The following is a 57,508-nucleotide window of genomic DNA, read 5'->3' on the forward strand; positions in this document are numbered from 1 at the left end:
GGAGCCGGTGGTGCTGGCGCCCGAGCCGGTGCACGACGACGTCACCTGGGTCTCCTCCTACGCCGTCAACCCGCTCGCGCGTCGTGGTGCGCGACGTCGTCGAGCAGGTGCCGGCGCCGGCTGCGTCGAGCAGGTCGGCGTCGACGACCAGGCCGGCCCCGACCAGGGCGGTCAGCGCGCGCACGCCCTCGGGCGTCGTGGGAGTCGGCGGGGTGCGGTCGCGCAGGGCGGCGAGGAGCCGGCGTACGTCGGGGTGGTCGGGGAGCACGACCCGCCGTGGCTCGTCGAGACCGACCTGGAGGCGGCCGGCCTCACGGGTCGCGACGACCAGGCCGGGCCGCAGCGTCGGCCGCCGGGGAGGGACCGGCGCGCCCGACGTCCGGGGGCGGGCGGCCGGGGGAGAGGAGAAGTCGGGGTGCACGCGACGTTCCTACCCCGCCTGCGTGCGGCCCGTTGGTGGCCCTCCACAGGCTCCGCGCGGGCGGGTCGGCCGCTATGTTCGGGGCCATGACCGACCTCACCTCGGACCAGCCCACGACCTACGAGCACCTGCGCGTGGAGCGCCCGCGCGAGGGCGTCGCCCTGCTGGTGCTCGACAACCCCGAGCAGCGCAACGCCATGACCGAGGAGATGACGGCCTCGTGGGTGCGCGCGGTCGACGACCTGGCCGGCGACGCGTCGCTGCGCGCGGTGGTCGTCACGGGGGAGGGCTCGGCCTTCACCTCCGGCGGGGTCACCAGCTGGCTGGCCAGCGAGCCGGAGGCCGGCGTCGACCGCCACCGCACCCGGATGATGGCCTTCTACCGCGCCTGGCTCTCGATCCGGCGCCTCGAGGTGCCCACCTTCGCCGCGGTCAACGGCCCGGCCATCGGTGCCGGGCTCTGCCTGGCCCTGGCCTGCGACGTGCGGTGGGCCGCGCGCGGGGCGCGGATGGGCGTGCCCTTCCTCAAGCTCGGGCTGCACCCGGGCATGGCCGGCACCTGGCTGCTGCCCGACGTCGTCGGTCCGGCCGCGGCTCGCGACCTCTTCCTCACCGGGCGCCTGGTCGAGGGCGACGAGGCGCTGCGACTCGGCCTGGTCTCGCGGGTGGTGGAGCAGGAGACGTTCCTGGAGGAGGTGCTGGACGCCGCGGCCGGCGTGGCGGCCTCCGCCCCGGTGGCCGCGCGGCTGACCACCCTGGCCCTGCGCGGCGGCCACGCCGACCTCGAGCACGCCCTGCAGTGGGAGGCGCTGGCCCAGCCGGTCACCATGGCCACCGAGGACCTCCAGGAGGGCATCCGCGCCGTCCAGGAGAAGCGGCGCCCGCACTTCCAGGGTCGCTGAGCATGGCCGAGGACGGGGCCTACACGGACGGCCCGGTCGCGGCACTGCGCCGCATCGCCTTCCTGCTCGAGCGGGGCCGGGAGGACACCTACAAGGTCAAGGCCTACCGCGGGGCCGTGGCCACGCTGCTCACGATGGACGACGACGAGGTCGCCCGGGCCGTCGACGAGGGCACCCTCACCGACCTGCCCGGCATCGGCTCCAGCACCGCCGCGGTGGTCTCCGACGCCGTGCGCGGGATCCGGCCGGAGCGGCTGGCGCGGCTGGAGGCCGAGCACGCGGGTCCGCTGGCGACGGGCGGGCAGGAGCTGCGCGCGCTGCTGCGCGGTGACCTGCACTCGCACTCCGACTGGTCCGACGGCGGCTCGCCGATCGAGGAGATGGCCTTCACCGCCATCGAGCTGGGCCACGAGTACCAGGTGCTGACCGACCACTCGCCACGGCTGAAGGTGGCCCGCGGCCTCAGCGCCGAGCGGCTGGCCCGCCAGCTCGACGTGGTCGACGCGGTCAACGACCACCTCGGGGGACCCGCCGGCGGCTTCACGCTGCTCAAGGGCATCGAGGTCGACATCCTCGACGACGGCTCGCTCGACCAGACCGACGCGATGCTGGCGCGGCTCGACGTACGCGTGGCCAGCGTGCACTCCAAGCTGGCCATGGACGGCGACGCGATGACCCGCCGCATGGTGGCGGCGGTCGGTCAGCGCTGGACCAACGTGCTCGGCCACTGCACCGGCCGGCTGGTGACCGGCGGGCGGGGGACCCGCAAGGAGTCGCAGTTCGACGCCCGGGCGGTCTTCGAGGCCTGCGCCGAGCACGACGTCGCGGTCGAGATCAACTCCCGCCCGGAGCGCCGCGACCCGCCGACCCGGCTGCTGGAGCTGGCCCGCGACATCGGCTGCCTCTTCTCCATCGACAGCGACGCCCACGCCCCGGGCCAGCTCGACTTCCTCGACCACGGCGCCGAGCGCGCCGAGGCCGCCGGGATCGACCCCGAGCGGATCGTGACGACCTGGCCCCGGGAGCGCCTCCTCGCCTGGGCGGGCGCCAAGGCTTAACTTGTCGTCCATGTCACCGCCGCCGACGAGCGACCCCGCGGGCTCGCGGGCGCGCCCCGACGTGGAGGTACGCCGCTCGACGCGGCGCCGGCGCACGGTCTCGGCCTACCGCGACGGCGACCGGATCGTCGTGCTCGTGCCCGACACCCTCTCGCCCAGCGAGGAGGCCGAGTGGGTGGAGACCATGCTGGCCCGCCTCGAGCGCGCCGAGCGCCGCCGCCTGCCCAGCGACGAGGAGCTGCGGACCCGGGCGGTGTCGCTCAACGACCGCTACCTCGGCGGCATGGCCGTGCCCGACACGGTGCGGTGGGTGGAGAACCAGAGCTCGCGCTGGGGGTCCTGCACGCCGGGGGACCGCTCGATCCGGCTCTCGGCGCGGCTGCAGGGGATGCCGGCCTGGGTCATCGACTACGTGCTGGTCCACGAGCTGGCCCACCTGCTGGAGCCCGGCCACGACGCCCGCTTCTGGGCGTGGGTCGACCGCTACCCCCAGGCCGAGCGGGCCAAGGGCTACCTGCTGGGCTGGTCGGCGGCGGCGCGGGTCGAGCCGCCCGCCGACGGCAGCGCCGACGGCGTCGACTGACCCGCCCGGTGCAGGGCGCGGGCCACGAGGGCCGCGATGTCGGGGTCGGGTCGCCCGTCGGGGCCCGACGGCAGCGCGTCGACCGGCCACCAGCGCAGGTCGAGCGACTCCTCGCTGACCGCGACCTGCGCGCCGGGGGCGGCCACGGCGACGAAGCGCACGTCGAGGTGGTGCACGAGCACCCCGTCGCGCGGGCCGCAGAACGGCACGGGGTGCTCGCTCAGCTCCACCGGCACCGGGTCGAGGACCAGGTCGCGCAGCCCCGACTCCTCGGTGGCCTCGCGCCGCGCGGCGCCGGCCAGCGTGGCGTCACCGGGCTCGCAGTGGCCGCCGAGCTGGAACCACTCCCGCGCCTTGGCGTGCAGCGTGAGCAGCACGTGGGCGCGGTCGTGGTCGAGCACGAGCGTGCTGGCCGTGAGGTGGTCGGGCCGGCAGCCGCGCTCCAGACCGTCGTGATGGGCGCGCAGGTGGGCGACGTAGCGCACCCGCAGCGCCTCCTGGGCGGCGTCGGGCGCCGCCCAGGCCTCGAGGGCCGCGAGCGCGTCGGCGTGCAGGCTCACGCCGGGGTCGGGCCCTCACCGGGCTGGTCACCGGGCTGGCCACCGGGCTGGTCACCGTCCGGCAGGTCGCCGTCGAGGAGCTTGGCCAGCTCGGCGTCGAAGTCCGACTCGCTGATCTCGGCCGGGGCGGCGGCGTCCTCGCGGAAGCCCAGCGGGTCGTCGAGGTCGGCGGCGCTGGGCAGCAGGTCGGGGTGCATCCACACCCCGTCGCGGGCCTCGGTGCCCTGACGCGTGCGCAGCGAGCCCCACAGGGTCGAGGCGTCGCGCAGCCGGCGCGGGCGCAGCTCGAGGCCGACCAGCGAGGCGAAGGTGTCCTCGGCCGGGCCGCCGGCCGCGCGGCGGCGGCGTACGGCCTCCTGCATCTTGGCCGCGGCGGGCATGCGCTCGGCGGTGGCCTGCCCGACGACCTCGTCGACCCAGCCCTCGACGAGGGCCAGCGTCGTCTCCAGGCGCAGCAGCGCGGCCTCCTGGGCGGGGGACTTGGGCATGTCGAAGAGCCCGCCCTCGAGCAGGCGCTGCATCGACTCGGGGTCGGTGGGGTCGACGCCGCGCATCTGCTCCTCGATGCGGCTCTGGATCGCCTCGGCGTTGATCTCGATGCCGCGGGCGTAGGCGGTGACGGCGCCGAGCAGGTGCTCGCGCAGCCACGGCACGTGGGCGAAGAGCCGCTGGTGGGCGGCCTCGCGCAGCGCGAGGTAGAGCAGGACGTCGTCGGTGCTGACGTCGAGGCCGGCGGCGAAGGCCTCCACGTTGGCCGGCACGAGGGCGGCGCGCCCGGCGGCGCCCAGGGGTAGGCCGACGTCGGAGGCGGTGAGCACCTCGGAGGCCAGCGCGCCCAGGCCGGAGCCGACCTGGCTGGCGAGCATGACGCCCACGGCCTTGCCGATGATGCCGAGGAGGGGGCCGGAGGCCGCGCGGGCCTCCTCGGGCAGGGCGGAGCCCAACGAGTCGACGGTCTGCTTGGCGACCGGCTCGACCAGCACCTTCCACACCTCGACGGTGCCGACCAGCCACTCCGCGCGGCTCCAGGCGGCGGTCGAGGTGACGCCGGAGGGGAAGGCGGTGGTGTCGTCGAGCCAGTGGTCGGCTAGGCGCACGGCGTCGGCCACGGCGTCCTTCTGGCGCTGCGTGGGTGAGGGGTCGGGCTGCTGCGCGACGGCCTTGCGGGCGGTGTCGAGGGCGACGTCCCAGTTCAGCGGGCCGTCGTAGGGCTGCATCATGGCCTGGATCTGGCCGAAGAGCTGGTTGAGGTCGGGCATGCCGCCGGGGCCGCCCATGCCGGGGAACCCGGGGAAGCCGCCGGCCCCGCCCGCTCCGCCACCGCTCGCGCCGCCACCGCTCGCTCCGGAGCCGCCGGTGCCGAAGCCGAACCCGAAGCCGCCGGGCGTGGCGCCGCCGCCCCCGCCCATCCCGCCGAGCTGGTTGAAGAACTGCTCGAACGGCGTGCCCTTGAACGGGTTCTGACCGCTGTCGTCAGGGCCGTTCCCGGAGTCGTTCGGGGTGTCGCCGGAGTCGTTGCTCATGGCCCCACGGTACGCCGTGAGCCCCAACCCGCCGGCGGTGAGTGGGACAGTGAGTAGGGTCGCGCCCATGGCTCATCCCGCCGTCCGCCTGGCCGCCCTGCGCGAGGACCCGCTCGACGTCACCGAGGTGCTCGACGCCCTCGACGACCCGACCTCGGGGGGCCTGACCCTCTTCGTGGGCCGCGTGCGCGACCACGACCACGGCGCGGGTGTCGTGGGACTCGACTACAGCGCCCACCCCACCGCCCTGGCGCGGCTCGAGGCGGTCTGCGAGCAGGTCGCCGCCGACCACGACGTCCAGGCCGTGGCGGCGGTGCACCGCACCGGGTCGCTGGCCATCGGCGACATCGCCGTCGTCGTGGCCACGGTCGCCGCCCACCGCGGTGACGCCTTCACGGCCTCGCGGGCGCTGATCGACACGCTGAAGGCGGAGGTGCCGATCTGGAAGCACCAGCGCTTCGTCGACGGCACCGACGAGTGGGTCGGCACCCCCTGAGCGGTGCCCGGGCGACCACTGCCCGAGCCGGCGCCCGGCGTTTCGGCGCCGCCGCGGCCCGCGGGCGACCTACCCTGCACAGGTGGAGATCCTGCTCTGGCTGGCGCCTGCCGCCGTCGTCGCCGTCCTGGCCATGGCCTGGGTCGGCTGGGTGGGTCGCGAGCCGCGTGAGCAGGTCGACCGCGAGGCCGCCCTCGAGCGCATGGCCGGCGCGCTGGCCCGGCCCGACCGCGCCGGCTACGCCGCCCCCGCCCCCGAGCGCGACCGGAGCACCGGCATCGCCGTGCGCCCCTCGCGCGCGCCCCGCGGGCCCGCGGCCTCGCAGCGCCCCGGCGAGTCGCGCCGGGCGTCCTGACCCGAGCGCCCGACCGACCGGGCGGTCCGCCCTGGCTCGCGGCACGCGAGCCGGTGGACGGGACGGTTGGTGACCAATGAGACAGTTGGCGCCATGACCCAGCGCTCCATCGCCGCGCTCATCGCCGCGCCGCTGGTCCTCGCGCTGTTCCTCGTGACCTCGCTGGTGCGGCTGCCCTTCGGCACCTACGCCCCCGGCACCACCGTCGACGTGCTCGCCCAGCCCGAGGGCAACGAGACGATCCAGGTGCGCGGCGCCAAGACCTACCGCGACACCGGCCAGCTGCGCATGACCACCGTCTCGGTCTCGGCCGCGGCACCTCCCGGCCAGACCGGCGGGTCGAGCCTCTTCACGCTGCTGCGGGCCTGGGCCGACCCCGAGGACGCCGTCTACCCCTACGACTTCATCCACCCCGACGACGAGAGCGCCGAGGAGGACCAGCAGCAGGGCGCCATCTCGATGGTGACCTCCCAGGACGTCGCCACCGCCGTGGCCCTGGAGAAGCTCGGCTACGACGTCGAGCGCGCCGTGAAGGTCTACTTCGTCGACGAGGGCACCCCCGCCGAGGGCGTGCTCGAGCCGCTCGACATCATCCGCAGCGTCGGCGGGGAGCCGGTGCGCACCCCGCGTCAGCTCGTCGCGGCCGTCTCCGGCGCCGAGGCCGGCGAGCCGCTCTCCGTCGTCATCGAGCGCGACGGTCGGCGCCGCGAGGTGAGCATCACCCCGGAGGAGGTCGAGGGCCAGCCCCGCATCGGCGTCGTGCCCGGCGAGGGCTACCGCTTCCCCTTCGAGGTCTCGGTGGCCATCGACCCCAAGATCGGTGGCCCCAGCGCCGGCCTGGTCTTCAGCCTGGGCATCTACGACACCCTCACCGAGGGCTCCCTGACCGGAGGGGAGGTCATCGCCGGCACCGGCACCGTCGCCCTCGACGGCTCGGTGGGCCCCATCGGCGGGATCCAGCAGAAGATCGCCGGCGCCGCCGACGACGGCGCCACCCTGTTCCTCGTGCCCCCGGACAACTGCGAGGAGGCCCTCGGCGCCGACGTCGACGGCATCCGGCTGCTGCGCGCCGACACCTTCGACTCCACCCTCGCGGCGATCCAGGACTGGGTCGAGGACCCCGACGCCGCCCTTCCCAGCTGTGAGGACGTGCCCGATGACGCCTGAGGACCCCCTTCCCGGCGACGACCTTCCCGGTGGCGACCTTCCCGGCGACGACCTGCTCGACGACCTGAGCGACCTCGACGTCGACCCCGCGCTGGCCGCGGCCGTGCTGGAGATCGAGCAGCACGTCGCCACCAGCGGCTGGGACCAGCCGGCGCACCTCTTCGCCCTCGTCGACACCGGCCAGCTGGTCGAGCACGAGCCGGCGCTCGCCGCGGTCATGGGCCTCGACGCCTCCACCGAGCAGGGCTCGCTGACCGCGATCGAGCAGGACCAGCTGCGCCCCGACCAGCTGCTCGAGCAGGTGCTCGGGACCATCGTGTGGCCCGCCGACGTGGCCGGCTGCGCCGCGGTCGTCGAGCGCTTCGTGCTGCCGCCGGGCGCCGACGCCGACGTGCCGTCCGACCCCGACGCGGCGGCCGAGTTCGCCCGGACCCACCCGGAGCGCCAGGAGCTGCGGATCGCCGCGGGGGTGACCCGGCACGGGTCGGCGTACTGCGCGATGCGCTTCCGCAGCCACGACGACGACTCCAAGGTGGTCGGGGGAGCCGACCTCGTGCCCGCCCTCGTCGAGCTGCTGGCCGCCACGCTCCTCGAGGACCCCGGCGAACCGGGCGCCGACCCGGCCCCGGGCTCCGTCCCGGACGCGACCCACGACAGCAGCAGCGACACGAGTACCGACATGAGCAACGACCGCAGTGACGAGAGGGACCCACGGTGAGTGAGACGTACGACGAGGAGCAGCAGGGCTCCCCGCCGCCCAGGCCACGGAGTCGATCGCGCGCGCTGGTGATCACCGGCGCGGTGCTGGTGGTCGCGTTCTTCGCGCTGACCGCCTTCGCCAGCTTCTACACCGAGCGACTGTGGTTCGGCTCGGTCGGCTACACCTCGGTGTTCACCACCGTGCTGTGGACCCGCGTCGGCATGTTCGCGGTCTTCGGGCTGCTCATGGCGCTCGTGGTCTGCGTCAACGTGGTGATCGCCTTCCGCACCCGCCCGCTCTTCGTGAGCATGCCCGACCAGAACGGCCTCGACCGCTACCGCGAGGCCGTCAACCCGATCCGGCGCTGGCTCGTGCTGGCCGTCGGCGCGGTGCTGCTGGTCTTCGCCGGCACCTCGGGCGCGGGGCAGTGGCGCACCTTCATGCTGTGGCGCAACGGCGGCGAGTTCGGCTACGACGACGAGCACTTCGGCCGCGACGCCGGCTTCTTCGTCTTCGACCTGCCGTGGCTGCACTACCTCGTCGACTTCGCGATGGCGACCTTCGTGGTCGCCCTGCTCGCCGCGGCACTGACGCACTACCTCTACGGCGGCATCCGGCTGCAGGTGCCCAGCGAGCGCCTCACCGGCGCGGCCCAGGCCCAGCTCTCGGTGCTGCTCGGGCTCTTCGTGCTGGCGAAGGCGGGCGACTACTACCTCGACCGCTTCGACCTGGCCACCGACGCCGGCGGGCTGATCACCGGCATCACCTACACCGACGCCAACGCCGTGCTGCCGGCCAAGAACATCCTCATCGGCATCTCGGTGATCTGCGCGGTGCTGTTCTTCCTCAACGTGTGGCGCCGCACCTGGACGCTGCCGTCGGTGGGCATCGCGCTGCTCGCGCTGTCGGCGGTGCTGCTGGGCATCATCTGGCCCGGCATCGTCCAGCAGTTCCAGGTCAACCCCTCCGAGGCCGACCGCGAGGAGGAGTACATCCAGGCCAACATCGACGCCACGCGCACGGCGTACGACCTGGAGGACGTGCAGACCACCGAGTACCAGAGCACCGCCACCGCCGACGCGGGCAACTTCTCGCAGGTCGACGGTCAGGTCACCTCGGTGCCGCTCATCGACCCGCGGCTGGTGCGCGACACCTTCGAGCAGACCCAGCAGGGTCGCGCCTACTACTCGGTGGCGCCCGTGCTCGACGTCGACCGCTACGAGATCGACGGCGTCGACCGCGCGCTCGTGCTCGGCGTGCGCGAGCTCGACCAGTCCGGCATCCCGGCCGGCGACCGCAACTGGTCGAACCTCCACACCACCTACACCCACGGCAACGGCCTGATCGCCGCCTTCGCCAACCAGCGCACCGCCACCAACGCACCGGTCGCGGCCAGCGAGGACAACGACGGCGGCATCGTGTGGGCCGAGGGCAACCAGGCCGGCCAGGACACGCTGTCCAACCTCGGCGACGAGGGCTACGAGAGCCGGATCTACTTCGGCGAGCAGAGCCCCGACTACTCGGTGGTCGGCAAGGCCGACGCCGACGACGCCGACGTCGAGCTGGGCCTGGCCAACGACAGCGAGACCGACCAGCGCACCACCTACGACGGCGACGGCGGCGTCGACATCGGCAACACCTTCGACCAGCTGATGTTCGCGGTGAAGTACGGCGAGCCGAACTTCCTGCTCTCGGGCCGGGTCAACGAGAACTCCAAGGTGCTCTACGACCGCAACCCCAGCGAGCGGGTCCAGAAGGTCGCCCCCTGGCTGACCATCGACAGCGACGCCTACCCGGCGCTGATCGACGGTCGGGTGCAGTGGATCGTCGACGGCTACACGACCACCGACCGGTTCCCCGGTGCGGAGAAGGAGTCGTTCGCCACGATGATCGACGACTCCCTCCAGGACAATGTGGGCCTGCAGCCGATCCCCACCGATGAGATCAACTACATGCGCAACGCGGTCAAGGCCACCGTCGACGCCTACGACGGCACCGTGACGCTCTACGAGTGGGACACCGAGGACCCGATCCTGCGGGCCTGGGAGGGCGCCTTCCCGGGCACCGTCCAGCCCTACGACTCGATCTCCGAGGAGCTCATGGAGCACCTGCGCTACCCCGAGGACCTGTTCAAGGTCCAGCGCTACCAGTTCGCCCGCTACCACGTCACCGAGGCCAACGACTGGTACCAGGGCAACGACCGCTGGGAGGTGCCGGAGGACCCCAACTCGGCCTCGACCAGCCTGCAGCCGCCCTACCGGCTCTTCGCCAACCAGGACGGCAGCACCACCAGCGAGGGGGAGTGGTCGCTGACCTCGGTCTTCGTGCCCTTCGAGCGCAACAACCTCGCCTCCTTCATGTCGGTGGACTCCGACGCGACGTCGGACACCTACGGCCAGCTCAGCGTGCTGGAGCTGCAGGACCAGACGACGCCCGGACCCGGGCTCATCGCCAACGAGTTCGCCCAGGACGAGGGCGTGCGCGACGCGCTGCTGCCCTACTCCCAGGGCACCTCCGACCCGATCTTCGGCAACCTGCTCACGCTGCCGGTGGAGGACGGCCTGATCTACATCGAGCCGGTCTACGCCGTGCGCTCGGCGTCGAGCTCGGGCTACCCGATCTTGCAGTTCGTGCTGGTCTCCTACGGCGACGAGGTCGGCGTCGGACGCAGCCTCACCGACGCGCTCCAGGTCGCCCTCGGCGTCGACGACACCGAGCTGCCCGACCCGGTCGACCCCGGCGGCAACGGGGGCAACGGGGGCAACGGCGGCGGCAACGGCGGCGGGGAGGACCTCACCGTCGACCAGCAGATCGCCCAACTGCTCGACCAGGCCCAGGAGGCCTTCGACGCCGCCGACGCTGCGCTGGCCGAGCAGGACCTCGCGGAGTACCAGGCGCAGAACCAGGAAGCCCAGGACCTCATCAGCCAGGCCATCACCCTGGCCGAGTCGCGCCCCGGCGGCGTGGGCGGGTCCGACGGCTCCGACAGCTCCGACGGGGGCGACACCGCGAGCGACGAGCCCTCGGCCGACGCCTCGGCGAGCCCGTCGGAGAGCGCCTCGCCGACCTCCTGACGGCAGCACCAGCAGCACCCGATCGGGGCCCGGACGACGTCGTCCGGGCCCCGATTTGTGCCTCCCGGGCGACGTCTGTAATGTTCTGTTCACCGGCGCGGGGTGGAGCAGCTCGGTAGCTCGCTGGGCTCATAACCCAGAGGTCGCAGGTTCAAATCCTGCCCCCGCTACAAGAGACAAGGCCTGACCTGCGGAAACGCAGGTCAGGCCTTGTCGCCGTTTTGGGCGGTTCCCCAACTTATTCCCCAACTCAACGGCGCGAGGTGTCGCCTCGGGCGTCGGGAGCACCATCACGTCAGGTGGGCGGGTGGGCTGCGTCTTCCGGCCCAAGTAGCCAGCCGTGAGGTTGGTGTCGGCGTGGCCCAACTGATTGGCAATCTCGGCAGGCTGCGCCCCGGCTACGTTGAGCCACGACGCGACAGAGCGGCGGAACGTGTGGGTTCCTGCCCACTGCCTTCCTGCCACTGCGAACATGCGGCGCAGTGCCTTGGAGACGTCGTTGCGGTCGCGTGACTGTCCTGCCTTGGTCGCGACGTAGGTCACGCCGAACAGCAGACCCCTGGGGCCCTGCGCGTCAACACGAAGGCGCAGCCGCTCCGTGAGGTCGGTGGAGATCGACTGCAGGCGGTCAGCCTGCGCGGTCTTGGTGCCTCGGCACGGACGGTTTAGCGTCGAGGTCAACATCGGCCATGACACGCAGTGCAGTGCCTCGGAGACGCGGCAGCCGGTACCAAACAGGAACGCAGCCAGGTCGCCCACGTCAGGCTTGGCGCCTTCTGCAAGGACCTGCACCCGCGCCGCTTCCTCAGCAGAGAACGTGCCCCGCGTCTCGAGGTGTCGCTTTCCGCGCAGTCAGAGTCGCAGTCATCGTTGGTGCAATTGTGGTCGCCTGCGCTATCCGGCTTCACGCGTTCCTTGTAACGCTCCAAAACAAAGAGGGTCAGTGAAACCCGATGGGAGGCGAGTGTCGCTCCTCAAAGGTCGACATAACCCGGATTGATCAGGGCGGCCGGCGCAAGGTCGGCTGCGAGGCCGGGCCCAGGCGTTCGGCCGGTCCAGACACCTGACTGTGGTCCGGCCGAGAGCACGTCCTGCAGGCATAGGTGCGTCCGATCCACAGTCGCCCTCTGCGAGTACGGCTCAGTCGGCGTCTCTACGAAGCCGCTGAATCCGAGGCTTGAAATGGCATAGGAGTTAAAGCGCCCGGTCTCCCACAGGTTGTTCACGGTCTCCTCGGCGGCCTCGGTTGATTCCGCGACTGCCACTAGGCGAGCCGGTCGGGAGGGCATCTCGTCCTGCAGGAGCTGAAGAAAGTGTCGCTCTCGGGCACGCCAACCGACCGCAATCACTGCGGTCACCTTGGCAAGGTCCGCGACCATCTCGACCCGATGCCACTCCGGCATGGTGAACTCGGACTTGCTGCGCACCGGGATCGAGAGAGCGGGAAGCCATGCGGTCGTGGCGTCGTCTGGGTCCTGGTACCGGTCGTCCGTCACATACGCCCATCGGTCGCCCCATTTCAGGGCCGGGGCAAGTTCGATCGCGTGGTTTAGTCCGCCGACTCCATCTAGCCAGCTCCCTGGAGACATGTCCCATTGGGACTCTCGCCTCCAAGTCACCGAGCCGTGTGGCTTGTAGACGTGGATGCGCTGATGCGTCGCGTACTTGTCCATGTCGTTCAGGTGTAGCCCGAAGACGCTGCGGACCGCTTGCTCGAGCATTGAGTCGTAGTTGAAGGTGACGCATCCAATGGGGGTCCCGAGCGCACCGCCGCGGACCTCGACGTTCCAGCGGTCCGCTTGCGCTAGGGCGAGAACATAATTGGTCAACCCTTGACATTCCTCGACCCACTCGGCTGGAACCTCGTCCATCAGCCGCGCTAGATATGCGCGGAACGCGAGGAGTTGAGTCGCGGTCTCGGGGTAGGTGTCCTCGGCCAACTTGATTTGCTCAAGAACCTCCTCAACGTCGAGGCCCTGAGCGGTGGCCTGCCGCAACTGCATGATCAAGGAAGCCGCACGCGGAAAAGCCGCCACCACCTCCTTGCCACGGCGACTGGACGGGTCTAAGAGACCAGCCGCAAGTGGCGGGCGGTGTTCAGTGTCAATGGGGTGCAGGTCAGGGTCACCCAGGCGGCGTGCGGGGTCGCTATCGAACGACGCACCAGCGCCGAAGACAAACATGAGCATGAGCAAGTTCTAGCGGAATCCGCCCACAGGCCGCGCCATGTCGAGGCCGACTGCGTGGCTATCGGGACCGGCGACGCCTCCGGGCACGTCGTTCCGCAGAGGTCGCAGGTTCAAATCCTGCCCCCGCTACAACGCCAAGAGGCCCTCACAGTCTGACTGTGAGGGCCTCTTGCATGTGCGCAGCCACTGAAGGGACATCAGGGTCGGACGGACATCCAGCCCCGCTCCCGCGAGATCGACTCCACTCAGGCCTGAGTCACCGGTGCTGCGGTGTACTCGGCGTCGGTGACGGGCTGAAGCCAGTGGACGACGTCGTGCTGGACGTCGCCCTCGTTGAGGGCTAGGTGCACCATGAGCCGGTTCGGGGCGGCGCCGTGCCAGTGCTCCTCGTCGGCCTCGAAGAGGACACGATCGCCGGGTCGGATGATCTCGACCGGTCCGCCGCGGCGCTGGCACAGGCCGACGCCCTCGGTGACGAAGACGGTCTGGCTCAGCGGGTGGCGGTGCCAGTGGGTGCGCGCCCCGGGCATGAAGTGGACCAGGTTCGCGGTGACGCGTGACGGGGACGGTGCGGCGGCGACGGGGTCGATGTAGACGTCGCCGGTGAACCAGTCAGCCGGGCCTCGGGCGGTGTCGATCGAGCTGCGGGTGATCTGCATCAGGTTCCTTCAACGTGTTCGTGGAGCGGTGGTCGAGAGGGGTCTGCGGGTGCTGCCCAGGAAGCGAGCAGACGGAGACGCTGGGCCGAGGGGGAGTCGGGTTCGGCCGTGTAGACCATGAGCACCAGCCCAGGCTCAGCGGTGATGGCGAGCTCCTCGTAGGCGAGGGTCAGCTCGCCGACGACCGGGTGCTGGAAGCGCTTGGTGCCGGCACCGTGGGAGCGGACGTTGTGGTCGGCCCACAGGTGACGGAAGGTCTCGCTCTGGGTGGCGATCTCTCCGACGAGGTCCTGCAGTCCCCGGTCGTGGGGGTCTCGGCCCGCCTCGGCGCGCATGATCCCCACACACATCTGGGCGAACAGCTCCCAGTCGGGGTAGAAGTCGCGGGAGGCGGGGTCGAGGAACTGGAAACGGGCGAGGTTGGGAATCCGCCCGCCGTCGCCGATGACGAGCGAGTAGAACGCACGACCGAGCGCGTTCGTGGCGAGCAGGTTCTGGTGGGGGTCGCGCACGAACGCGACGCCGTCGGTGATCGCCTCCAGCGCCCACTGCAGGCTCAGTCGCGAGGCGGCCTTGCCCGGCGTACGACGGCGTGCGCGTCCCGAGGTCGGGATGCCGTCGGCGGCGCGCGCCAGGTCCAGCAGGTGGGCGCGTTCGGTCTCATCGAGCTGCAGGGCGCGAGCCAGGGCGTCGAGGACGCCGGTGGAGGCGCCGGTGATCTGCCCGCGCTCGAGCCGGGCGTAGTACTCGACGCTCAGACCCGCCAGGGCGGCGACCTCGCTGCGGCGCAGTCCGGGCACGCGCCGAGTGCCGGTGATCGGGAGGCCGACCTGGTCAGGGGTGATCCGAGCGCGGCGTGTGGTGAGGAACTCACGCACCTCCTGGCGCACGTCATGGGGCTGATCCACGCTGCCGAGCCTAAGCCGCTCCCGGCGCGGATGAGAGCCACGAGGGATGCCCTGTCAGTACACCTCTCGACAGTGACTTCCAGCGGATCGGGACAGCAGGTTCACTCGACGTCGTGGCGCAGCGTCGGTGCCACCACGTGAACCGAAGCAACGAACCGAAGCAACGAAGAGGAGTGCGCCGCGATGCGTCAAGTAGTCATGCACGGTCCCGGGGACGTCCGGGTCGAGAACCGCGAGGACCCGAAGATCACCGAGCCCACGGATGCGATCCTCCGCCTGACGGCGACCTGCATCTGCGGCAGCGACCTGTGGCCCTACCGGGGAGCTGAGCCCGTCGACCACCAGGTGATGGGCCACGAGTACGTCGGGGTCGTCGAGGAGATCGGGGCTGACGTCCGCACCATCAAGGTCGGTGACTTCGTCGTCGGTTCCTTCTGGGCATCCGACAACACCTGTGAGATCTGCCTGGCGGGTTACCAGGCGTACTGCACGCACCGCGTCATGATGGGCACACTCGGCACGCAGTCCGAGCTGGCCCGCATCCCCCTCGCCGACGGCACCCTGGTCGCGACTCCGGGGATGCCGGAGCCGGACCTCATCCCGTCCCTGATGGCAGCCTCCGACGTGCTCGGGACCGGCTGGTTCGCCGCCGTCGCGGCTGAGGCGGGACCGGGCAAGACCGTGGCGGTCGTCGGTGACGGCGCGGTGGGGTTGCTCGCGATCCTGGCGGCCCACGAGCTCGGTGCCGAGCGGATCATCGCGTTCAGCCGCCACGCCGACCGTCAGGCACTGGCGCGCGAGTTCGGTGCCACCGACATCGTCGAGGAGCGCGGCGAGGCCGGTGTCGCCAGGCTCAAGGAGCTCACGGACGGACTCGGCGCACACTCGGTCATCGAGGCGGTCGGCACCCAGGAGGCCATGATGCAGGCGATCCACTCCACCCGCCCCGGCGGGCACGTCGGGTTCGTCGGGGTCTCCCACGACATCGCCGTCCCCGGCGACGAGCTCTTCATGGCCGGGGTGCACCTCCACGGGGGTCCCGCCCCGGTGCGGCGCTTCCTGCCGGAGCTCATCCAGCTGATCTGGGACCGCACGATCGACCCCGGCAAGGTCTTCGACCTCACCCTCCCGCTCGAGAGGGCCGCCGAGGGGTACCGGGCCATGGACCAGCGCACGGCGACCAAGGTCCTGCTCACGCTGTGATCGCGATCCCGATGTCGAGAACACTGGGGGCGGTGGTGCTCTCCACCGCCATCGCAGTGACCGGCGAGGGTTGCGGCCGTCCCGAGCCCGGCGACGACACGCGCCCGCAAACTGCGCCTGCCAGCAACAGCCCAACGACGTCCCTGAACACGGAGAGCACCGCCTCGGCCAAGGAAGAGGAGAGCAGGATGAGGATCCAGATCACCATCGGCGGGCAGCGCTTCCAGTCCACCCTCGCCGAGAGCTCGACCGCCCGGGACCTGGTCGCTCAGCTGCCCGTGACCATCGACATGATGGACCACGACAACGTGGAGAAGACCGGGCCGCTCCCGTCGCCGCTCTCCCTGGCCGGTCAGCCCGAGGGCGCGGACCCCGACGTGGGTGACCTGGGCTACTACGCCCCTGGCAACGACCTCGTCCTCTACTACGGCGATCAGTCCTACTATCCGGGCATCGTGGTCCTCGGCAGGCTGGACGGCGACGCCGCTCAGCGGATCTCCGAGCTGGACGGCCCGGTCACGGCGATCGTCGAGGTACAGGGTGACTGAGATGGACCTTCAGGACTTCCTCGACCACGTGAACCGCGAGGCGCTGATCGAAGGGGGCTCAGCAGAACACCTCTTCATGCACGGCGCAGCCCAAGACGCCCTGCGGATCACCGCCGACCTCAACACCGGCTACCGCACACCCGCGGAGGTGCGACACCTGCTGGCAGAGCTCACCGGCAAGGACATCGACGAGTCGGTCGCCCTCTTCCCGCCGTTCTACAGCGAGTTCGGCAGGAACCTGACCCTCGGCAGGGATGTCTTCATCAACATCGGCTGCCGTTTCCAGGACACCGGCGGCATCACCATCGGCGACGGCACACTCATCGGCCACGGCAGCACGCTGACCACCCTGAACCACAGCGTCGATCCCGCGCGGCGGGCAGACATGCTCCCAGCGCCGATCGTGATCGGTCGCCAGGTCTGGCTCGGTGCCTCCGTGACAGTCGTCCCTGGTGTCACGATCGGAGACGGTGCGATCGTGGCTGCCGGCGCAGTGGTCACCACGGACGTAGCGGCCCACACGATCGTCGGCGGCGTCCCGGCGAAGCTCATCAGAGGGACTGGTGACGACGCCGCCCCAGGCTGAGCCAGGGTCTCGACCGTACGGGCGTAGGCATGTCCGCGCCACGTGCTTCGATCCAGCGATGAGTACCGGGTGGCAGGGCCCTGGCAGGTGCCTTGCGCAGCGGGGGAGTGGCGACGGTCACCGGGACGAGCGCAGGCGTGCGCAGTCCCCCCGCTACAACGCCAAGTGGCCCTCACGGCTCGCTGTGAGGGCCTCTTGCTGTCTGCGGACGTCCCGTCCCGGGGCGTGCGACCATGACGTGGTGGAGATCCGCCCTACAGCGCTCGGGATCGTCGGGTCGGCCCTGCTGCTCGCGGGGTGCGGCACGTCGACGGGTGCGACGTACGCGCCGCCCTTCGAGCTGCCGGTGGGGTCGAGCACCTGGGACGCCACGGCGCCCTCGTGGCTCCACGACGGCACGCTGCACGTGGGGGAGAGCAGCGTGCGGCTCGGGCGGCGGGTCGACCAGTACGTGCTGGGCGCGACGGGGGCCTACTGGATGCGCGGGTCGACGCTGATGTTCACCAGCGCGGAGGGCGCGACCCAGCGCGTCGAGGACGTCGGCTGGGGCAACCTCGCGGTGTCGGCGGACCGCTCGGTCCTCGCCACCGTCGACCAGTCGCGCGGGCCCACCGACGACTACGGCACCCACGTGCTCCAGGTCGCCGCCTTCGACACCCGCACCGGCGAGCAGCTCTACCGCACACCCGACGAGGAGCCCGACGACGGCGACGACCTGGCCGACCTCTACGGCGAGATCATGCCGCTGCTGCGCGGGGTCAGCGACGAGCGGCTCTTCTACGACGACGCGACCATCGACCTCGCCGACGGCTCCAGCACGGAGGCCGGCGAGGCCCCGCTGGGGGTCCCCGCCTTCGAGGGTCTCGACGAGACCGTCTTCGCCGACGGCTACCACGTGGGCGTGCGGGGCGCGGGCCGCACCCGGGTGCCGGGACGGGCCATGGAGTTCGGCACCGGACGGCTCTCACCGGACCGCAGCACGCTCCTCGACGTCGGCGTGTGGCCCACGCCCGCGGTCGCCTACGACGCCGACACCGGGGAGCGCCGCGACGTCGACGCCCCCTGGCGGCACTTCTCGCTGGTGGCCTTCAGCGACGAGGACACCTTCTTCGGTGTCGCGCAGCAGATCCGCCAGCGCCACGCCGTGGACCCGCTGCGCGCCCAGCAGGTGGTCTCCTGCGAGGTGTCGACCCTGCGGTGCACGCCGGTGAGCCCGGTCGTGCGCACCGGCGACGCCGAGCCGGGCCGCTGGCCGACCTTCCTCACCGAGGGCGACAGCGTCGGGGGGATGTGACCGGGGCCGGCACTGGCCCCTTGGGGTGGGCGGACGGCACGGCCCCGGGTGGTTGGGTGGAGGCATGCGCATCTTCTTCACCGGCGGCAGCGGCAAGGCCGGACACCACGTGGCCCCCTACCTCGCGGCCCAGGGCCACCAGGTCACCAACGCCGACCTCACCCCGCTCGGGCACCCCGACGTCACCGACCTGCGGGTCGACCTCACCGACGCGGGGGAGACCTACTCCGCGATGGCCGGCGTGCCGACGCAGGCCGACTTCAACGACCCCGACCTCGACCTGACCCGCGGCTCGGCCTACGACGCGGTCGTGCACTACGCGGCGATCCCGGCGCCGATGATCCGCGCCGACGCGGCGACGTACGAGATCAACGTGCTCAGCACCTACCACGTGCTCGAGGCCGCGACCCGGCTCGGCATCCGCAAGGTCGTCTTCGCCTCCTCGGAGACGACGTACGGGATCTGCTTCGCCCAGGGCGAGCGCAAGCCGCTCTACGTGCCCGTCGACGAGGAGCACCCGGTCGTGCCCGAGGACTCCTACGCGATGTCGAAGGTCTCCGGCGAGGTCACCGCGCGCTCCTTCCACGCCCGCAGCGGCGCCGACATCTACGGCCTGCGGATCAACAACGTCATCGAGCCCCACGAGTACGCCGAGATGTTCCCGGCCTTCCTCGAGGACCCCGCGCTGCGCCGGCGCAACGTCTTCGCCTACATCGACACCCGCGACCTGGGTCAGATGACCCAGCGCTGCCTGGAGACCGACGGGCTCGGCTTCGAGGTCTTCAACGTCGCCAACGCCGACATGTCGGTCGCCGCGACCACCGACGAGGTGATCGAGCGCTTTTACGGCGGCGTCGAGGTGCGCAAGGAGATGGGCCGCGACGAGACCTTCTACTCCATCGACAAGGCCCGCCGGATGCTCGGCTACGAGCCGGAGCACTCCTGGCGCGACGTGCTCGACGACCCGCGCGCCTGAGGCCGGGCGGCCGCGCCGGCAGGGGCCACCTCGGCACCTGTCGGCCCGGACCCGCACCTGTCGGCCCACGCGTGGGCCGACAGGTGCGGGTTTCGCCGGTCGGCTGGCGAAACCCGCGGCCGCGCGGCCCCACCTGGATGCCGCAGGGGTCCGGCGGGTGGCCTAGATTGCGGCCCTGTGAGTGCTCAAGCCCCGTCCGCAGTCATCCTGGTCCGCGCCGCGAAGTTCCTGCCCAACCCGGCGACGGCGGCCGACAACGCCTTCCAGTCCGAGGCCCCCGAGGGCGAGCCCGACGAGGTGATCTCGGCCCGGGCGGTGGCCGAGATGGACGCGGTGGCCGACGCCCTGCGCGGGGCCGGGGTGCGGGTGCACGTCTTCGAGGACGACGACCACACCCGACCCGACAGCGTCTTCCCCAACAACTGGCTCTCCACCCACGCCGGCGGCGTGGTGGGGGTCTACCCGATGTACGCCTCCAACCGTCGTCACGAGCGGCGCTCCGACGTGCTGGAGATGCTGAAGTCGAGCTACCGGGTGCAGACGATCATCGACTACTCCGGCCTCGAGCCCGACGGCATCTTCCTCGAGGGCACCGGCGCGATGGTGCTCGACCACGTCTCCCGGGTGGCCTACACCGCGGTCAGCCACCGCGCCGACACCCACGTGCTCGAGCGCTTCTGCACCGACTTCGGCTACGAGCCGATGGCCTTCGACGCCGTGGACTCCGCGGGCGTGCCGGTCTACCACACCAACGTCATCGCCTGCATCGGCACCGACGTGGCCCTCATCGCGCTGGAGATGATCCCCGACGTCGCGCGCCGCGAGCAGGTGCGCGAGCGGCTCACGGTCAACGGCCGGCGCGTGGTGGAGCTGACCGAGGAGCAGGTCAGGGAGTTCGCCGGCAACGCCGTCGAGCTGTGCGGTCGCACCCCCGAGGGCCGGCGGCGCTACGTGATGGCCATGTCGGCGCGGGCGCGGCGCAGCCTGCGCCCCGAGCAGGTCGCGGCGATCGAGGAGTCCTGCGAGATCGTCGCGGTCGACATCCCGACCATCGAGCTGGCCGGCGGGTCGGTGCGCTGCATGATCGCCGGGGTCCACCTCGACCGCCGTCCGCCCGGGGTGGAGACCGAGCCGACCGCCGCGGTCGAGGCGATCGACGAGGACCCCCACACCGCCGACGGCCGCGACGTGGCCGGTGACGCCTGAGCGGGCCCGACTCCGGCCTCACTCCAGGGGGCGCAGCTCCTCGGCGTAGGACAGCGAGACCCGGCGCAGGACGCCGGCGTCGCTCACGGCGTACTGCCCCATGCGCCACAGCGGCGGGCTGTAGGCGTGCACCGAGACCGAGCCGCGCTCGGCGCCGTTGAGCCGGTGTATGTGGTCGGGGCCGAAGGAGAAGACCCGCCCGGCGCCGACGCGGGTCTCCAGGGCGCCGGCGGCGAGGGTGAGGTTGTTCTCGACCAGCTCGCCGCTGACCACCGCGACCGCGCCGGAGGAGGTGTCGTGGTCGTGCCAGCCGGTGTCGTTGTCGGGGGTCCAGCACAGCAGCCACACGTCGACGTGGGCGTCGCGGTGCAGGGAGGCGAAGACCCGCTCGTCGTCGTCGAAGCCCACCAGGTGGGCCCACGAGGCGGGGTCGGCGGCGATCCCCGCGGCCAGGCGGGCCAGCTCGTCGGGCGTCAGGTCACGCCCGGGGAGGTCGGTCAGCGCGAGCGGGTCGCGCACGACGTCGGGGATCGCGGCGGCGTCCTGGGCGGGCAGCGGCCGGTCGGTCGGCAGTGCGGTCATGACGGGCCCTCCTGGGGTCGGTGGTGGCGGGGGTCGGGATCGGGGGCGGCATCGGGGGCGGCACCGGCGGCCGGGGCGGGACCTCGCGGGCCGAGCAGGCGCCGCGGGTTGACGACGCGTACGGCGTGGGTGGCCGCGTCGCCGAGCAGGTGGGCCAGGGGTTCGGCGTAGGGCCGGTCGGAGCCGAGCACCAGCGTGTCGACGCCCAGCGCGCGCACCACGGCGTCGAGCGCACGCGGGCCGTAGGAGGAGGTGTCGACGAAGAGATCGGGGTCGACCGGGGCGGGGTCCCCGCCGCGGGCGGCGTGGCGCTCGTGGTGCAGCGGTGCGAGGCCCGCGGCGGCCACGAGCACCACGCGCAGGCCGGGGTGCCGGGCACGCACGGCGGCGGCGTGCCAGGCCCACCACGCGGCGTGCAGCTGGGCGGTGTAGTCGACCACCGGGGCCCACCAGCCCGGCGCGTCGGCGGGGGAGGCCGCGACCGGGCCGGGGTGGACGAGCACCGGCCGGTCGGCGGCCGCGGCCACCGCGAGCACGTCGTCGAGACGGTCCCAGCCCTGCGGGGTGCCCAGCGAGGTCGCCGGCAGCTGCACCCCGACGAACCCGCCCGCACGGGGAGCCAGCCGGGCGGCGAGGCCCTCGAGGTCGGGGTCGACGTCGGCGACCGAGGCCCACACGGCGAAGTGGCCCGGCAGGGCGGCCGCCCCGTCGTGCCACGCGGCGAGCAGCTCGTCGGCCTCGGGCCGGGGCAGCGACTCGACGCCCAGCGGCGCGGAGAGCGACACGCAGGCCAGGCCGGTGCCCGCGGCCCGGTCGGCCGCGACCCGGCTCGCCACGTCGTGGTCCTCGGCGCGTACGTCGTACGGCGCCTCGGCGGCGGTGTGGAGGGTCCAGCCGCGCAGGTAGGGCGGGCGGGAGCGGGCACGGAGTCGGTCGAGGAGGGGCTCGGGCCACAGGTGCTGGTGCACGTCGACGGCCGGCGGCACGGCGCTGCTCGGCACGGCGCTGCTCGGCTCGGCCGGGCGCTGGACTGGGGGCACGACGACTCCTCGGGCGGGTGGGCGACCCAAAGTAGACCAGATGACTCGACTTAAGGGGAGGTGGTCCGCGTGTCGGTCGGGAACAGGGCGGCCGCCCGAGTCGTTGAAAGTTGCATGAAGAAGATCGGGTTCCTGTCCTTCGGCCACTGGACGCCCTCGCCGCAGTCGCAGTCGCAGACGCGGTCGGCCTCCGACGTGCTGCTGCAGTCCATCGACCTCGCCGTGGCCGCCGAGGAGCTCGGCGCCGACGGCGCCTACTTCCGGGTGCACCACTTCGCCCGCCAGCTCGCCTCGCCCTTCCCGCTGCTGGCCGCCGTGGGCGCGCGCACCAGCCGCATCGAGATCGGCACCGGCGTCATCGACATGCGCTACGAGAACCCGCTCTACATGGCCGAGGACGCCGGCTCCGCCGACCTCATCTCCGGCGGCAGGCTCCAGCTCGGGGTGAGCCGCGGCTCACCGGAGCAGGTCGTCGACGGCTACCGCTACTTCGGCTACCAGCCCCGCGAGGGCCAGGACCACGCCGACCTGGCCCGCGAGCACACCGCCGTGCTGCTCCGGGTGCTCGAGGGGGAGGGCTTCGCCGAGCCCAACCCGCGACCGATGTTCCCCAACCCGCCCGGGCTGCTGCGCCTCGAGCCGCACTCCGAGGGGCTGCGCGAGCGCATCTGGTGGGGTGCGGGCACGCGCCAGACCGCCGAGTGGACCGCCCAGCAGGGCATGAACCTGATGAGCTCGACCCTGCTCAGCGAGGACACCGGCGTGCCCTTCCACGAGCTCCAGGCCGAGCAGATCGAGCGCTTCCGCAAGGCGTGGGCCGAGGCGGGCCACGACCGCACCCCGCGCGTCTCGGTGAGCCGCAGCATCTTCCCGATCGTCTCCGACCTCGATCGCGCCTACTTCGGCGGCCAGGGCTCCGGCGGCGACCAGGTCGGCTTCCTCGACGGCGGCAAGGCGCGCTTCGGCAAGACCTACGCCGGGGAGCCCGACCGGCTGGTCGAGGAGCTGGCCCGCGACGAGGCGGTCGCGGCCGCCGACACGCTGCTGCTCACGATCCCCAACCAGCTCGGCGTGGACTACTGCGCCCACGTGCTCGACACGCTGCTCACCGAGGTCGCCCCCGCGCTCGGCTGGCGCTGAGACGACGGGGAGACGGGCCCCGGCGGGGCCGGGGCGGCGTGGGAACCGACCCGGGAGCGGCCGCGTCGGAGAGGCTGGCGACCACGCCCTACTCGAGGAGAGCGATGACCCGCACCCGCGCCACCGTCCCCCGTCCGATCGCGGCCCTGGCCGCCCTCGCCGCCGCCGGCCTGCTGGCCGGGTGCGGCGACGGCGGGGGCGAGCAGGCCACCGACCCGGCGCCGGCCCCGTCGGCGACCTCCGGCGCGTCGTCGGGCCCGGGCGAGGTGCCCGAGCAGGTCCCCGAGCAGGTCGAGGTCGACGCGCCCCCGGCCGGTGAGCTCGACCCGGAGCTGACCCTCGACGGCGACGCCCTGGTGCTCACGACCTACGGCAGCAGCGGCTGCCCGGCCGAGGTCACCGCCGTGCGCGCGCTCGACTCCGACACCCTGGAGGTCGACGTCGACGCCACGGTGCCGAAGGGGCAGCTGTGCACCGCCGACCTCGGACCGAACCCGAGCCCGCTCGAGCTGCCCGAGGGCGTCGCGGCCGCCGCCGTCGTCGATGCCGTCGTGACCACCGTCGAGGACGCCGGCAGCAGCACGGTGCTGGTGACCCTCGGGGCCGGCGCGCCGGCGCCGGGGGAGTAGGACCGCCGCGCCTCTCAACCTTTCCGGGGGTCGGGGCGTAGGAAGGTCGTGAGGACAGCGACCGACGAGGCGGGGAGGCCCGTGGACCGCGTAGAGGCCGTGCACCGCGTGGACGGGGCCGGCTTCGCCCTGCTCTTTCACGCCGAGGCCCGCCGCCTGGTGCGTCTCGCGGCCCTGCTGGGCGCCGAGGACCCGGAGGACGTCGTGCAGGAGGCCTTCTGCCGCGTCTACGCCTCCCGCGCCCGCCTCCGCGACGACGACCGGCTGCGCGCCTACCTCAAGCGTGCCGTCGTCAACGAGGTGCGCGACCGCCACCGGCACCGCCAGGTCGTCCGTCGCGACCGGCACCTCGTCGCCACGCGTGAGGTCGCCGCCGACCCCCTCGGCGTCGCCGAGCGCGACGAGGTCGTCCGCGCGATCGCCGCCCTCCCGCACCGCCAGCGCGAGGCCCTGGTGCTGCGCTTCTGGCTCGACCTGCCGCTGGCCGAGGTCGCCGAGACCATGGGCACGCGGCTCGGGACGGCGAAGTCGCACGTCTCCCGCGCCCTCGCGGCGGTCGAGGCCCACCTGCGGGCCGACCCGCACGACGTCGCAGCCACCCCCGAGGACCACGACGGAGGCCGCCGATGAGCACCGAGGGCCGGGTGCGCGGCGCGCTCGAGCGCGCCGCCGAGGCCCGCGACGTCGACGTCGCCGCCCTCCACGCAGCCGTCAGGGACGAGCTGACCCGACGCGAGCGTGCCCGGCGCACGCCGCGCCGGGCCGCGCGGACCCGGGTGACCTGGGTGGCCGGACTGTCGGGCGTCGGGCTGGCCGGGGCGCTGGGTGCGGCGCTGCTGGCCGGCCTGCCCGTGCTGCCCGGCGACGCCGACCGGGGTGTCGACCCCGGCGAGCGCCCCGCCGGGCGCGGGGGTGTGGCCGAGGGCTTCGCCTGCCCCGCGCAGGAGAGCGTCGACCTGGGACCCGGCAGCGCCGACGACTCCTTCCTGCCCGAGCTCACCGACGACCTCCGTCCCGCCGGCGAGGCGACCGCGGCGCCCCGGTGGGAGGTGGCCGAGGGTCCGGACGGCACCACCCTGCTCCGCCTCGGCGACGCCGGCGGCGCCCTGGCCAGCGTGGTGACCTTCCGTGCCTCGGGCTCCGGCTTCCGGCCGGTCTCCGTGGAGCGGTGCGTCGACGTGGGCGACGGCTCGCAGCTGCTCACCCCCGGTCTGCCCGACTCGCCCGGCCTGCTCAGCGCGGCCGACGTGGGGGAGGGGGCGGTGAGGGTGGTCGACCGTGCCAGCTACGACACCGTGGGGCTGGTGAAGCGGCACACGGTGTGGGCCGTGCCCTGCGGCCGGAGCGTCTGCCTGGTCGCGGGCAGCAGGGGCGACACGATCACCCGCTCACGGCTGCGCCCCGACGACCCCACCCCGCTCGACCGCACCTCGCAGCTCAGCGACCCCGACGACGTGGTCGGGCGGGCCTCGGCGCAGCGCCTCGTCGTGGTCTACGACGGCCAGGGTGCGGTGACCGGCGTGACGTGGCGCGACCGCGCGGGCGCGACCACGACGGTCGACCCGGTGCGGGCGGCGACGTGGCCGGGAGTCCTCTACGTGTTCCTCGCCCCGACCGACAACCTCGCCGCCGTCACCGTGTCCTCACCCGACGGCGACGTCGTGCACCCCGCGGGGAGCGTCGAGCCGTGAGGCCTCAGCGCGCCCGCAGGTGGTCGGCCAGGTCCACCAGCGAGGTGACGGTGAGGTCGGCGGGAGCGGCGTACGCCGGGTAGCGCGAGCCGCGCCGGTCGACCCACGCCGTGCGCAGGCCCGCGCGCCGGGCGCCGTCGACGTCCCACGGGTGGACCGCCGCGAGCAGGGCCTCGGCGGCGTCGCTGACACCGCAGGCGTCGAGGGCGTGCCCGTAGGCGCGGCGGTCGGGCTTCCAGGCGGGGGCGTCGTCGACCGACAGCGTGCGCTCGACCAGGTGGGCCACACCGGCGCGCCCGAGCAGGGCCTCGGCGGTGGCGGCGGGGCCGTTGCTCAGGGTGACGACCCGGGTGCCGAGATCGGTGAGGGCGCGGATCCCGTCGGCCACGTCGGGGTGCGGCGGGAGTCCGCGCACCGCCTCCAGCACCTGCTCGGCCGTCGCGTCGGGGTCGGCGACCCGGCCGTGGGCGCGCACCAGCAGCGACTCGCGGGCCAGCTCGCCGAACAACGGGTGCGCCCCGGCGGCGGTGAGGGCGAAGGCGTCGCGCAGCAGACCCGCGAACCACGGCTCGGCCTCGTGCTCCTGCAGCCCGGCGGCGGCGAACGCCGCGCCGAGCGGGGAGAGGTCGGACAGCGTCTCGTTGACGTCGAGGACCACGAGGGTGGGGAGCGGGGGGAGGGACACGGGGGTCTCCTGGATCAGGTGGTCGGTCAGGTGGTCGGTCAGGTGGCGGGTCGGGTGGTGGGTCAGGTGGCGGGGGAGTGCAGGCGGCGCCCGGCGGCGTGGAGCAGCGGCACGGCGCGGGCGACGAGGTCGTCGGTCATGCGGGTGACCGGCCCCGACACCGACACCGCCATCCACGAGGTGGGTCCGGGGCCGACCGCGACGGCGACGCAGCGCACCCCGGCCTCCTGCTCCTGCTCGTCGAGGGCGTAGCCGCGCTCGCGCACCAGGGCGAGGTCGGCGAGCAGGTCGGCCTCGGTGGCCAGGGTGTGCTCGGTCTGCGGGGCCAGGCCCACCCGCCGCACGTGCTCCAGCGCCCGGTCGTCGTCGAGCTGGGCCAGCAGGGCCTTGCCCACCCCGGTGGAGTGGAGGTCGACCTGGCGACCGACCTCGGTGAACATGCGCATGGTGTGGCGTGAGGGCACCTGGGCGACGTACTGCGCCCGGGAGCCCGAGAGCACGGCGAGGTTGGCGGTCTCGCCGAGGGCGTCGACGAGCCCGGAGAGCACGCCCTCGGTGTCGACGCCGACGGTGGAGCCGGCGGTGGCGCCGAGCGGCACGAGCCGGAAGCCGAGCGCGTAGCGACGGTTGGGCATCTGGCGCATGTAGCCGCGGTCGACCAGGGTGCGCAGCAGGCGGTGCGTCGTGGGCACGGGCAGGTCGGTCGCGGCGGCGATCTCACCGATGGTCAGGTGCCCGCCGCGGCCCGCCACGACCTCGAGGAGATCCAGGGCCCGGTGCACCGACTGCACCCCGCCCTGCTTGCCGGTCTGCTGGTCCTGCCGCTCGCGGTCCTCCGGTGTCGCCACGACGGTCTCCCTCCGGGTGGTTGACATCACACAGGCGCACTGCCTAGTTTCGTGATGAGAACCAAGCGTTCCACAATGCGGAAAAACTGACAAGAGTGCTCTTATCGGGCACTCCGGCGAGACGGACGACGAGGGAGCGGCATGGCGGACGAGACCAGCGGGCAGACAGGTCACCGGGGCGGACGGGTCGAGGTCGGCGGCCTCAGCGTCGCCGAGAGCCTCCACCGGTTCCTCACCGAGGAGGCGCTGCCGGCGGCCGGGGTCGACCCCGACGTGTTCTGGAAGGGCGCCGGCGAGGTCGTCCACGAGCTGGCCCCCCGCACCCGCGAGCTCCTCGCGCGCCGCGACGAGCTGCAGGCGCAGGTCGACCAGTGGCACCGCGACCACCCCGGCACCCCCGACGCCGAGGCCTACACCGCCTTCCTCACCGAGATCGGCTACCTGCTGCCCGAGCCCGAGACGGTCGAGGTGACCACCTCCGGCGTCGACGACGAGGTCGCGCTCACCGCCGGCCCCCAGCTGGTCGTGCCGCTGCTCAACGCCCGCTTCGCCACCAACGCCGTCAACGCCCGCTGGGGCTCCCTCTACGACGCCCTCTACGGCAGCGACGCCGTCCCCCGCGAGGGCGACCTCGCGCCGGGCGAGGAGTACAACACCGTGCGCGGCGACGAGGTCATCGCCCGCGGTCGCGCCCTGCTCGACGCGCACTTCCCCCTCAGCGGCGGGTCGCACGTCGACGCCACCTCCTACGCGGTGGACGGCGACGGGCTGGCCGTCACCGTCGGCGGCGGGGAGGTGCTCCGCCTGGCCGAGCCGGCCCAGCTGGTCGGCCACCGCGGCGAGGCCTCGGCACCCGAGGCCGTCCTGCTGGTGCACCACGGCCTCCACGTCGAGGTCCAGGTCGACGCCGAGGACGCCGTCGGCGCGACCGACCGGGCCGGGGTCAAGGACCTGCTGCTGGAGTCGGCGGTCTCCACGATCATGGACCTCGAGGACTCCGTGGCCGCGGTCGACGCCGAGGACAAGGTCGTCGGCTACCGCAACTGGATGCGGCTGATGGACGGCACCCTGGCCGAGGAGGTCACCAAGGGCGGGCGCACCTTCACCCGCGCCATGAACCCCGACCGCACCTACACCGGACCCGACGGCGGCGAGGTCGTGCTTCCGGGCCGCTCGCTGCTCTTCATCCGCCAGGTCGGACACCTGATGACCTCCGACGCCGTGCTCGACCGCGAGGGCCGCGAGGTGCCCGAGGGCATCCTCGACGCCCTGGTCTGCGCGGTCGGCAGCATGCGCGACCTGCGCGGGCGGTCTCAGCTGGCCAACTCCCGCACCGGCTCGATGTACGTCGTGAAGCCGAAGATGCACGGCCCCGACGAGGTGCGCCTGACCGTCGACCTCTTCGAGCGCGTCGAGCGCGTGCTCGGCCTCGAGCCGCTGACCATCAAGGTCGGCATCATGGACGAGGAGCGGCGCACCACCCTCAACCTCAAGGCCTGCATCGAGGTCGCCCGCGAGCGCGTGGTCTTCATCAACACCGGCTTCCTGGACCGCACCGGCGACGAGATCCACACCTCGATGCTCGCCGGGCCCGTCGTGCGCAAGAACGACATGAAGGGCGAGACCTGGATCACGGCCTACGAGGACAACAACGTCGACGTCGGGCTGGAGTGCGGCCTGCTCGGCCACGGCCAGATCGGCAAGGGCATGTGGGCCGCCCCCGACAGCCTGGCGGCGATGCTCCAGGCCAAGGTCTCTCACCCGCAGGCCGGCGCGAGCTGCGCCTGGGTGCCCTCGCCGACCGCCGCCACGCTCCACGCCCTGCACTACCACCAGGTCGACGTGCGCGCCCGCCAGGAGGAGCTGCGCGCCGGCGGCCGCCGCTCCAGCCGCGCCGACCTGCTCACCGTGCCCCTCGGCGACCCCGCCGGCTGGAGCGCGGAGGACCGCCAGGCCGAGATCGACAACAACATCCAGAGCCTGCTGGGCTACGTCGTGCGCTGGGTCGACGCCGGCGTCGGCTGCTCCAAGGTGCCCGACATCACCGGCGAGGCCCTGATGGAGGACCGTGCCACCTGCCGGATCTCCGCCCAGCACGTCGCCAACTGGCTGCACCACGGGGTGGTCAGCGCCGAGCAGGTCGACGAGACCCTGCGCCGCATGGCCGCCGTGGTCGACGAGCAGAACGCCTCCGACCCGACCTACACGCCCATGGCGCCGGCCTTCGACGGCGAGGCCTTCCTCGCCGCCCGCGAGCTGGTCACCGAGGGCCTGGCCCAGCCCAGCGGCTACACCGAGCCGATCCTCCACCGCCGCCGCGCCGCCCGGAAGGCGCAGGCCGACACCCCCACGACGCAGGAGAGCACCCGATGAGCCTGGACCTGGACACCGCCCGCCGCATCGTCGCCGGCACCCGCGCGCACGCCGCCGAGGCCGGCTTCAAGCCGATGACCGTCGTCGTGCTCGACGCCGGCGGCCACGTGGTCGCCGTCGAGCGCGAGGACGGCTCCTCGATGGGCCGCTTCGACATCGGCTTCGGCAAGGCCCACGGCGCCCTGGCCCTGGGCATGGGCTCGCGCTCGATCATGGCGCGCGCCGAGCAGCAGGCCTACTTCGTCGCCGCGGTCACCTCCGCGGTCGGCGGGGCGCTCGTGCCCGTGCCCGGCGGGGTGCTCGTGCGCGACGCCGACGGCGCGCTCCTGGGCGCCGTCGGGGTCACCGGCGACACCTCCGACAACGACGAGGCCGCCGCGGTCGCCGGCATCGAGGGCGCGGGCCTCACCGCCCAGCCCGACTGAGGTCCCGGGCGCACCGGCACCCCGGCGCGCCCCGCCACCTCCCAGCAGGCACCTCCCAGCAGGCACCCCCCAGCAGCCACCCCAGCAGGCACACGAGCACGGAGGACGAACGATGACCACGACCAAGGAGCCCGGGCCCACCGCGGCCACGGCGGCGGGGATCGAGGCCGTCGCCGAGGTGGCGCGCCGGCTGCTGCCCGCCGACGGGGTGATCAGCGACCACGCCCGGCTGCGCACCTACGAGTGCGACGGACTGGCGCACTACCGCGTCACCCCGGCGCTCGTGGTCATGCCCGAGGACACCGCCCAGCTGGCCGCCGTCGTCCGTGCCTGCGCCGAGCACCGGGTGCCCTACGTGGCCCGCGGCTCCGGCACCGGCCTGTCCGGCGGCGCGCTGCCGCACGCCGAGGGCGTCCTCGTCGTGACCTCCCGGATGCGCTCCATCACCCAGATGCGCCCCGAGGACCAGCGCGCCGTGGTCGACCCCGGCGTCATCAACCTCGACGTCACCCGCGCCGCCACCCCCCACGGGTACTACTACGCCCCCGATCCCTCCAGCCAGCAGATCTGCTCCATCGGCGGCAACGTCGCGGAGAACTCCGGCGGCGCGCACTGCCTGAAGTACGGCTTCACCACCAACCACGTCGTCGGCGCCGACTTCGTCACCTCCGACGGCGACGTCGTGGCGCTGGGCGGCGACGCTCCCGACACGCCCGGCTACGACCTGCTCGGCGCCGTCGTCGGCTCCGAGGGCACCCTCGGTGTGGTCACCTCCACCACGGTGCGGCTGACCCGGCTGCCCGAGGAGGTGCGCACGGTCCTGGTCGGCTTCGCGACCACCGACCAGGCGGGCGCCGCCACCTCGGCCATCATCTCCGCGGGCATCGTGCCCGCCGCGATCGAGATGATGGACGCGCTGGCCATCGAGGCCGCCGAGGCCGCCACCCACTGCGGCTACCCCGAGGGCGCCGGCGCCGTGCTCGTCATCGAGCTCGACGGCGCCTCGGGCGAGGTCGAGGCGGAGTACGCCGAGGTCGAGCGCTTCTGCGCCGAGAACGGCGCCTTCGAGCAGCGCCTGGCCACCGACCCCACCGACCGCGCCCTGATCTGGAAGGGCCGCAAGTCCGCCTTCGCGGCCGTGGGCCGCATCAGCCCCGACTACATCGTCCAGGACGGCGTCATCCCGCGCACCGCCCTGCCGGAGGTGCTCACCGCGATCGCCGAGCTCTCGGCCTCCTCGGGCGTGCGCGTGGCCAACGTCTTCCACGCCGGCGACGGCAACCTCCACCCCCTCGTGCTCTTCGACGACGCCGTCGAGGGCGCCGGCGAGGCCGCCGAGGAGGTCAGCGGCGCGATCCTCGACCTCTGCATCCAGCACGGTGGCTCGATCACCGGCGAGCACGGCGTGGGCATGGACAAGGCCAAGTACATGCCGCGGATGTACACCGACGAGGACCTCGACACCATGCAGATGGTGCGCTGCGCCTTCGACCCGCAGAACATCTCCAACCCCGGCAAGGTCTTCCCGACCCCGCGGCTGTGCGGCGAGGTGCCCGGACGCCACAAGGGCGCCCACCCGCTGCAGGACGACGGCCTCGCGGAGGTGTTCTGATGAGCGCCCCCACCCTCGACACCCCGGCCCGCGAGGCCCTGGCCTCGGCCTGCGCCGAGGTGGCCGACCCGGACGGGCACGACGGGCACGACGACGTCGACGGCGTGCGCCCCGGCCTCGTGGCCCGACCCACCGACGTCGCGCAGGTCGCCGAGGTGATGCGCGCGGCCACCGCCCACGACCTCGTCGTCGTGCCGCGGGGCCGCGGCACCAAGCTCACCTGGGGGGCACCACCCACCCGCGCCGACGTGCTGCTCGACCTCGCGGGCCTCGACGCCGTGCTCGACCACCAGGCCGGCGACCTCATCGTCGCCGCCCAGGCCGGGGCCCGGCTCAGCGCCGTGCAGGAGGTGGCCGGCTCCGCCGACCAGCGCCTGGCCCTCGACGAGACCGTGCCCGGCACCAGCATCGGCGGGCTGCTGGCCACCAACACCAGCGGCCCCGGACGCGTCGCCGTCGGCAGCGCCCGCGACCTGCTCATCGGCGTCACCGTGGTGCGCGCCGACGGCGTCGTGGCCAAGGCCGGCGGGCGCGTGGTGAAGAACGTCGCGGGCTACGACCTCGGCAAGCTCCTCATCGGCTCCCTGGGCACCCTCGCGGTCGTCGTCGACGCGACCTTCCGGCTCCACCCCCGCCCCGCCGCCCACCGGTGGGTCAGCGTCCCCGCCGCCACTCCCGCCGAGGCGCAGCGCCTGACGCAGGCCGTGCTCCACGCCCAGGCCGTGCCCGGCGCGATCGAGGTCGAGTGGCCCCGCGACGCGCAGGGCAGCGGAGGCGTCGTGAGCGTGCTGCTCGAGGGCCGCGAGGACGGCGTCGCCGCCCGGGCAGCCACCGTGCGCGGCCTGCTCGGCGCCGCGGCCTCGGAGTCGACCGACGCCCCGGCCGCGGGCGCGGCGTACCCCTGGGACACCGCGGCGCGCGGCGACGAGCGCTCCGTGGCCCTCAAGTGCACCTTCGCGCTCTCCGGCCTCGCCGACGTGCTCGGCGCGGCCGAGCGCGCCGGGGCGCACGTGCGCGGCTCGGCCGGCGCGGGTGTCGTCTACGCCGCGCTGCCCCCTGGCACCGGCCCCGACGAGGCACGCGCCGCCGTCGAGGGCCTGCGCCGTGCCACCACCGCCCGCGGCGGCAGCACCGTCGTCGTCGACGCCCCGGCCCACCTCAAGGCCGGTCTCGACGTGTGGGGACCGGTGCCGGCGCTCGACCTCATGCGCCGCGTGAAGGACCAGCTCGACCCTGACCACCGGCTCGCGCCGGGCCGCTTCGTGGGAGGCATCTGATGACCGACACGTCCAGCAACGACACCCGCGCCGGGGGCGACCCCCGCCCGCGGCAGGGCGAGACCCTGGGGGAGATGGGCGGCATCGTCGACCTCGGCATGCCCGCCCCCGGCGGCGCCTTCGACGACCACAACCCGCCCGACTCCGCCCTCATCGGCGACTGCGTGCACTGCGGCTTCTGCCTGCCGACGTGCCCCACCTACGCGCTGTGGGGCGAGGAGATGGACAGCCCCCGCGGGCGGATCTACCTCATGAAGCAGGGCCTCGAGGGCGAGCCGATGACCGACTCCATGGTCGAGCACTGGGACGCCTGCCTGGGCTGCATGGCCTGCGTGACCGCTTGTCCTTCGGGCGTGCAGTACGACACCCTCATCGAGCAGACCCGCAACCAGGTCGAGCGCCGCCACGAGCGCAGCGCGGGGGAGAAGGCCCTGCGCGGGCTGATCTTCGCCCTCTTCCCGCACCCCAAGCGGCTGCGGCTGATGCGCGGGCCGCTGCGCGCGATGCAGGCCACCGGCCTCGACCGCGCCCTGCGCCGCACCGGCCTGCTGGAGCGGATGTCGCCCCAGCTGGCCGCCATGGAGAGCCTCGCCCCGCGGCTGGGCCGACCCGAGCCGCTGCCGCCCTACATCGACGCGATCGGCCAGCGCCGCGCCGTGGTCGGCCTGCTGACGGGCTGCGTGCAGGGCGCCTTCTTCCCCGGCGTCAACTCCGCCACGGCCCGCGTGCTGCGCGCCGAGGGCATGGACGTCGTGGTGCCCCAGGCCCAGGGGTGCTGCGGCGCCCTGTCGGCCCACAACGGGCGCGAGGAGGAGGCGCAGGACTACGCCCGCCGCCTCGTCGACGCCTTCGACGTCGCCCGGGTCGACTACGTCGTGGTCAACGCCGCCGGCTGCGGCTCGACGATGAAGGAGTACGCCGCGCTGCTGGCCGACGACCCGGCCTACGCCGAGCGCGCCCGCTCCTTCGCCGACAAGGTGCGCGACGTCTCCGAGATCCTCGACGAGCTCGGACCGGTCGCCCCCCGCCACCCGCTGGAGATGAGCGTGGCCTACCACGACGCCTGCCACCTCTCCCACGCCCAGGGCGTGCGCGCGCAGCCGCGGCGCCTGCTCGAGGCCATCCCCGGCCTGGAGCTGAAGGAGATCGCGGAGGCCGAGCTGTGCTGCGGCTCGGCGGGCATCTACAACATCATCAACCCCGAGCCGGCCCGCGAGCTCGGCGACCGCAAGGCCGCCAACATCGTGGCCACCGGCGCCCAGGTGCTGGTGACCGCCAACCCCGGCTGCCTCATGCAGGTCACCTCGGCCATCGAGCGCTCCGGGCACCCGATGGGCATGGCCCACACCATCGAGGTGCTCGACGCCTCGATCCAGGGCGCCGGCGCCGGCGTCTTCGCCCCGACCCCGGCCGCCCGCTGACCCCTCCGTCCCACCGCTGACCCTCCGCACCACCCCGTCCTGGGCTCCGTCCCCGGATCCGTCCCCCACTGCCGCACCCTCGGGAGCCCGCATGTTCCAGCAAGACCTCCAACCCGTCGGCGACTCGCTCGCCCTCAGCGCCCTGTGCGCGGCGCTGCCGCTGCTCACTCTCTTCGTGCTCCTGGGCGGGCTGCGCCTCCAGGCGTGGCTGGCCGGCCTGATCTCCCTCGGCGTCGCCCTGGTCATCGGCGTCGCCCTCTTCGGCATGCCCGTCGGCCAGGCCGCGCTCGCGGCCTTCGACGGGGCGGCGTTCGGGTTCTTCCCGATCCTGTGGATCGTCATCAACGCGATCTGGGTCTACAACCTCACCGTCGCCTCGGGCCACTTCGACGTGCTGCGGCGCTCCTTCGAGAAGGTCAGCCCCGACCAGCGCATCCAGGCCATCATCATCGCCTTCTGCTTCGGCGCGCTGCTCGAGGCCCTCGCCGGCTTCGGCACCCCCGTGGCGATCACCGTGGTGATGCTGATGGCGCTCGGCTTCCGCCCGATCAAGGCCGCCGCCGTCGCGCTCATCGCCAACACCGCCCCGGTCGCCTTCGGCGCCCTGGCCACCCCCATCGTCACGCTCGCCTCGGTCACCTCCGCGGTCAGCGACGACCCCCGCCTGACCGTCGACGGCCTCGGCGGCATGGTGGGCCGCCAGACCCCGATCCTCGCCGTCATCGTGCCGCTCATCCTGGTGCTGGTCGTCGACGGCCGCCGCGGGCTCAAGGCCACCTGGCTGCCCGCGCTGGTCTGCGGCGGCGCCTTCGCCGTCGCGCAGTTCGTGGCCGCCAACTACATCTCGGTGCCGCTGGCCGACATCGTCGCCGCCCTCGTCGGCGCCGCCGCCGTCGTGCTGCTGCTGCGGGTCTGGACGCCCGCCGACGTGCTGACCGCCGAGCAGGCCGCCGCCGAGGACGACGAGGTCGAGGACGCCCGCGCGACCTCGACCCGCCGGGGACCGAACGGCCTCTCGACCACCGTCACCGCCTCCACCGGCCGCGGCGCCCCCGCCGGAGGGGGCGCGACCAGCGGCCCCGGCGGCACCTCGCCGGGATCGCGCGCCGGGGAGGCGCCCCGCGACAGCGGCGCCGACGTGGCCAAGGCCTACGCGCCCTACCTCGTGATCATCGCGATCTTCTCGATCGTCAGCATCCCCGCCGTCGTCGACGCGCTCGCCGAGGAGCCCTTCACCTACTCCTTCGCCTGGCCCGGCCTCGACATCACCAACCCCGCCGGCGACCCGGTGGCCACGCTGTTCAAGCTCAACTGGCTCCCGGCCGCGGGCACGCTGATGATCCTCGCCGGTGTCATCACCGCCGCGATCCTCAAGGTCTCTCCGGGCGAGGCCGCCCGCACCTACGTCAAGACCTACGTCGAGCTGCGCTCGGCCATCGTCACCGTCATGGCCGTGCTGGGCCTGGCCTACGTCATGAACCTCTCGGGCCAGACCACCTCGCTGGGCGCCTGGCTGGCCGGCGCCGGTGGGGCCTTCGTGCTGCTCTCGCCGATCCTCGGCTGGATCGGCGTGGCCGTCACCGGCTCCGACACCTCCGCCAACGCGCTCTTCGGCGCGCTGCAGGTGCAGACCGCCCGCGAGGCCGGTCTCGACCCGCTGCTCATGGCCGCCGCCAACACCTCCGGCGGCGTGCTCGGCAAGATGGTCAGCCCGCAGAACCTCGCCATCGCCGCCGCCGCGGTGGGCATGGCCGGGCGCGAGGGCGACATCTTCCGCAAGGTGATCGGCTGGAGCCTCGGGCTGCTCCTGCTGGTCTGCGTCATCGTCGGGCTGCAGTCCACCCCGGTGCTGGGCTGGATGGTGCCCACCAGCTGACCCGCGCGCCGCGGCCGGGCGTGCCGCGGGTCACCCGACCCGCGGCACGACCCGGTCGGCCTCGAGCCGGTCGAAGAGGTCGAGGAAGGCCTGGAGCGTGGAGCGGTAGCCGGTGAAGCCCGCGGCGCGGCTGCGGGCCAGGTCGGTGAGGCACTCCATGTCGCGGCCCAGGTCGCCGTCGGTGTGCCACCACGACGCCACCCGGTCGAGGTCGGGCTCGGCGAGGCCCTCGCGCTCGGCCAGCGCCGTCCACACCGGACCCGCGTCGGCCATCTGCTGCTCGAGCGGCCGGGGCCGGTCGGCGTACCCCTCGGGCTCGACGCCCAGGCGGGCGGCGAGACGGGGCCACAGCCAGCGCCAGCGGAAGACGTCGCCGTTGGCGGTGTTGAAGGCGGTGTCGGCGGCGGCCGGGGTGGTGGCGGCCCAGTGCATCTGCTCGGCCAGCAGGCCGGCGTCGGTCATGTCGGTCAGGCCGTCCCACTGGGTCTGCGAGCCCGGGAAGACGAAGGGCCGCCCCAGCTCGCGGCACACCGCGGCCTGGGCGGCGAGGGTCTGGCCCATGTTCATGGCGTTGCCCAGTGCGTAGCCGATGACGGTGTGGGCGCGGTGCACGCTCCAGGTGAAGCCGTCACGCCCGGCGGCGGCGAAGAGCTCGTCCTCCTGGGCGTAGTAGAAGTTGGGGTAGGGCAGGCGCTCCTCGTCCTCGTGGAAGGGCGTGTCGGGCACTTCGCCCTGGCCGTAGGCCTCGAAGGGGCCGAGGTAGTGCTTGAGGCCGGTCAGCAGCGCGACGTGGCGCACGGAGCCGGCGGGCCGCACGGCGGCGAGCACGTCGCGCACCATGGCGGCGTTGACGCGGATGTTCTCGGCCTCGGTGTCCTGGCGCGCCCAGGCGGTGAGGAAGATGTGGGTGGGGCGGTGCCCCTCGAGCGCGGCGGCCAGGGCCGCGGCGTCGGTCAGGTCGGCCTGCACGGGCTCGACGCCGGGCACGTCGCTGGCCGAGCGCCGGGAGAGCCCGAGGACCCGCCAGCCCTGGTCGACGAGCAGCCGGCTGAGCGCGGAGCCGGCGATGCCGGTGGCGCCGACGACGAGCGCGGTGCCCGCGTCGTGTCCGGCGGGCCCGTCGGCGGGGTCGGCGGTGGGGAGGTCGGTGGTGGTGTCCATCCCACCGACGGTAGGCGCCCCGACCAACCGGGCCGGGCCCGGCTCAGCGCGGTGCGACGGCGACGTGACCGGGGTCGCGCTGCACCGACCCGGGACGTACGCCGACCGGCGCCACGACGGCCGCGGGTCGCAGCAGCCGCCCGGTCAGCTCGGTGGGCACGAGCCGGAAGAGCATGGTGCGCGGGCCGCCGGGCCACGGCGCGGGATCGCCGTGGTCCTCGGCCCCCGGGGAGCCGGGCACGCCGGTGAGCACGTGCTCGGTGGTGCCGCGGGCGACCACGCTCCAGCCGCTGCGGGTGCGCGGGTCGGCGTCGTCGACCTCGAAGACGACCTCGAGGCCGGGCAGGTGCACGCCGAGGCGGCTCCAGGAGGCCGTGCGGAACCACACCGCGCGGTCGTGCACCCGGTGGTTGAGGGGCAGCAGCACGGCCCTGCCGCCGAGCACGCAGGCGAGGCGACCGACGGGCTGGCGGGCCAGGTGCTCCCAGCACTCACGGGTGGTCAGGTCGCGCAGGGTGGGCTCGGGGGCGAGGTGGGCGGCGGGGTCGCTGGGGTGGTCCATGGGGGCTCCTGGCCTGCGGCGGCGTGCGGGGACGTGCGGGGACGTGCGCCAGTCCACCGTCGCGGCGAGGGTCGTGCCCAGGGGCGAAGGTCCGCCGCGCGCGGGACCGGAGACCCCCGTCCCCGGTCCCGCGCCGTCGCGGCCGGCGAGCGGCCGGGCGCGGGAAGCAGGGACCTTGGACCCTGTCGGGGGTGTGACGGCTGGGCTGGGATGGACCTCGTCGACGGGGGTCGGCGTCAGCCGCTGCGACGCCAACGAGCCTCGAGATCTCCCCGGTCCGGCCCGAGGGGCCCCCGTCGGCCCCCCGACCACGCCCCCAGGAGCAGCGATGACCCTCACCGAGCTGGTGCACCGCCGACGTCGTCGGCGTGCGGCGTCGCTGCGGGCCCGCGGCTCCCTGGCCTGGGCGCTGCACCCGGCCACCTCGCCGCTGGAGGTGGCCGCCGCGCTGCGTGAGCTGCCGGGCCGTGACCTGGCCCGCCTGCTGGCCCACCCGGTGCCCGAGCACGCGACACCGGGCTACGCCGCCAGCCTGAGGGCCGTGCACCAGCTGGTCGCCGCCGAGGTGCAGCGCCGCCGGCCCCTCTCCCCGGTGGGGAGCCGGGCGGCGCCGACCTGAGCCGGCCCGGTCAGGAGCAGGTGGCGCCGAAGGCGGCGATCTCCTTCTCCAGCTGCGCGATCCGGGCCTCGGTGTTGTTGTCGTAGGCCGGGGTCGGCCCGGGCACCTGCCAGAAGCTGGGCAGGTAGACCTCGCCGTAGGTGGCGCCGGTGGTGCGCAGCCGGTCGAAGACCGGCGCCCAGTCGTAGCCGTCGGGCTGGATCATCTGCAGGCCGCGCTCGACCGGCTTGGACCAGATCCTGTCGAACTGGCCCTCCACGGTCATGTCGGGCGAGCCCCACTCGCGGGTCTCGTCCCAGCCGTTGGCCTGCACGAAGAACCGGTCGCTGTCGGCGCCGACCAGGCTGACGACGTGGTCGGCGAGCGAGGCCGACTGCCCGCCCGAGAGGGGTCCGTAGCCCGAGAGCGGGAGCTCCACGGCCAGGTCGGCCGAGGCGAGGGAGGCGGCCACGTCGATCAGCTCGCGGTGGCCCTGGAGCCAGGCGGTCTGCGTGTAGCCGGCGGCGGCGCGGACCTCGGCGCCGTGGTTGAGCTCGGCCCAGTCCAGGCCGTACCAGGACAGGTGCAGCAGGTGGACGTCGTGGGCGCGCGACCAGGCGGCGAGCTTGCGGGCGTAGGCGGCGTACTCACGCAGGAAGACGTCGTTGGTGCCGGTCGTGGAGTCCCAGGGCAGCGGCACGCGGGCACCGTCGACCAGGTAGCTCGCGGCACCGGCGTCGAAGACCCGCGCCGGGGTGTGGGCGCCGGCCATGAAGCGGATCGAGAGGGCCTTGCCGGCGCTGCGCGCGATCTCGTCGGCGAGGTCGAGCACGGGGTGGGTGGTCTGGGTGCCGGTCAGGTCGACGGCGTCCCACGGGAAGCGCACCGAGAAGCCGACGACGCCGGGCAGGGCCAGGGCGGCCTCGATGCGCGGGCGCAGCCGCTCGAGGTCGGTGACCGAGGAGACCTGGTAGAGCACCCAGGTGCCGCAGGACTCCTGCGCGAGGTCGGTGGTGACCGGCGTCGGGGTCGGGGTCGGCGTGGGGGTGGCCGTGGCGGTCGGGGTGGGTGTCGGGGTGGGTGTCGGGGTGGGCGTCGCGGTGGCGGTCGGCGTCGGGGTGGGCGTCGCGGAGGCCGTGGGCACCGTCAGGTCGGCGGTGTAGGCCAGGTAGCGGTCCTTGAGGGGGTACGACGTGCGCACGACCAGGCGGTAGGAGCCCGCGGCGACCCGGCCGGAGATCCGCACCGGGCTCGTGCCGGAGTCGCTCATCACCACCGAGCCGTCGGGTCGGCGCAGCGAGACCGTCAGCGTCGGCGGGGTGACGCGGGCCGCTCGCCGGGCCAGGCGGCCGGAGTCGCGGCGCAGCTCGAAGTCCACACGGGCCGCGAGCGTGCCGGCCGGTGTGTCGACGTCGTAGGAGCGCGACGGGTTCTGGCTGGTGAGCCGACCCGACAGGTCGGCCGACCAGCCGGGGGAGGACGAGGCGCCGACGAGCAGCGAGGCCACGACGGCGGTCAGGAGGGTGAGGACGCCGACGAGGGCGCGGCGCGTGCGGGCGCGCGGTCGTGCCGGGGGGGTGCTGGGGGGCATGGGGGAGCTCCTGGGCGTGGGTGGGGACCACGACCACCGCGGGACCTGCGAGGGGGAGGAGGGTGCCTCCGGGGGGAGTGCGGGGGGCCGTGGGACGCCGGCGGGGGTGCCGGGCACGGACCACCGGGTCGGTCCGTGCCCCTAGAGCATCGGCAGCCCCCGCGGCCGATCCATCAGCAAAGTGGGGTAATCAGGGCCGCGTGGGACCCATGACCCTGGACAAACGCGTGGGACAGGTCTCCGGATTTTGCTCTGGATCACCGATCTGGAGGATCGGCCGGTGCCTCGGCGCACGGTGCCTCGGAGCACGGTGCCTCGCAGCACGGTGCCTCAGAGAACGGGCCCGACCGTGGTGAGCTCGGGGTGCCGGGCCGCCCAGGCCTCGACGGTGTCGGTGCGCAGGGCCTCCCACAGGGTGTCGGCCCGGGCGCGGTCGAGGTAGACGACGCTCTCCGCGCCCTCGCGGCCCAGCCCCGACACCGGGGCCGAGAGGTAGGTGATGTCGTCGCTGGTCATGCCGCGCAGCTCGGTGAGGAGGGCCCGCATGTCGGAGACCTCCCAGCCGCTGTCGACGGTGACGTTGCGGGTGACGGTGTCGAGCAGGTCGTAGACGTCCCAGGGAGCGGGCCCGCCGAGCTCGCGCAGCGCCCCGCGGGCGAGGTTGCGCGCCACCGCCAGCTCACGGCGGATGCGGTCGAGGTCGCCGCCGGGCAGGCCGTAGCGCTGGCGCACGTAGAGCAGCGCCTGGCGCCCGTCGAGGGTCTGCCGCCCCTGGGCCCAGACCACGTCGTGCCGGGTGTCGGTGACGGTGCGGGGCACGGTGACGGTGACCCCGCCGACGGCGTCGATGATCGAGCCGTAGCCGGTCCAGTCGGTGATGGCGACGTGGTCGACGCGCAGGCCGGTGAGCTCCTCGACGGTGTGGACGGCCAGGCGCGGGCCGCCGTAGGAGTAGGCGGCGTTGATCTTGTGCGAGCCCCAGCCCGGCACGTCGACCCAGGAGTCGCGGGGGAAGGCGACCACCGAGGCGCCGGCGCGGTCGCCGTCGACGTGGACCAGCATCATGACGTCGGAGCGACCCGCGCCCGGGATCCAGCCCTCGAGGTCGGCCTCGGTGCCGGTGGTGAGGCCGTCGGCGCGCCGGTCGGTGCCCATGACCAGGATGTTCATCGAGTCGGCCGCCGGGCCGCTGCTCGGGCGCGGGGGTCGGTCCTCGAGGCCGGTGAAGACGCCGTCGACGCGGTCGACCTGCCCGGCCAGGTGCGACTGCACCACCAGCAGCGTGCCCACCGCGGCGAGCACCGTGGTGAGCACCGTGCAGCCCGCCATGATGGCGGCGCGGGCGCGGCGGCTGGCCGGGGGGCCGGCTGGGGGGCCGGCTGGGTCGGCCGGTGCTCCAGGGCTCGGGGGAGCGTCGTGAGCGGTCGTCATGGGGCGAGCCTCCGTCGCTCCGGGCCCCCCTCGCCACGGCCTGTGCGGGGGTCCTCAAATGTGGGGAGCGGGCGCGACGCCGCCGGGGGTCCCCACAATGAGGCAAAAGGCCCTGCGGGGCCCGGGGGGCCGGGCGGTCGCTGGTCGTATCGCCCTCGTGGCCCGACACCGGATCGAACGACAGCGCACCCACGGCGAGCAGGCCGTGCTCATCGCCGCGGCCCTGCTCACCCTCGCGCTGGTGCTGACCACGTGCCTGGCCCTGGCGGCGAGCGCCCGCGGCGCCGAGCCCGCGGCGAGCGCCGCACCGGCCCGGCTGGCCGCGGCGGCACCGCCGGACTTCCTCGGCACCCTGGCCGGGCCCTCCCAGGCGGCGATGTACCCCTCCGGCCTCGAGGTCGACGCGGTCCACGACCGGCTCGTCGTGGCCGACACCGGCCGCGACCGCGTGCTGTTCTACAGCCGCACCGGCACCAAGCTCGGCGGCTTCGGCACCTACGGCACCGAGCCCGGGCAGATGGCCAGCCCGCGCGACGTGGCGGTCGACGAGGCCGGCGACGTCTACGTCGCCGACGCCGAGAACAACCGGATCCAGAAGTTCACCGCCACCGGCACCTTCCTGTGGCAGCGCGGCGGCCTCGGCACCGGCAACGAGACCCTCAACACCCCCATCGGCGTCACCTGGGACGCCGCCAACGACGTGCTGCTCGTCGCCTCGACCGGTCAGTCGCTGGTCAAGGCCTGGGACGCCGACGGGGTCTTCCGCTGGAAGTCGCCCACCGGCACCGCGCTGGGCGCCAACGGCATCCGCGACGTCGCCCGCGGCCCCGACGGCCGGATCTGGCTGACGGCCTACAAGCAGCACCAGGTCAAGGCCTACGACGTGTCGGCGGCCGGGGTGTGGGCGAGCACCACGCCCGCGGTGGTGCTCGGCGACGGCGTCGCCTCGGGCAGCGGCGAGGGTCAGCTCAACTTCCCCTACAACACGGTCTGGTCCGCCGACGGCGACACGGTCTACGTCTCCGACACCGGCAACGGGCGCATCGCTCGCTGGGACCTCTCCGGCCCCACGCCGCAGTGGCTGCCGCCCTTCGGCGGGCGCTGCAGCAACCACCCGCAGCCCTGCGAGGACCCGCCGGTCGACGCGGGTCTGTTCAACCACCTGCGACGTGTGGCCGTCGACGCCGACGGCGCGGTCTACGGCGCCGACTTCTGGGGCGGCGGCCTGGAGGTCTTCAGCCCCGCGGGCGCCTCCGTGCGCTCCATCGAGGGCGCCGAGGCACCGGCCCCCGGCTTCGCCGAGGCCTACGCCGTCGACGTGGCCCCCAGCGGCCAGGTCTACGTCATGGACCGCCTCAACCACCGCATCCAGCGCTTCCGCCCCGACGGCACGTACGTCGACCGGGTCGGTGCCCGCGGCACCCAGCCGGCGACGTTCTCCTGGCCCGAGGGCGTGACGACCGGGCCCGACGGCTCGGTGTGGGCCGTCGACACGCGCGGTGACCGCATCGAGCGCTTCGCCGCCGACCTCTCGCCCACCGGCGTGCCGTCCTACGGCTCCACGGGCAGCGAGACGGGCCGCTTCAACTACCCCTCCAACGCCGACGTCGGCGCCGACGGCGTGGTCTGGGTGGCCGACACCCGCAACCACCGCCTGCAGACCTTCGACCCCGCGAGCGGCACCTTCGCCACCGTCGGCTCCCAGGGCGCGGCCCCCGGACAGCTGCAGGACCCCATGGGCGTGGCGGTGACGCCGGGCGCGGTCTACGTCGCCGACACCGGCAACGACCGGGTGCAGAAGCTCGCCCTCGACGGCACGCCGCTGGCCTCCTTCGCCACCGGCCTGCTCGGCCCCCAGGGCCTGGAGGTCGCCCCCGACGGCTCGGTCTGGGTGGCCGACACCGGCAACAGCCGCCTGGTGCACCTCTCGGCCGACCTCGTCGACCTCGGCGACGGCTTCGGCTCGCGCGGCAACGGCGACACCCAGTTCTTCGACCCCCACGACCTCGCCTTCGGCAACGACCGGATGTACGTCGCCGACACCTACAACGACCGCGTCCAGGTCTTCGCCGCCCCCGGCCCGGTCGACCTGCCGCAGGAGCCGCTGAGCCCGGTCTACCGCGACCAGCTCTCCGACCCCGGCGGTCGCGCCCCGGTCTACCCCGCCGGCCTCGCCGTGGTCGACGGCACCTGGTACGTCGCCGACTCCGGGGGCAGCCGGGTCGTGACCCTCGACCCCGCCACCGGCACCGTCACGCCGCTGACCACGACCGGTCTCACCGACCCCCGCGACCTCGAGCTCGACGCGGCCGACCCCACCGCGCTGTGGGTGACCGACACCGGCGGCAACCGTGTCGTGCGCCTCTCGCGCACCGGCCAGCAGCTCGGCACCATCGGCGGGCTGACCCAGCCCTACGGCCTGGCCAACGACGCCACCCGGGTCTACGTGGCCAACACCTACGCCAACAGCGTGCGGGCCCTCACCCGTGCCGGGGCGACGGCCTGGACCCAGACCACCTGCGGCGGCACCGCCTTCTCCCGCCCCCGCGACGTCGGTCTGGCCGACGACGGCCGGGTCCTGGTCGCCGACACCGACAACGACCGGATCGTGGTGCTCGAGGCGGCCACCGGCGCCTGCGTGCGCACCTTCGGCACCCGTGGCACCGGGGCGGTGCAGTTCAAGTCGCCGCGCAGCGTCACCTCCGACGGCGCGGGCGGCATGTGGGTGGCCGACGCGCTCAACTACCGCGTGCAGCACCTCACCGCCACGGGCGGCTCGCTCGGCGCGACCCCCGTCGCGGCCTACGGCGACGGGGCCCAGCAGTTCCGCTCGCCGCACTGCGTCACCCGGCTGCCGGGCACCACCGAGGTCGCGGTGTGCGACACGTTCAACTTCCGGCTCGCGGTCTACGACGGCGCCGGCGCGTCCCCGGCGTACGACCGGACGGTGGGGGGCACGAAGCCGACCGCCGGCGGCTTCAACGGCGCCTTCGCGGTGGCCTACGGCCCCGACGGCTCGCTCTACGCCGCCGACTGGTTCAACCACCGCATCCAGCGCTTCGCGCCCGACGGCTCCTACGTCTCGCAGTGGGGCGGCTACGGGCCGCAGAACGGCTCGCTGATCTTCCCGCGCGGACTGCTCGTCACCGCCGCGGGCGACGTCGTCGTCACCGACAGCGAGAACAACCGCATCGACGTCTTCACCGCCGCCGGCGCCTTCGTGCGCCAGGTCAAGCCCCCGGCCGGCACGACCTTGAGCCGCCCGCACCAGACCGCGCTCGACGGCAGCGGCGGCTACTGGATCGCCGACACCAACAACAACCGCGTCGTGCACCTCGCCTCCGACGGTGCCGTGCTGGGCACGTTCCCGGTCGCGGGCGCCGCGGCGGCCAGCAGGCCCGAGGGCGTCGCGGTCGACGCCGACGGCACGCTGCTGGTCTCCAACACCCAGAACAACCGCGTCGAGCGCTACTCCACCGCCGGCGCCCTCCTCGCCACCGTGGCCGCCTCCGGCACCGGCAGCGGCCAGGTGCGCAAGCCCGGCGGCCTCCTGGTCACCGGCACCGGCGCCGACCGGCGCCTCCACATCGCCGACGCCGGCAACGACCGCGTGGTCGTGCTCGACGCCACCGGCGCGGTCGAGACCACCTTCGGCTCCACGGGGTCGGGCAGCGGTCAGCTCGAGCAGCCCCGCGGGGTCGCCGTCGACCCCACCGACGGCGACCTCGCGGTGGCCGACTACGGCAACGACCGGGTCTCGCTGTGGGACCCCCAGGGCACCCCGCCGCCGCCCGACACCACGGGCCCGGGCGTGACGGTCACGGCACCGGCCGCGGGTGCCTCGCTCCCAGCGGGCAGCGTCGCGGTCACCGGCACGGCCACCGACGACACCTCGGTCGCCGGGGTCACCGTGGCGGTGCAGCGCGCCGACGGCAGCTGGCTCCAGGCCTCCGGGGCGTGGGGGAGCACCCGCCAGGAGCTCGACGCGACCCTCGCCGCCCCCGGGTCCACCTCGACCGGCTTCTCGCTGTCCTTCGTCGCCGGCACCGCCGGCGGCCACACCGTGAGCGTCACCGCCCGTGACCAGGCGGCCAACCCGGCCACCGCGACCCGGTCCTTCACGGTCGCGGGCGCCGACACCGGGGCGCCCGACACGGTCGTGACCTCCCCGGCGCAGGACGCCGTCGTGGCGCCGCCGACGCTGTCGCTGACCGGCACCGCCAGCGACCCCGCAGGCGGGTCGGGCGTCGCCTCGGTCACGGTGCTGGTCAAGGACCGCGACACCGGGCTGTGGCTCAAGGCCGACGGCAGCTGGGGGAGCACCACGGCGGGCGCCCAGCGCCTGGCCGACCTCGCAGCGCCCGGCGCCGCGAGCACCGGCTGGTCCCTCGACGTGCCGCTGGCGACCGGGAGGTACCTGCTGACGGCGCGGTCCCGCGACGGTGCCGGCAACCAGGACACCACCCCCGCCTCGCGGCAGGTCACGGTGCGCGCGAGCGACAGCGTGGCCCCCGACGCCACCGTCACCAGCCCGGCCCAGGGGGCGCAGGTGCCGCTCGGGGCCGTCCCGCTGCGCGGCGGCGCCACCGACGACACCGGGGTCGCCACGGTGCTGCTGGCCGTGCAGGACACCGTGTCGAAGGAGTGGCTGCGCCCCGACGGCAGCTTCGGGGCGTCCTACCGCACCGTGACCGCCGTCCTCGCCGCCCCCGGTGCGACGAGCACCACCTGGGCCTTCACCTTCCAGCCGCCGCTGGCGCGGACCTACGCCGTCACCGCCATCGCCCGCGACGCCGCCGGCAACCAGGACCCCACCAAGCCCCGCAGCACCTTCACCGTCACCCCGTGACGGCTCCGCCCGCCCGCCCCGGCGGCACCTGCACCCGACACCACCACGAGGACCCGATGCCCACCACCCGCCGCACCCCCGCACCGCTGGCCGTCCTGGCCGCCCTGGCCGGGCTGGTGCTCAGCGCCGCCCTCGTCGTCGCGGCCCCCGCCTCGGCCGGCCCCGCCGACCCGGGGCCGGTGCTCGGCGGGCCGCTGCACGCCGAGATGTACCCCTCGGGGGTCGAGACGGCGCCCGACGGCACGGTCGTGGTCGCCGACACCGGCAACAACCGGGTCGCGCGCTACACCGCCGACGGCACGCTCGTGTGGTCGGTGGGCACCTACGGCGCGGGCACCGGACAGTTCGACAACCCCCGCGACGTGGGCGTCGACGCCCAGAACAACGTCTACGTCGCCGACACCCGCAACAGCCGCATCGTCAAGCTCTCCCCGAGCGGTGCCTGGCTGGGCTCCACCACCGGACCCGCCACGGCCTTCTCCTTCCCCCTCGGGGTCTCCGCGAAGGGCGACAAGGTCTACGTCGGCGACACCGGCCGCGCCCGCGTCGTCGTGCTCGACGACGACCTGGCGGTCCTGCAGACCGTCGTGGCCAACGGTGCCTGCACGAACATCAACGACAACCGCGACGCGCAGGCCGACAGCGCCGGCAACATCTACGTCGCCGGCTACAAGACCAACCAGGTCGTGAAGTTCGCCCCCGACGGCACCTGCCTGGCGACGTGGGGCGGCACCGGCACCGCGGAGGGCAAGTTCCGCACCCCCTACGGCATCGCCACCGCCCTCGACCCGGTGACGGGCCAGGAGCTGGTCTACGTCGCCGACGGGCTCAACAACCGGGTGCAGGTCTTCACCACCACCGGCACGTTCGTCACCGCCTTCGGCACCTACGGCGAGCCCACCACCGTGGGCACGTTCACCACGATGCGCCGCGTCGCGGTGGCCCAGGACGGCAGCGGCGACGTGTGGGCCGCCGACCTGTGGGGCGACCGGGTCGAGCGCTGGGAGCGCACCGCCACCGGCTTCTCCTACGACCGCACCATCGGCGCGGTGATGCCCGAGGCCACCTCCACCGCGGTCTTCCACGAGCCGCGCGGCATGGCGCTCGCACCCGACGGCGACCTGTGGGTCTCCGACACCGTGCACCACCAGTTCCGCCGCTTCGACGCCTCGGGGTCCCTGGTCGGCCACTGCGGCCAGCGCGCCGCCGAGGGCACCCAGCTGGGGCAGTTCAACTGGCCCCGCGGCCTCGCGGTCGACCCCGCCACCGGCGACCTGTGGGTGGCCGACACCAAGCAGCACCAGCTGCAGGTGCTCGACGAGGGCTGCACCGGCATCGGCTTCGTCAAGAACGCCCCGGCCGGCGCCGACACCCGCTCCTTCAACTGGCCCTACGACATCGCCATCCGCGCCTCCGACCGCTACGCCTTCGTCGTCGACACCCAGAACCACCGCATCAAGGCCTACGACGTCGCCGGCGCGGTCTTCGGCACCGACAACAAGGGCCCGCTGCCCGTGCACGTCTTCGGCTCCCGCGGCGCCGGGGCCACCAACTTCCGCTTCCCCAGCGCGGTGGCCGTCGGCCCCGACGGCCACGTCTACGTCGCCGACCGCGGCAACAACCGGGTGCAGGAGCTGACCTACTCGCCGGCCGTGGGCTTCGCGCCCGTGCGGAGCTGGACCGCGGGCGGCACGCTCGACGCCCCCGAGGGCGTCGGCGTGGACCCCACGGGCCGTGTCGTGGTGGCCGACAGCGGCGACGACGAGATGGTCGTGCTGGCCCCCGACCGCAGCGTCGAGGCCACCGTCGGCGGCCTGCACCACCCCTCGGCGGTCGAGGTCGGGCCCACCGGCACCATCTACCTCGCCGACACCTACGCCGACGTCGTGCGCACCTACACGATGGGCGCCTCGCCGCCGCCCGACACGACCGCGCCGAGCGGCTCGCTGACCGCGCCCAGCGCGGGCCAGCAGGTGCCCGTGGGGCCGGTGACCCTGACCGGCACCGCGAGCGACGACCGCTCCGTCGCGGCGGCGTACGTCGCCGTGCGCCGTGGTGACACCTCCACCTGGCTGCGCCCCGACGGCAGTTGGGGCGCCTTCACCTGGGTGCCCACCACCCTGGCCGCCCCGGGCTCGACCTCGACCGGCTGGTCGCTGGGCCTCACGCTGCCCAGCGCGACCGGCTACGCCGTGCAGGTGCGCGTCGACGACGCCAGCGGCAACCAGAACCCGACGCCGCGACCGGCGACGTCCTTCACCGCGACCAGCGGCGGCAGCGACACCGCCACGCCGGTCGTGACCATCACGGCGCCCGCCGCGGGCGCCTCCGTGCCCGCGCCGGTGAGCATCACCGGCTCGGCCAGCGACGACCGGGGGGTCGCAGCCGTGAAGCTCGGCATCAAGCAGTCCTCGACCGGCCTGTGGTGGAACGGCACCACCTGGCAGGCCGCGGCCACCAAGGTCAGCGCCGTGCTCGCCGCGCCCGGCGGCGCCTCGACGACCTGGTCCTACGAGCTGGCCGGGGTCGCCCCGGGCGGCTACGGCTTCTCCACCGACGCCACCGACACCGCGGGCCGGCTCGCGACCGGCACGGGCAAGCCCGGCTGGCGGTCCTTCACGGTGACCCCGTGAGCGCCCCGGTGAGCACGGCGCGGCGGCGGGTGCCCCCGGTGGTGCTGGCGCTGGCCGTCGTCGCCGCAGGTCTGGTCTTCGTGGGCCTGAGCAGCCCGCCGGCGCAGGCGGCGTGGAGCGCCCCGGCGCTGGTGCGCTCGATCAGCGGCAACGGCCGCCCCGGTGTCTTCCCGTGGGGGGTCCAGGTCAACCCCGTCAACGGCGAGGTCGTGGTGGGCGACTACCTCAACAACCAGGTGCGCCGCTACACGCCGGCCGGGCGGGTCCTCGGCTCGTTCTACCGCGCCAACGCGACGGGCCAGCCGTACTCGATCGGTGTCGACCCCCGCCAGGGCGACATCTACGTGCCGGAGATCGCCGACGGCCAGCCGGGCAACAAGGTCGTGCAGTACAGCAAGGACGGTGCGTTCCTGCGCCAGCTCACCCTCAACGGCATCGACTACCAGGCCTGGATCAGCATCGACGCCGCCGGCAACCTGGTGCAGGCCGACAGCCACTACGCCAACTCGCTGACCAACCCGCCCGCCGTGCGGGTCTGGCGGCTCTCCGACGGGCGCAACACCCGCACCTTCAACGTGCTCCCGCCCGGCACCACGAGCAGCACCATCCCGCGCATCTACGGCATCGACACCGACGCGGCCGGGAACTTCTGGCTCACCGACACCTTCAACAACCGGATCCTCAAGTACTCACCCACCGGCTCCTACCTGGCCACCTACGGCGCCGACGTGCTCGGCGGCGACGCGCGCGGCATGGCCGTCGACGACGCGCGCAACCGGCTCTACGTCTCGGTGCCCACCACCGGCGTGGTGGAGGTCTTCGACCTGCAGGGCAACCACGTCGACACCCTCGGCGCCGGGGCCGGCACCGGCCCGCTGAACCTGGGCAGCCCGCGCCAGCCCGCGGTGGCGCCCGACGGCACGGTCTACGTCGCGGAGTACGGCAACGCCCGCGTCCACCGCTTCACCGCCACCGGCGAGGACGCCGGCTTCTTCCCGCGCCCCGCGCAGCCGGCCGTCGCCGGCCAGCTCGGCGAGCCGCGCGACGTCGACGTCGACGACCAGACCGGCGACGTGTGGGTGGCCGACTCGTGGAACCAGCGCTTCCAGCGCTTCGCCCCGACCGGTGCCTTCATCGGCACCTGGGGCACCCGCTCGGCCTCGCCGACCTACGGCATGAACTACCCCCGCGGGATCGGCGTCGACCCCGTCAGCAGGCGGGTCTGGATCGCCAACCAGCGCGGGCACCACATCAAGCGCTACGAGTACGACGGCACCTTCGTCGACCAGCTCGGCAGCGCCGAGAGCGACTCGGCCGACCCGGGCTCCTTCCGGTGGCCGCTCGACATCGAGTTCCAGGCCGGGCGGGCCATCGTGACCGACCGCAACTCCAGCAAGGTCAAGATCCTCGACGCCGCCTCCGGCACGGAGATCGGCCAGATCACGCGGGCCGGCAACCACGGCGGGGCGATCGACCCGGCCACCGGCAACGTGTTCCTCGCCGACGGCACCAAGGTCTACGTCTACAACCCCACCGGCACCACCCTGCTGACCAGCTTCGGCACGTCCGGCACCGGCGACGGGCAGTTCCGCCACATCTGGGACATGGTCGTCAGCAACGGCGTGCTCTACGTCACCGACGACCTGGCCTCGCGGGTGCAGGCCTTCACGACCTCGGGCACCTTCCTGGGCAAGTGGGGCGGCTACGGCCAGGGCGCCTACCAGTTCAAGAACCCCTCGGGCATCGCCACCGACGACGAGGGCCTGCTCTACGTCGCCGACGCGGGCAACGACCGCGTGATGGTCTTCGACCCCGCCAGGGCCCGGGGCGGCAGCGCCTGGCCGCCGCCGACCACGACCCTGGCCTACCCGGGTCAGGGCGCCACCGTGCCGGCCCGTCCGGTGCGCCTCAGCGGCACCGTGACCGACGAGACCGGGGTGGCCTCGGTGCAGGTGGCCGTGCAGGACACCGGCACCGGGCTGTGGTTCGACGCGGGCAACTCGACCTGGTCGACCACGCAGACCTGGGCGCTGAGCCCGCTGGTCGGCGACACCGCCCGGAGCATGACCTGGGCGTGGAGCTTCATCGGCGTGGAGTACTCCGGCAGCTTCCACGCCGAGGTGCGCGGCGTCGACGTCGCCGGCAACGCCTCGCCCCCGACCTCCGTCGACTTCACGGTGGTGCCCGAGACCACCACCGACACCGTGGCCCCGGAGACGGTGCTCACCAACCCCTCGCCCGACGACAGCGTGGCCATCGAGCCGCCGCTGGTGGTGTCGGGCGACGCGGCCGACGACACCGGCGTGGAGTCGGTGGAGGTCAGGATCCGCCGCAGCGGCACCGGGCAGTTCCTGCAGCCCGACGGCTCGTTCTCGACGACCGCCGCCTGGCTCCCGGCCGCGCTCTCCGACCCCTCCACCGGCTCGACCGCGTGGAGCTGGTCGTGGGCCGACCCGTCGCCCGACGGCTACGAGGTCGCCACCCGCGCCACCGACGTGCTGGGGGCCGGTGCCGTCGCCGTGGTCGGCTCCTTCACGCTCACCGGCGTGCTGCCGCCCGACACCACGCCACTGGTGCTCTCGGACTCCCAGCCGGCCGCCGGCTCCACCGTGACCGCCGACGCCGCCACCCTCGGCGGCACCGCCACCGACGACCGCGCGGTGGCCTCGGTCGACGTCGCGCTCAAGGACAAGACCACGGGCCGGTGGCTGCGCCCCGACGGCTCCTGGGGCGCCTTCAGCTGGCTCCCGGCGGCGCTGGCCCCGCCCGGAGCGGCGAGCACCACGTGGTCGCGCCCCTGGGCCGCGGCCCCGGGGTCCTACGGCTACCAGCTGCGGGCCTCCGACGCCGCCGGCAACCCCACCACGCAAGCCTTCCGCTCCTTCACCGTCGCTCCCTGAGGAGGTCGTCACCGTGTCCCGTCCCACCCCGTCGCGCCGGCGGCGCCGAGGCACCGCGGCCCTCGTGGCGGTCGTCGCCGCCCTGGCGGCGGTCGCGGCCGGCACGCTCAGCCTGCCCCTGCCACCGGCGCAGGCCGCGGTCACCGCCACCTGGGTGCGCCAGATCGGCGGTCCGGGCCACGCCGGGCTCTACGCCTGGGGCGCGGCCACGGCCCGTGACGGGTCGATCCTGGTGGGCGACTACAACAACTACGACGTCAAGCGCTACTCACCCGACGGCGAGCTGCTCCAGGTGATCGGGGGCAAGGGGAGTGGGCCGGGGCAGACCAACCAGCCCTACGGCCTGGCCGTCGACCCCACGTCCGGCGTGCTCTACGTCGCCGACACCGTCCCGCGCGAGATCGAGGTCTACGACCCCGACGGCACCCCGCGGGCGACGTGGGACATCGACCCCACCGGGGGCTACTACACGACCCGGCTCGCGGTGAACCACGACGGCTGGGTCTACGCCGTCAACTCGCAGAGCATCAGCCGGACCAGCCCGCACACCGTCAACGTCTACGACCGCACCGGGGCCTTCCTCTTCCGCTTCGGCCGCACGGGCACCGGGCCGGGGGAGACCCTCGGCCTGCGCGGGATCGCGATCGGCCCCGAGGAGCAGGTCTTCGTGCTCGACGCGGGCAACCGCAGGGTGCTCGTCTTCGACCGCGACGGCGCCTACCTGCGCACCTTCGGCACGCCGGGTGCCGGACCCGGCCTCCTGGGCGGTGACCTGCGCGGGCTCGCCCTCGACCTCGACAACGGCTGGGTCTACGTCAGCGACGCCTCCGACGGCACGGTGGAGAAGCTCACCCTCGACGGCACACCGGTGGCCACCCTCACCGTGCCCGGCCCCGACCCGGGCACCACCGGCGGGCCCCGGGAGCTCACCGTGGGGCTCGACCACGCGCTCCACGTCATGGACTACACCGGTCAGCGGGTCCTGGTCTTCAGCCCGTCTGGCGCGCTGGTGCGCGAGGTGCCGGCGGTGCCCGAGCCCGCGCCGCCCGGCGGCTTCAACCAGCCCGAGGGCGTCGCGGTCGACCAGGGCACCGGTCAGGTCTTCGTCGCCGACACCTTCAACCACCGCGTGCAGCGCTTCGGGCGCGCGGGGGGCTACCAGACCTCCTGGGGCTACCGCGGCCGCGGCACGGGCACGGCCATGGACTACCCCCGCGGCGTCGGCGTCGATCCCGCCGACGGCACGGTGTGGCTCAACAACACCCGCTCGGCCGACGTCAAGCACTACACCGCCGACGGTGGCCCCCTCGGCTCCTTCGGCAGCCAGGGAGCCGCTCCCGACCAGCTCTACTACTCCCGCGGGATCCACGTCGGCACCGACGGTCTCCTCTACGTGCCCGACTCCGGCAACCGTCGCCTGCAGGTGCTGACCCGCTCCGGCGACCTGGTCTGGTCGGCGCCGTGCGGCCAGGGCGCCCTCACCGGCAACTACGTCCTCTTCGGCTGCACCTCGGTCGACCGCGACGCCGCCGGCAACGTCTACGCCGCCGCACCCACCGAGGACGTGGTCTACAAGTTCTCCTCCACCGGTGTGCTGCTCGCGAAGCTCGGCAGCCACGGCACGGGGCCCGGACAGCTCGACGGCGCCTACGGCGTGGCCGTGCGCGGCGACCGGCTCTTCGTCTCCGAGACCGACAACAACCGGATCAGCGTGCTGAGCCTCGACGGGGCCTTCGTGGGCTCCTTCGGCGGACCCGGCCGCGCCCACGGCCGCTTCCGACGGCCCACCGCGCTCGCCCTGGATCCCCAGGGCCGGCTCTACGTCACCGACACCGGCAACGACCGGGTGGAGGTCTTCCGTGTGTCCTGACCCGCTGTCCCACTCCCACGCCCCCCTCGAGACCGCGTCAGGGCCCGTCCACGCCCTCGCCGCCGCGCCGCTGCCCGAGGACGCCTCGCCCGCCGCGCGGCTGCGCGCCCGCGCGGGCCGCCACGTGGCCTGGGCCCGCCGCGACGGTCTCGGCCGCCTCGTGGAGGAGGACGGGCTCGACCCGCGCGAGCGGCTGGCCGGGGCGGTGTCGGCGTACCGGTGGCGGCGGGCGCACCCGCGCCCGGCCGGCTCGGCGCGCGCGGTGCTCGTGGTGGGGGTGCAGCGCTCGGGCACCAACATGGTCGTGCGCGGCATCGAGCGCGACCCCTCGGTCGAGGTGCACAACGAGAACGACCGCCGCGCCTTCGCCCGCTTCCAGCTGCGCGACGACGCGGTGGTGCGCGGCGTGGTGGGCGACAGCCGCCACGCCGTGGTGCTGCTCAAGGCGCTGTGCGACAGCGACCGCACCGCGCAGCTGCTCGACCGTCTCGGGCCCGAGAGCCGCGCCGTGTGGGTCTACCGCGACGTCGACGGTCGCGCCGCCTCGGCGGTCGCGAAGTTCGGCGACGTCAACCGACGCGTGCTGGCCGAGATCGCCGCCGCGGCGGCCGAGGGGCGCCGGACGGGCCGCTGGCAGGAGCGCGGCCTCTCGCCGGCCTCCCTCGACCTGGTGCGCTCCCTCGACCCGGCCCGCCTCGACCCCTGGTCGGCCGCGGCGCTCTTCTGGGTGGTGCGCAACCGGCTGCTGCTCGAGGGCGGCCTGCACCGGCGCCGCGACGTGCACGTGGTCTCCTACGAGCGGACCGTCGCCGACCCCGAGCCGTCGGTGGGTGCGATGGCGCGCTTCCTCGGCCTCGAGCCGGCCCCGGGGCTGTGGTCCCACGTCGACGCGCGCAGCGTGCGTCCGCGCCGCCTCGACCTCGACCCGCGCGTGCGAGCGGCGTGCACGGCGCTGGAGACCGACCTGGCCGCCGCGGCCGACGTGTCGCTGCGGCGGCAGGCCCCGCGGGACCCCCGGCGGTGAGGGTGGGTCCTGGCTCGGTCGCGCCTGCGACCGCGGTCGCGGGGGCGCCCCCGACCGGCACGCGCGGCGTGGCCCGCCAGAGCACGCTCAGCGGCTCGGTCGCCACCCTCGCCCTCGGCGCCGGGCTGCTGCTCGACGTCGCGGCGGCCGCCGCCTTCGGGGCCGGTCGCGACACCGACGCCTTCGTCGCCGCCGCGCGGCTGCCGCTGGCCGGCACCGCCGTGCTCCTCCTGCTCGGCAACCAGGTGCTGGTGCCGACCTTCGCCACCTGGGCGGTGACCCTCGAGGCACGGCGGATGCGACGCCTGGTGACGGGCACCCTGCTGGGGGCCGTGGGCATCGGCGCCGCGCTGGCCCTGGCCCTCGGCGCGCTCGGGCCGCTGCTGGCCCGGGTGCTGGCGCCGGGCTTCGACGCCGAGCAGACCGCGCTCACCGCCTCGCTGCTGTGGGTGATGGTCTGGACGCTGCCGCTGGCGGCCGGCTGCGAGGTGCTGCGCTCGTGGTTCAACGCCCGCGCCCAGGTCGTGGTGCCCGCCGCCATGACGGTGGTGATGAACCTGGTGGCCGCCGGCCTGGTGCTCACCTGGCCCGGTGACGTCCGGGTGCTGCCGCTGGCCTACGTCGCCGGCTCGGCCTGCCAGCTGCTGCTGGTGCTCGCGTGGGCGGTGGTGCGGGGCTTCCGGGTGGCCCGCCCGCGCTGGCGCGACCCCGAGCTGGTGGCGCTGCCGCGGCTGCTGGCCCGGCCCTCGACCGCGGCCGGGCTCAACCCGCTCGCCCGCGTCGCCGAGACCGCCATCGCGTCCTTCCTGGCCCCCGGGTCGGCGACGGTGCTGCACTACGGCAACCGGCTGGTCTCCGCCGTCGGCGGCACGGTGCTCTTCCGCTCGGTGATGGTCGCGGTGCTGCCGCGGCTGACCCGGGCCCAGGTCGCGGGCCGCCGCGACGAGGCCGCCGCCCTGGCCACCCTCGGCCTGCGGCTGATGGTGGCGGTCTCGCTGCCGCTGACCGCGCTCACCGTCGTGCTCGCCGTGCCGGGCGTGGAGCTGCTCTTCGGCCTCGGCCGCTTCGGGGAGTCCGACGCCCGGCTGCTGGGGCTGTGCGTGGTCGTGCTCGCGCTGTCCTTCCCGGCCTCGGCGGTGCAGCGGGCGCTGCTGGCTCCCTACTACGCCGCGCGCGACACCCGCGTGCCGCTGCGCAACGCGGTCGTCGGCGTCGCCGTCGACCTGGCGCTGCTGCCGGTGGCGGTGCTGCCCCTGCTCGGCACGGGCTACGAGGTGCTCGGCGTCGCCGCCGCCTTCGTGGCGGGCAACGTCGCCAACGTGGTCCACGCCCACCACTGCCTGGTGCGCTCCGAGCTGCCCCGACCGCGGCTCGACGCCGCGGCGCTGCGCGGGTCGGTGGTGGGGGCGCTCGCCGTCGCCGCGGCCGCCGGCGCGGCCTGGGCGCTCGGCGGCGGTCTCGCCCCGCTGCTGCCGGGCTCGGCCCTGCGCCTCGTGGTCGCGGGCTCGGTCGGCGTCGTGGTCCTCGTGCTCACCGTCGTCGTGCAGCGCCGTGCCTCGACCGGCGGCCGCCACCGGCGCACCGGGGGGGCCGGGTCGTGACCGGCCTGGTGGTCGGCCTCGGCGTGGTGCTCCTCGTGGGCCTCGCGCTGCGGCGCATCGACCTCTTCGTGCTCGTCGTCCTGCTCGTGCGCACCTCCCTCGACGCCGTGCGGGTGCCGGGGCCGGCCGGCCTCGACCCCGCCGCGCTCCTGGGCATCCTGCTGCTGGGCACCGCCTCGACCTGGCTGCTCGCGACCTGGCGCCGCGAGGGCTGGCCGCGGCTCTCCCCGCTCGCCCTGACCTCCCTGGCCTTCGCCGGGGCCGGCCTCGTCGGCGTCGCGGTGGCCCCGGCGTACGCCGTGGCGCTGGTGGAGTGGACGAGGCTGGCCAGCATCGCGGTGACCCTGCTGGTGGTGGAGCGCCTGGCCGCCTCGGCGACCTTCCGGCGCCGTCTGGTGCTCGTGCTGCTGCTGGCCGCGGTGGTGCCGCTGTCGACGGCCGCGGTGCAGGTCGTGCGGGGCGAGGGCCTCTTCGAGGCGGGTGGCTTCGACCGGGCGGTCGGCACCTTCACCCACCCCAACCCCTTCGCGGCCTACCTCTCGATCGTGGTCGTCGTGGCGCTGGCCCAGGTCGTGCACCGCAGCGAGACCCGGCTGCGCCTGGTCTGCGCCGCCGTGGCCGTGCTCGCCTCGCTCGGCCTGCTGGCCACCTACACCCGCGGCGCCTGGCTGGCCGCCCTGCTGGGCGTCGCGGTCGTGGTGGCGCTGCGGCAGCGCCGGCTGCTCCTCGGCGTGGCCGGCGCGCTGGTCGTCGTGCTGCTGCTCGTGCCCGGCATCGCCCAGCGCTTCGGCGACCTCGGCGACGAGGAGAGCCTGCGCGGCGAGCCGGGCAACTCGTTGACCTGGCGTTTCGAGTACTGGTCGGAGGCGCTCGACCTGGCCTCGGAGAGCCCCGTCACCGGCATCGGTCTCAAGCAGGTCGCGGGGGAGAGCCTCGAGGGCAAGCAGCCCCACAACGACTTCCTGCGCGCATACGTCGAGATGGGCCTGCTCGGGCTGCTCGCCTTCACGCTCTTCGTGGCGCAGCTCGCGCGCACCGCCGTGCGCGGCTGGGCCCGCGCCCGGGGCGGCCCGGTCGCCGACCGTGCCCTGGCCGCGGCCTTCGCGGGGGTCGCCGCGGGCTACGTGCTGATGAGCGCCGTGGCCAACCTGATGTCGCAGGTCGTGGTCGGGGTCTACCTCGCCGCGCTGGCCGGCTGCGTCTCGGCGCTGGTGCAGCGCGGCACCGACCCGGCCCCCGGCCCCGTCCCCAATAACGAGCACGGCCGGCCGCCTCGCGCCG

47 protein-coding genes and 1 tRNA gene (1 of these 48 cut by a window edge) are annotated in these 57,508 nt (G+C 74.1%); 33 read left to right on the plus strand and 15 right to left on the minus strand.

The window, feature by feature from the left end; all coding sequences use genetic code 11:
- A partial coding sequence (locus LPA27_RS11580) for a hypothetical protein (RefSeq protein WP_228942519.1) occupies nucleotides 1–421 on the minus strand: 421 nt, incomplete at its 3' end.
- A gap of 86 nt (nucleotides 422–507) precedes the next feature.
- Between LPA27_RS11580 and LPA27_RS11585 the strand changes: the two genes are divergently transcribed.
- The 3 genes from LPA27_RS11585 to LPA27_RS11595 are packed head-to-tail and all read left to right on the plus strand — an operon-like array spanning nucleotide 508 to nucleotide 2,964.
- Nucleotides 508–1,323, plus strand: coding sequence for an enoyl-CoA hydratase/isomerase family protein (locus LPA27_RS11585; protein WP_228942520.1), 816 nt, complete (start codon nucleotides 508–510; stop codon nucleotides 1,321–1,323).
- A gap of 2 nt (nucleotides 1,324–1,325) precedes the next feature.
- On the plus strand, nucleotides 1,326–2,381 hold the full coding sequence (locus tag LPA27_RS11590) for a PHP domain-containing protein (protein ID WP_056864015.1): 1,056 nt from the start codon (nucleotides 1,326–1,328) through the stop codon (nucleotides 2,379–2,381).
- 10 nt (nucleotides 2,382–2,391) lie between these two features.
- Nucleotides 2,392–2,964, plus strand: a complete 573-nt coding sequence (locus LPA27_RS11595; protein WP_056864016.1) for a M48 family metallopeptidase — start codon at nucleotides 2,392–2,394, stop codon at nucleotides 2,962–2,964.
- Here LPA27_RS11595 and LPA27_RS11600 read toward each other — a convergent pair.
- Both LPA27_RS11600 and LPA27_RS11605 read right to left on the minus strand, forming a co-directional pair.
- A complete protein-coding gene (locus tag LPA27_RS11600) occupies nucleotides 2,892–3,524 on the minus strand; it encodes an NUDIX hydrolase (protein WP_082500209.1) in 633 nt (210 codons plus the stop codon). The two genes, LPA27_RS11595 and LPA27_RS11600, sit on opposite strands and share 73 nt — an antisense overlap.
- On the minus strand, nucleotides 3,521–5,047 hold the full coding sequence (locus LPA27_RS11605; protein ID WP_228942521.1) for a zinc-dependent metalloprotease: 1,527 nt from the start codon (nucleotides 5,045–5,047) through the stop codon (nucleotides 3,521–3,523). Before LPA27_RS11605 ends, LPA27_RS11600 begins: the two co-directional genes overlap by 4 nt.
- Nucleotides 5,048–5,114: 67 nt before the next feature.
- On the opposite strand from LPA27_RS11605, the gene LPA27_RS11610 reads away from it, so the two are divergent.
- The 6 genes from LPA27_RS11610 to LPA27_RS11635 all read left to right on the plus strand — a co-directional run bounded on the left by LPA27_RS11610 (nucleotide 5,115) and on the right by LPA27_RS11635 (nucleotide 11,009).
- Nucleotides 5,115–5,543, plus strand: a complete 429-nt coding sequence (locus tag LPA27_RS11610; RefSeq protein ID WP_056864017.1) for a molybdenum cofactor biosynthesis protein MoaE — start codon at nucleotides 5,115–5,117, stop codon at nucleotides 5,541–5,543.
- Nucleotides 5,544–5,625: 82 nt separating this feature from the next.
- The gene (locus tag LPA27_RS11615) at nucleotides 5,626–5,898 is read left to right on the plus strand and encodes a hypothetical protein (RefSeq protein WP_056864018.1); all 273 of its coding nucleotides are present in this window, start codon (nucleotides 5,626–5,628) and stop codon (nucleotides 5,896–5,898) included.
- Nucleotides 5,899–5,991: 93 nt separating this feature from the next.
- Complete coding sequence (locus LPA27_RS11620) at nucleotides 5,992–7,065, plus strand: PDZ domain-containing protein (RefSeq protein ID WP_228942522.1); 1,074 nt, start codon at nucleotides 5,992–5,994, stop codon at nucleotides 7,063–7,065.
- Complete coding sequence (locus LPA27_RS11625) at nucleotides 7,055–7,783, plus strand: PPA1309 family protein (RefSeq protein ID WP_228942523.1); 729 nt, start codon at nucleotides 7,055–7,057, stop codon at nucleotides 7,781–7,783. Before LPA27_RS11620 ends, LPA27_RS11625 begins: the two co-directional genes overlap by 11 nt.
- Nucleotides 7,780–10,839 (plus strand): UPF0182 family protein, encoded by a 3,060-nt coding sequence (locus tag LPA27_RS11630; RefSeq protein WP_228942524.1) that lies wholly within the window; start codon nucleotides 7,780–7,782, stop codon nucleotides 10,837–10,839. The genes LPA27_RS11625 and LPA27_RS11630 overlap by 4 nt, the downstream gene beginning before the upstream one ends.
- A 96-nt stretch (nucleotides 10,840–10,935) precedes the next feature.
- Nucleotides 10,936–11,009 (plus strand) — tRNA-Met (locus tag LPA27_RS11635).
- Here LPA27_RS11635 and LPA27_RS19400 read toward each other — a convergent pair.
- The 4 genes from LPA27_RS19400 to LPA27_RS11650 all read right to left on the minus strand — a co-directional run bounded on the left by LPA27_RS19400 (nucleotide 10,969) and on the right by LPA27_RS11650 (nucleotide 14,595).
- A complete protein-coding gene (locus tag LPA27_RS19400; protein ID WP_416383243.1) occupies nucleotides 10,969–11,631 on the minus strand; it encodes a tyrosine-type recombinase/integrase in 663 nt (220 codons plus the stop codon). The two genes, LPA27_RS11635 and LPA27_RS19400, sit on opposite strands and share 41 nt — an antisense overlap.
- A 182-nt stretch (nucleotides 11,632–11,813) precedes the next feature.
- Nucleotides 11,814–13,028 (minus strand): SIR2 family protein, encoded by a 1,215-nt coding sequence (locus tag LPA27_RS11640; RefSeq protein WP_228942525.1) that lies wholly within the window; start codon nucleotides 13,026–13,028, stop codon nucleotides 11,814–11,816.
- Between the two features lie 245 nt (nucleotides 13,029–13,273).
- Nucleotides 13,274–13,687, minus strand: a complete 414-nt coding sequence (locus tag LPA27_RS11645) for a cupin domain-containing protein (RefSeq protein ID WP_228942526.1) — start codon at nucleotides 13,685–13,687, stop codon at nucleotides 13,274–13,276.
- Complete coding sequence (locus LPA27_RS11650; protein ID WP_228942527.1) at nucleotides 13,687–14,595, minus strand: helix-turn-helix transcriptional regulator; 909 nt, start codon at nucleotides 14,593–14,595, stop codon at nucleotides 13,687–13,689. The genes LPA27_RS11645 and LPA27_RS11650 overlap by 1 nt, the downstream gene beginning before the upstream one ends.
- A 183-nt stretch (nucleotides 14,596–14,778) precedes the next feature.
- Between LPA27_RS11650 and LPA27_RS11655 the strand changes: the two genes are divergently transcribed.
- The 6 genes from LPA27_RS11655 (at nucleotide 14,779) to ctlX (ending at nucleotide 20,408) form a co-directional block, all read left to right on the plus strand.
- Complete coding sequence (locus tag LPA27_RS11655; protein ID WP_082502803.1) at nucleotides 14,779–15,798, plus strand: zinc-dependent alcohol dehydrogenase family protein; 1,020 nt, start codon at nucleotides 14,779–14,781, stop codon at nucleotides 15,796–15,798.
- Nucleotides 15,799–15,986: 188 nt separating this feature from the next.
- Complete coding sequence (locus LPA27_RS11660) at nucleotides 15,987–16,346, plus strand: cyclophilin-like fold protein (RefSeq protein WP_228942528.1); 360 nt, start codon at nucleotides 15,987–15,989, stop codon at nucleotides 16,344–16,346.
- 1 nt (nucleotide 16,347) lies between these two features.
- Nucleotides 16,348–16,932, plus strand: a complete 585-nt coding sequence (locus LPA27_RS11665) for a DapH/DapD/GlmU-related protein (RefSeq protein WP_228942529.1) — start codon at nucleotides 16,348–16,350, stop codon at nucleotides 16,930–16,932.
- 241 nt (nucleotides 16,933–17,173) lie between these two features.
- The gene (locus LPA27_RS11670) at nucleotides 17,174–18,226 is read left to right on the plus strand and encodes a hypothetical protein (protein ID WP_228942530.1); all 1,053 of its coding nucleotides are present in this window, start codon (nucleotides 17,174–17,176) and stop codon (nucleotides 18,224–18,226) included.
- A gap of 64 nt (nucleotides 18,227–18,290) precedes the next feature.
- Nucleotides 18,291–19,202 carry an NAD-dependent epimerase/dehydratase family protein gene (locus LPA27_RS11675; protein ID WP_228942531.1) on the plus strand — a complete coding sequence of 304 codons (912 nt, stop codon included), beginning with the start codon at nucleotides 18,291–18,293 and terminating at the stop codon, nucleotides 19,200–19,202.
- 177 nt (nucleotides 19,203–19,379) lie between these two features.
- Nucleotides 19,380–20,408, plus strand: coding sequence for a citrulline utilization hydrolase CtlX (gene ctlX / locus LPA27_RS11680; RefSeq protein ID WP_056864033.1), 1,029 nt, complete (start codon nucleotides 19,380–19,382; stop codon nucleotides 20,406–20,408).
- Nucleotides 20,409–20,426: 18 nt separating this feature from the next.
- Here ctlX and LPA27_RS11685 read toward each other — a convergent pair whose 3' ends face one another.
- Complete coding sequence (locus LPA27_RS11685; protein ID WP_056864034.1) at nucleotides 20,427–20,990, minus strand: cysteine dioxygenase; 564 nt, start codon at nucleotides 20,988–20,990, stop codon at nucleotides 20,427–20,429.
- The gene (locus LPA27_RS11690) at nucleotides 20,987–22,030 is read right to left on the minus strand and encodes an amidohydrolase (RefSeq protein ID WP_228942532.1); all 1,044 of its coding nucleotides are present in this window, start codon (nucleotides 22,028–22,030) and stop codon (nucleotides 20,987–20,989) included. The genes LPA27_RS11685 and LPA27_RS11690 overlap by 4 nt, the downstream gene beginning before the upstream one ends.
- 114 nt (nucleotides 22,031–22,144) lie before the next feature.
- Between LPA27_RS11690 and LPA27_RS11695 the strand changes: the two genes are divergently transcribed.
- The 4 genes from LPA27_RS11695 to LPA27_RS11710 all read left to right on the plus strand — a co-directional run bounded on the left by LPA27_RS11695 (nucleotide 22,145) and on the right by LPA27_RS11710 (nucleotide 25,490).
- A complete protein-coding gene (locus LPA27_RS11695) occupies nucleotides 22,145–23,170 on the plus strand; it encodes an LLM class flavin-dependent oxidoreductase (RefSeq protein ID WP_228942533.1) in 1,026 nt (341 codons plus the stop codon).
- Nucleotides 23,171–23,274: 104 nt separating this feature from the next.
- Complete coding sequence (locus tag LPA27_RS11700) at nucleotides 23,275–23,799, plus strand: hypothetical protein (RefSeq protein ID WP_228942534.1); 525 nt, start codon at nucleotides 23,275–23,277, stop codon at nucleotides 23,797–23,799.
- An 81-nt stretch (nucleotides 23,800–23,880) separates the two neighbouring features.
- Nucleotides 23,881–24,429 carry an RNA polymerase sigma factor gene (locus LPA27_RS11705; protein WP_228942535.1) on the plus strand — a complete coding sequence of 183 codons (549 nt, stop codon included), beginning with the start codon at nucleotides 23,881–23,883 and terminating at the stop codon, nucleotides 24,427–24,429.
- The gene (locus LPA27_RS11710; protein ID WP_228942536.1) at nucleotides 24,426–25,490 is read left to right on the plus strand and encodes a hypothetical protein; all 1,065 of its coding nucleotides are present in this window, start codon (nucleotides 24,426–24,428) and stop codon (nucleotides 25,488–25,490) included. The genes LPA27_RS11705 and LPA27_RS11710 overlap by 4 nt, the downstream gene beginning before the upstream one ends.
- A gap of 4 nt (nucleotides 25,491–25,494) precedes the next feature.
- Here the strand turns inward: LPA27_RS11710 and LPA27_RS11715 are convergent, their stop codons facing one another.
- Nucleotides 25,495–26,175, minus strand: a complete 681-nt coding sequence (locus LPA27_RS11715; RefSeq protein ID WP_228942537.1) for a haloacid dehalogenase type II — start codon at nucleotides 26,173–26,175, stop codon at nucleotides 25,495–25,497.
- Nucleotides 26,176–26,237: 62 nt separating this feature from the next.
- The gene (locus LPA27_RS11720; protein WP_228942538.1) at nucleotides 26,238–27,023 is read right to left on the minus strand and encodes an IclR family transcriptional regulator; all 786 of its coding nucleotides are present in this window, start codon (nucleotides 27,021–27,023) and stop codon (nucleotides 26,238–26,240) included.
- Nucleotides 27,024–27,164: 141 nt separating this feature from the next.
- Between LPA27_RS11720 and LPA27_RS11725 the strand changes: the two genes are divergently transcribed.
- The 6 genes from LPA27_RS11725 (at nucleotide 27,165) to LPA27_RS11750 (ending at nucleotide 36,007) form a co-directional block, all read left to right on the plus strand.
- Nucleotides 27,165–29,396, plus strand: coding sequence for a malate synthase G (locus LPA27_RS11725; protein ID WP_228942539.1), 2,232 nt, complete (start codon nucleotides 27,165–27,167; stop codon nucleotides 29,394–29,396).
- Nucleotides 29,393–29,821, plus strand: coding sequence for a GlcG/HbpS family heme-binding protein (locus LPA27_RS11730; protein WP_228942540.1), 429 nt, complete (start codon nucleotides 29,393–29,395; stop codon nucleotides 29,819–29,821). Before LPA27_RS11725 ends, LPA27_RS11730 begins: the two co-directional genes overlap by 4 nt.
- A 112-nt stretch (nucleotides 29,822–29,933) precedes the next feature.
- The gene (locus LPA27_RS11735; protein WP_228942541.1) at nucleotides 29,934–31,433 is read left to right on the plus strand and encodes an FAD-linked oxidase C-terminal domain-containing protein; all 1,500 of its coding nucleotides are present in this window, start codon (nucleotides 29,934–29,936) and stop codon (nucleotides 31,431–31,433) included.
- On the plus strand, nucleotides 31,433–32,710 hold the full coding sequence (locus LPA27_RS11740) for an FAD-binding oxidoreductase (RefSeq protein WP_228942542.1): 1,278 nt from the start codon (nucleotides 31,433–31,435) through the stop codon (nucleotides 32,708–32,710). Before LPA27_RS11735 ends, LPA27_RS11740 begins: the two co-directional genes overlap by 1 nt.
- Complete coding sequence (glcF, locus tag LPA27_RS11745; RefSeq protein WP_228942543.1) at nucleotides 32,710–34,131, plus strand: glycolate oxidase subunit GlcF; 1,422 nt, start codon at nucleotides 32,710–32,712, stop codon at nucleotides 34,129–34,131. The genes LPA27_RS11740 and glcF overlap by 1 nt, the downstream gene beginning before the upstream one ends.
- Nucleotides 34,132–34,222: 91 nt before the next feature.
- Nucleotides 34,223–36,007 carry an L-lactate permease gene (locus tag LPA27_RS11750; RefSeq protein WP_056864045.1) on the plus strand — a complete coding sequence of 595 codons (1,785 nt, stop codon included), beginning with the start codon at nucleotides 34,223–34,225 and terminating at the stop codon, nucleotides 36,005–36,007.
- Between the two features lie 30 nt (nucleotides 36,008–36,037).
- On the opposite strand, the gene LPA27_RS11755 is transcribed toward LPA27_RS11750, so the two are convergent.
- Both LPA27_RS11755 and LPA27_RS11760 read right to left on the minus strand, forming a co-directional pair.
- Nucleotides 36,038–37,168: an SDR family oxidoreductase gene (locus tag LPA27_RS11755; protein WP_228942544.1), complete on the minus strand. Its 1,131-nt coding sequence runs from the start codon at nucleotides 37,166–37,168 to the stop codon at nucleotides 36,038–36,040.
- Between the two features lie 43 nt (nucleotides 37,169–37,211).
- Nucleotides 37,212–37,730 (minus strand): pyridoxamine 5'-phosphate oxidase family protein, encoded by a 519-nt coding sequence (locus tag LPA27_RS11760; protein WP_228942545.1) that lies wholly within the window; start codon nucleotides 37,728–37,730, stop codon nucleotides 37,212–37,214.
- 328 nt (nucleotides 37,731–38,058) lie between these two features.
- On the opposite strand from LPA27_RS11760, the gene LPA27_RS11765 reads away from it, so the two are divergent.
- Entirely contained in the window at nucleotides 38,059–38,349 is a 291-nt protein-coding gene (locus LPA27_RS11765) for a hypothetical protein (RefSeq protein ID WP_056903793.1), read from the plus strand.
- Nucleotides 38,350–38,359: 10 nt separating this feature from the next.
- On the opposite strand, the gene LPA27_RS11770 is transcribed toward LPA27_RS11765, so the two are convergent.
- Together LPA27_RS11770 and LPA27_RS11775 are read right to left on the minus strand one after the other, a co-directional pair.
- Nucleotides 38,360–39,919: a hypothetical protein gene (locus LPA27_RS11770; protein ID WP_228942546.1), complete on the minus strand. Its 1,560-nt coding sequence runs from the start codon at nucleotides 39,917–39,919 to the stop codon at nucleotides 38,360–38,362.
- A gap of 330 nt (nucleotides 39,920–40,249) precedes the next feature.
- Nucleotides 40,250–41,350: an LCP family protein gene (locus tag LPA27_RS11775; protein ID WP_228942547.1), complete on the minus strand. Its 1,101-nt coding sequence runs from the start codon at nucleotides 41,348–41,350 to the stop codon at nucleotides 40,250–40,252.
- A 157-nt stretch (nucleotides 41,351–41,507) separates the two neighbouring features.
- On the opposite strand from LPA27_RS11775, the gene LPA27_RS11780 reads away from it, so the two are divergent.
- The 7 genes from LPA27_RS11780 to LPA27_RS11810 form a co-directional block, all read left to right on the plus strand.
- A complete protein-coding gene (locus LPA27_RS11780; RefSeq protein ID WP_228942548.1) occupies nucleotides 41,508–46,199 on the plus strand; it encodes an SMP-30/gluconolactonase/LRE family protein in 4,692 nt (1,563 codons plus the stop codon).
- A gap of 56 nt (nucleotides 46,200–46,255) precedes the next feature.
- Complete coding sequence (locus tag LPA27_RS11785; RefSeq protein ID WP_228942549.1) at nucleotides 46,256–48,832, plus strand: Ig-like domain-containing protein; 2,577 nt, start codon at nucleotides 46,256–46,258, stop codon at nucleotides 48,830–48,832.
- Complete coding sequence (locus tag LPA27_RS11790) at nucleotides 48,829–51,732, plus strand: Ig-like domain-containing protein (protein WP_228942550.1); 2,904 nt, start codon at nucleotides 48,829–48,831, stop codon at nucleotides 51,730–51,732. The genes LPA27_RS11785 and LPA27_RS11790 overlap by 4 nt, the downstream gene beginning before the upstream one ends.
- 13 nt (nucleotides 51,733–51,745) lie before the next feature.
- Entirely contained in the window at nucleotides 51,746–53,602 is a 1,857-nt protein-coding gene (locus LPA27_RS11795) for a 6-bladed beta-propeller (RefSeq protein WP_228942551.1), read from the plus strand.
- Nucleotides 53,592–54,626: a hypothetical protein gene (locus LPA27_RS11800; RefSeq protein ID WP_056903799.1), complete on the plus strand. Its 1,035-nt coding sequence runs from the start codon at nucleotides 53,592–53,594 to the stop codon at nucleotides 54,624–54,626. Before LPA27_RS11795 ends, LPA27_RS11800 begins: the two co-directional genes overlap by 11 nt.
- 68 nt (nucleotides 54,627–54,694) lie before the next feature.
- A complete protein-coding gene (locus LPA27_RS11805; protein ID WP_228942552.1) occupies nucleotides 54,695–56,227 on the plus strand; it encodes a lipid II flippase MurJ in 1,533 nt (510 codons plus the stop codon).
- A protein-coding gene (locus LPA27_RS11810) for an O-antigen ligase family protein (RefSeq protein WP_228942553.1) crosses the window boundary here: on the plus strand, nucleotides 56,224–57,508 show its 5' portion. Its footprint extends 86 nt past the window's final position; the window shows 1,285 of its 1,371 coding nt (coding positions 1–1,285); it begins with the start codon at nucleotides 56,224–56,226; its stop codon lies off the right edge, out of view. Before LPA27_RS11805 ends, LPA27_RS11810 begins: the two co-directional genes overlap by 4 nt.

Source organism: Nocardioides sp. Leaf374 (assembly GCF_916862475.1).
GTDB lineage: Bacteria > Actinomycetota > Actinomycetes > Propionibacteriales > Nocardioidaceae > Nocardioides > Nocardioides kribbensis.

What these genes read in the sequence shown, in the direction of transcription:
- LPA27_RS11585 (WP_228942520.1), top strand. Translation starts at nt 508, where the DNA reads ATGACCGACCTCACCTCGGACCAGCCCACGACCTACGAGCACCTGCGC.
- LPA27_RS11590 (WP_056864015.1), top strand. Translation starts at nt 1,326, where the DNA reads ATGGCCGAGGACGGGGCCTACACGGACGGCCCGGTCGCGGCACTGCGC.
- LPA27_RS11595 (WP_056864016.1), top strand. Translation starts at nt 2,392, where the DNA reads ATGTCACCGCCGCCGACGAGCGACCCCGCGGGCTCGCGGGCGCGCCCC.
- LPA27_RS11605 (WP_228942521.1), bottom strand. Translation starts at nt 5,047, where the DNA reads ATGAGCAACGACTCCGGCGACACCCCGAACGACTCCGGGAACGGCCCT.
- LPA27_RS11610 (WP_056864017.1), top strand. Translation starts at nt 5,115, where the DNA reads ATGGCTCATCCCGCCGTCCGCCTGGCCGCCCTGCGCGAGGACCCGCTC.
- LPA27_RS11620 (WP_228942522.1), top strand. Translation starts at nt 5,992, where the DNA reads ATGACCCAGCGCTCCATCGCCGCGCTCATCGCCGCGCCGCTGGTCCTC.
- LPA27_RS11625 (WP_228942523.1), top strand. Translation starts at nt 7,055, where the DNA reads ATGACGCCTGAGGACCCCCTTCCCGGCGACGACCTTCCCGGTGGCGAC.
- LPA27_RS11640 (WP_228942525.1), bottom strand. Translation starts at nt 13,028, where the DNA reads ATGCTCATGTTTGTCTTCGGCGCTGGTGCGTCGTTCGATAGCGACCCC.
- LPA27_RS11645 (WP_228942526.1), bottom strand. Translation starts at nt 13,687, where the DNA reads ATGCAGATCACCCGCAGCTCGATCGACACCGCCCGAGGCCCGGCTGAC.
- LPA27_RS11655 (WP_082502803.1), top strand. Translation starts at nt 14,779, where the DNA reads ATGCGTCAAGTAGTCATGCACGGTCCCGGGGACGTCCGGGTCGAGAAC.
- LPA27_RS11660 (WP_228942528.1), top strand. Translation starts at nt 15,987, where the DNA reads ATGAGGATCCAGATCACCATCGGCGGGCAGCGCTTCCAGTCCACCCTC.
- LPA27_RS11665 (WP_228942529.1), top strand. Translation starts at nt 16,348, where the DNA reads ATGGACCTTCAGGACTTCCTCGACCACGTGAACCGCGAGGCGCTGATC.
- LPA27_RS11675 (WP_228942531.1), top strand. Translation starts at nt 18,291, where the DNA reads ATGCGCATCTTCTTCACCGGCGGCAGCGGCAAGGCCGGACACCACGTG.
- LPA27_RS11685 (WP_056864034.1), bottom strand. Translation starts at nt 20,990, where the DNA reads ATGACCGCACTGCCGACCGACCGGCCGCTGCCCGCCCAGGACGCCGCC.
- LPA27_RS11695 (WP_228942533.1), top strand. Translation starts at nt 22,145, where the DNA reads ATGAAGAAGATCGGGTTCCTGTCCTTCGGCCACTGGACGCCCTCGCCG.
- LPA27_RS11700 (WP_228942534.1), top strand. Translation starts at nt 23,275, where the DNA reads ATGACCCGCACCCGCGCCACCGTCCCCCGTCCGATCGCGGCCCTGGCC.
- LPA27_RS11710 (WP_228942536.1), top strand. Translation starts at nt 24,426, where the DNA reads ATGAGCACCGAGGGCCGGGTGCGCGGCGCGCTCGAGCGCGCCGCCGAG.
- LPA27_RS11725 (WP_228942539.1), top strand. Translation starts at nt 27,165, where the DNA reads ATGGCGGACGAGACCAGCGGGCAGACAGGTCACCGGGGCGGACGGGTC.
- LPA27_RS11730 (WP_228942540.1), top strand. Translation starts at nt 29,393, where the DNA reads ATGAGCCTGGACCTGGACACCGCCCGCCGCATCGTCGCCGGCACCCGC.
- LPA27_RS11735 (WP_228942541.1), top strand. Translation starts at nt 29,934, where the DNA reads ATGACCACGACCAAGGAGCCCGGGCCCACCGCGGCCACGGCGGCGGGG.
- LPA27_RS11740 (WP_228942542.1), top strand. Translation starts at nt 31,433, where the DNA reads ATGAGCGCCCCCACCCTCGACACCCCGGCCCGCGAGGCCCTGGCCTCG.
- glcF (WP_228942543.1), top strand. Translation starts at nt 32,710, where the DNA reads ATGACCGACACGTCCAGCAACGACACCCGCGCCGGGGGCGACCCCCGC.
- LPA27_RS11750 (WP_056864045.1), top strand. Translation starts at nt 34,223, where the DNA reads ATGTTCCAGCAAGACCTCCAACCCGTCGGCGACTCGCTCGCCCTCAGC.
- LPA27_RS11755 (WP_228942544.1), bottom strand. Translation starts at nt 37,168, where the DNA reads ATGGACACCACCACCGACCTCCCCACCGCCGACCCCGCCGACGGGCCC.
- LPA27_RS11760 (WP_228942545.1), bottom strand. Translation starts at nt 37,730, where the DNA reads ATGGACCACCCCAGCGACCCCGCCGCCCACCTCGCCCCCGAGCCCACC.
- LPA27_RS11765 (WP_056903793.1), top strand. Translation starts at nt 38,059, where the DNA reads ATGACCCTCACCGAGCTGGTGCACCGCCGACGTCGTCGGCGTGCGGCG.
- LPA27_RS11770 (WP_228942546.1), bottom strand. Translation starts at nt 39,919, where the DNA reads ATGCCCCCCAGCACCCCCCCGGCACGACCGCGCGCCCGCACGCGCCGC.
- LPA27_RS11775 (WP_228942547.1), bottom strand. Translation starts at nt 41,350, where the DNA reads ATGACGACCGCTCACGACGCTCCCCCGAGCCCTGGAGCACCGGCCGAC.
- LPA27_RS11785 (WP_228942549.1), top strand. Translation starts at nt 46,256, where the DNA reads ATGCCCACCACCCGCCGCACCCCCGCACCGCTGGCCGTCCTGGCCGCC.